At 69.8% G+C, this 55697-nt stretch carries 51 protein-coding genes and 2 pseudogenes (1 of these 53 running past the window's edge); 21 read left to right on the top strand and 32 right to left on the bottom strand.

Annotated features, from left to right (window positions below; all coding sequences use genetic code 11):
* Positions 1-531: the start of a hypothetical protein gene (locus tag ASF43_RS07030; RefSeq protein ID WP_056178280.1), read on the bottom strand. 1350 nt of this gene lie to the left of the window's left edge; 531 of the gene's 1881 nt are visible here — the first part of the coding sequence; its start codon is at positions 529-531; its stop codon lies off the left edge, out of view.
* Positions 532-688: 157 nt separating this feature from the next.
* Between ASF43_RS07030 and ASF43_RS07025 the strand changes: the two genes are divergently transcribed.
* Complete coding sequence (locus ASF43_RS07025; RefSeq protein WP_056178277.1) at positions 689-1684, top strand: LysR family transcriptional regulator; 996 nt, start codon at positions 689-691, stop codon at positions 1682-1684.
* On the opposite strand, the gene ASF43_RS31215 is transcribed toward ASF43_RS07025, so the two are convergent.
* A complete protein-coding gene (locus tag ASF43_RS31215; RefSeq protein ID WP_056178276.1) occupies positions 1599-2600 on the bottom strand; it encodes a tripartite tricarboxylate transporter substrate binding protein in 1002 nt (333 codons plus the stop codon). The two genes, ASF43_RS07025 and ASF43_RS31215, sit on opposite strands and share 86 nt — an antisense overlap.
* Before the next feature lie 626 nt (positions 2601-3226).
* On the opposite strand from ASF43_RS31215, the gene ASF43_RS07015 reads away from it, so the two are divergent.
* The 4 genes from ASF43_RS07015 (at position 3227) to ASF43_RS07000 (ending at position 6552) form a co-directional block, all read left to right on the top strand.
* Positions 3227-4483: a DEAD/DEAH box helicase gene (locus tag ASF43_RS07015; protein ID WP_056178274.1), complete on the top strand. Its 1257-nt coding sequence runs from the start codon at positions 3227-3229 to the stop codon at positions 4481-4483.
* Complete coding sequence (locus ASF43_RS07010; protein WP_056178272.1) at positions 4480-4794, top strand: hypothetical protein; 315 nt, start codon at positions 4480-4482, stop codon at positions 4792-4794. The genes ASF43_RS07015 and ASF43_RS07010 overlap by 4 nt, the downstream gene beginning before the upstream one ends.
* A 132-nt stretch (positions 4795-4926) precedes the next feature.
* Entirely contained in the window at positions 4927-6141 is a 1215-nt protein-coding gene (locus ASF43_RS07005; RefSeq protein WP_056178270.1) for an FAD-dependent monooxygenase, read from the top strand.
* Between the two features lie 117 nt (positions 6142-6258).
* On the top strand, positions 6259-6552 hold the full coding sequence (locus ASF43_RS07000) for a hypothetical protein (protein ID WP_056178268.1): 294 nt from the start codon (positions 6259-6261) through the stop codon (positions 6550-6552).
* A gap of 266 nt (positions 6553-6818) precedes the next feature.
* Here ASF43_RS07000 and ASF43_RS06995 read toward each other — a convergent pair whose 3' ends face one another.
* Both ASF43_RS06995 and clpB read right to left on the bottom strand, forming a co-directional pair.
* Positions 6819-7187, bottom strand: a complete 369-nt coding sequence (locus ASF43_RS06995) for a hypothetical protein (protein WP_156373190.1) — start codon at positions 7185-7187, stop codon at positions 6819-6821.
* The gene (clpB, locus tag ASF43_RS06990) at positions 7187-9787 is read right to left on the bottom strand and encodes an ATP-dependent chaperone ClpB (RefSeq protein ID WP_056178264.1); all 2601 of its coding nucleotides are present in this window, start codon (positions 9785-9787) and stop codon (positions 7187-7189) included. Before clpB ends, ASF43_RS06995 begins: the two co-directional genes overlap by 1 nt.
* 102 nt (positions 9788-9889) lie before the next feature.
* Here clpB and ASF43_RS06985 point away from each other — a divergent pair, with 102 nt between their 5' ends.
* From ASF43_RS06985 to ASF43_RS06970, 4 genes are all read left to right on the top strand, one after another.
* On the top strand, positions 9890-10462 hold the full coding sequence (locus ASF43_RS06985) for a hypothetical protein (RefSeq protein WP_056178262.1): 573 nt from the start codon (positions 9890-9892) through the stop codon (positions 10460-10462).
* Between the two features lie 106 nt (positions 10463-10568).
* Positions 10569-12434 carry a LodA/GoxA family CTQ-dependent oxidase gene (locus tag ASF43_RS31210; protein WP_056178260.1) on the top strand — a complete coding sequence of 622 codons (1866 nt, stop codon included), beginning with the start codon at positions 10569-10571 and terminating at the stop codon, positions 12432-12434.
* Positions 12404-13534 (top strand): NAD(P)/FAD-dependent oxidoreductase, encoded by a 1131-nt coding sequence (locus tag ASF43_RS31205; RefSeq protein ID WP_162241777.1) that lies wholly within the window; start codon positions 12404-12406, stop codon positions 13532-13534. Before ASF43_RS31210 ends, ASF43_RS31205 begins: the two co-directional genes overlap by 31 nt.
* Positions 13535-13640: 106 nt before the next feature.
* Positions 13641-16076, top strand: a complete 2436-nt coding sequence (locus tag ASF43_RS06970; RefSeq protein WP_056178256.1) for a winged helix-turn-helix domain-containing protein — start codon at positions 13641-13643, stop codon at positions 16074-16076.
* Positions 16077-16090: 14 nt separating this feature from the next.
* Here the strand turns inward: ASF43_RS06970 and ASF43_RS06965 are convergent, their stop codons facing one another.
* Positions 16091-16573, bottom strand: coding sequence for a molybdenum cofactor biosynthesis protein MoaE (locus ASF43_RS06965; RefSeq protein ID WP_056178254.1), 483 nt, complete (start codon positions 16571-16573; stop codon positions 16091-16093).
* A 257-nt stretch (positions 16574-16830) separates the two neighbouring features.
* On the opposite strand from ASF43_RS06965, the gene ASF43_RS06960 reads away from it, so the two are divergent.
* Positions 16831-17721, top strand: coding sequence for a 4-hydroxy-tetrahydrodipicolinate synthase (locus tag ASF43_RS06960; RefSeq protein ID WP_200932464.1), 891 nt, complete (start codon positions 16831-16833; stop codon positions 17719-17721).
* Here the strand turns inward: ASF43_RS06960 and moaD are convergent.
* The 6 genes from moaD to ASF43_RS06930 all read right to left on the bottom strand — a co-directional run bounded on the left by moaD (position 17708) and on the right by ASF43_RS06930 (position 23800).
* Positions 17708-17959, bottom strand: a complete 252-nt coding sequence (gene moaD / locus ASF43_RS06955; RefSeq protein ID WP_056178252.1) for a molybdopterin converting factor subunit 1 — start codon at positions 17957-17959, stop codon at positions 17708-17710. The genes ASF43_RS06960 and moaD overlap by 14 nt on opposite strands.
* Positions 17956-19191 carry a gephyrin-like molybdotransferase Glp gene (gene glp / locus ASF43_RS06950; RefSeq protein WP_056178251.1) on the bottom strand — a complete coding sequence of 412 codons (1236 nt, stop codon included), beginning with the start codon at positions 19189-19191 and terminating at the stop codon, positions 17956-17958. The genes moaD and glp overlap by 4 nt, the downstream gene beginning before the upstream one ends.
* Positions 19188-19709 (bottom strand): molybdopterin-guanine dinucleotide biosynthesis protein B, encoded by a 522-nt coding sequence (gene mobB / locus ASF43_RS06945; RefSeq protein ID WP_056178249.1) that lies wholly within the window; start codon positions 19707-19709, stop codon positions 19188-19190. The genes glp and mobB overlap by 4 nt, the downstream gene beginning before the upstream one ends.
* A gap of 7 nt (positions 19710-19716) precedes the next feature.
* Positions 19717-21132 carry a threonine synthase gene (gene thrC, locus ASF43_RS06940; protein ID WP_056178247.1) on the bottom strand — a complete coding sequence of 472 codons (1416 nt, stop codon included), beginning with the start codon at positions 21130-21132 and terminating at the stop codon, positions 19717-19719.
* 80 nt (positions 21133-21212) lie between these two features.
* On the bottom strand, positions 21213-22535 hold the full coding sequence (locus ASF43_RS06935) for a homoserine dehydrogenase (protein ID WP_056178245.1): 1323 nt from the start codon (positions 22533-22535) through the stop codon (positions 21213-21215).
* Complete coding sequence (locus ASF43_RS06930; RefSeq protein WP_056178243.1) at positions 22532-23800, bottom strand: pyridoxal phosphate-dependent aminotransferase; 1269 nt, start codon at positions 23798-23800, stop codon at positions 22532-22534. The genes ASF43_RS06935 and ASF43_RS06930 overlap by 4 nt, the downstream gene beginning before the upstream one ends.
* A 126-nt stretch (positions 23801-23926) precedes the next feature.
* Here ASF43_RS06930 and ASF43_RS06925 point away from each other — a divergent pair, with 126 nt between their 5' ends.
* From ASF43_RS06925 to ASF43_RS06915, 3 genes are all read left to right on the top strand, one after another.
* Entirely contained in the window at positions 23927-24346 is a 420-nt protein-coding gene (locus ASF43_RS06925) for an Mth938-like domain-containing protein (protein WP_056178241.1), read from the top strand.
* Between the two features lie 66 nt (positions 24347-24412).
* Positions 24413-24889 (top strand): peroxiredoxin, encoded by a 477-nt coding sequence (locus ASF43_RS06920; RefSeq protein WP_056178239.1) that lies wholly within the window; start codon positions 24413-24415, stop codon positions 24887-24889.
* A gap of 260 nt (positions 24890-25149) precedes the next feature.
* Complete coding sequence (locus ASF43_RS06915) at positions 25150-26784, top strand: PhoH family protein (RefSeq protein ID WP_369803244.1); 1635 nt, start codon at positions 25150-25152, stop codon at positions 26782-26784.
* A 57-nt stretch (positions 26785-26841) separates the two neighbouring features.
* Here the strand turns inward: ASF43_RS06915 and ispH are convergent, their stop codons facing one another.
* Together ispH and ASF43_RS06905 are read right to left on the bottom strand one after the other, a co-directional pair.
* Positions 26842-27792: a 4-hydroxy-3-methylbut-2-enyl diphosphate reductase gene (ispH, locus tag ASF43_RS06910; protein ID WP_056178234.1), complete on the bottom strand. Its 951-nt coding sequence runs from the start codon at positions 27790-27792 to the stop codon at positions 26842-26844.
* A 1-nt stretch (position 27793) separates the two neighbouring features.
* Positions 27794-28255 carry a peptidylprolyl isomerase gene (locus ASF43_RS06905; RefSeq protein ID WP_056178232.1) on the bottom strand — a complete coding sequence of 154 codons (462 nt, stop codon included), beginning with the start codon at positions 28253-28255 and terminating at the stop codon, positions 27794-27796.
* A 57-nt stretch (positions 28256-28312) separates the two neighbouring features.
* Between ASF43_RS06905 and radC the strand changes: the two genes are divergently transcribed.
* On the top strand, positions 28313-28999 hold the full coding sequence (radC, locus tag ASF43_RS06900; RefSeq protein ID WP_056178230.1) for a DNA repair protein RadC: 687 nt from the start codon (positions 28313-28315) through the stop codon (positions 28997-28999).
* Complete coding sequence (locus ASF43_RS06895) at positions 28996-29631, top strand: Smr/MutS family protein (protein ID WP_056178228.1); 636 nt, start codon at positions 28996-28998, stop codon at positions 29629-29631. Before radC ends, ASF43_RS06895 begins: the two co-directional genes overlap by 4 nt.
* A 12-nt stretch (positions 29632-29643) precedes the next feature.
* On the opposite strand, the pseudogene ASF43_RS06890 reads toward ASF43_RS06895, so the two are convergent.
* The 3 genes and pseudogenes from ASF43_RS06890 to ASF43_RS06880 form a co-directional block, all read right to left on the bottom strand.
* Positions 29644-30786, bottom strand: a pseudogene (locus ASF43_RS06890) (MFS transporter).
* A 133-nt stretch (positions 30787-30919) separates the two neighbouring features.
* On the bottom strand, positions 30920-31891 hold the full coding sequence (locus tag ASF43_RS06885) for a 4-hydroxythreonine-4-phosphate dehydrogenase PdxA (protein ID WP_056178226.1): 972 nt from the start codon (positions 31889-31891) through the stop codon (positions 30920-30922).
* A gap of 188 nt (positions 31892-32079) precedes the next feature.
* Entirely contained in the window at positions 32080-33057 is a 978-nt protein-coding gene (locus ASF43_RS06880; RefSeq protein WP_056178224.1) for a tripartite tricarboxylate transporter substrate binding protein, read from the bottom strand.
* Between the two features lie 91 nt (positions 33058-33148).
* Here ASF43_RS06880 and ASF43_RS06875 point away from each other — a divergent pair, with 91 nt between their 5' ends.
* Complete coding sequence (locus ASF43_RS06875) at positions 33149-34081, top strand: LysR family transcriptional regulator (protein WP_200932462.1); 933 nt, start codon at positions 33149-33151, stop codon at positions 34079-34081.
* Here the strand turns inward: ASF43_RS06875 and ASF43_RS06870 are convergent.
* Together ASF43_RS06870 and ASF43_RS06865 are read right to left on the bottom strand one after the other, a co-directional pair.
* A complete protein-coding gene (locus ASF43_RS06870) occupies positions 34078-34482 on the bottom strand; it encodes a group II truncated hemoglobin (protein ID WP_056178222.1) in 405 nt (134 codons plus the stop codon). The two genes, ASF43_RS06875 and ASF43_RS06870, sit on opposite strands and share 4 nt — an antisense overlap.
* Before the next feature lie 66 nt (positions 34483-34548).
* Positions 34549-37068 carry an ABC transporter permease gene (locus tag ASF43_RS06865; RefSeq protein ID WP_056178220.1) on the bottom strand — a complete coding sequence of 840 codons (2520 nt, stop codon included), beginning with the start codon at positions 37066-37068 and terminating at the stop codon, positions 34549-34551.
* A gap of 105 nt (positions 37069-37173) precedes the next feature.
* Here ASF43_RS06865 and ASF43_RS06860 point away from each other — a divergent pair, with 105 nt between their 5' ends.
* Positions 37174-38112, top strand: coding sequence for an SMP-30/gluconolactonase/LRE family protein (locus tag ASF43_RS06860; protein ID WP_056178218.1), 939 nt, complete (start codon positions 37174-37176; stop codon positions 38110-38112).
* Between the two features lie 10 nt (positions 38113-38122).
* Here ASF43_RS06860 and ASF43_RS06855 read toward each other — a convergent pair whose 3' ends face one another.
* Positions 38123-38419, bottom strand: a complete 297-nt coding sequence (locus tag ASF43_RS06855; RefSeq protein ID WP_056178216.1) for a type II toxin-antitoxin system RelE/ParE family toxin — start codon at positions 38417-38419, stop codon at positions 38123-38125.
* Positions 38416-38676, bottom strand: a complete 261-nt coding sequence (locus tag ASF43_RS06850) for a type II toxin-antitoxin system ParD family antitoxin (protein ID WP_056178214.1) — start codon at positions 38674-38676, stop codon at positions 38416-38418. The genes ASF43_RS06855 and ASF43_RS06850 overlap by 4 nt, the downstream gene beginning before the upstream one ends.
* A gap of 108 nt (positions 38677-38784) precedes the next feature.
* Here ASF43_RS06850 and ASF43_RS06845 point away from each other — a divergent pair, with 108 nt between their 5' ends.
* From ASF43_RS06845 to ASF43_RS31340, 3 genes and pseudogenes are all read left to right on the top strand, one after another.
* A complete protein-coding gene (locus tag ASF43_RS06845; RefSeq protein ID WP_056178213.1) occupies positions 38785-39399 on the top strand; it encodes a helix-turn-helix domain-containing protein in 615 nt (204 codons plus the stop codon).
* Positions 39396-39902, top strand: a pseudogene (locus tag ASF43_RS31345) (GNAT family N-acetyltransferase); the annotation flags it as partial. The gene ASF43_RS06845 and the pseudogene ASF43_RS31345, both read left to right, overlap by 4 nt.
* Entirely contained in the window at positions 39885-40457 is a 573-nt protein-coding gene (locus ASF43_RS31340; protein ID WP_056178741.1) for a GNAT family N-acetyltransferase, read from the top strand. The pseudogene ASF43_RS31345 and the gene ASF43_RS31340, both read left to right, overlap by 18 nt.
* A 1-nt stretch (position 40458) precedes the next feature.
* Here ASF43_RS31340 and ASF43_RS06835 read toward each other — a convergent pair whose 3' ends face one another.
* The 12 genes from ASF43_RS06835 to ASF43_RS06780 all read right to left on the bottom strand — a co-directional run bounded on the left by ASF43_RS06835 (position 40459) and on the right by ASF43_RS06780 (position 54912).
* Entirely contained in the window at positions 40459-41709 is a 1251-nt protein-coding gene (locus ASF43_RS06835; RefSeq protein WP_235578170.1) for an ATP-binding protein, read from the bottom strand.
* Positions 41710-41795: 86 nt separating this feature from the next.
* Positions 41796-42497: a MarC family protein gene (locus ASF43_RS06830; protein WP_056178208.1), complete on the bottom strand. Its 702-nt coding sequence runs from the start codon at positions 42495-42497 to the stop codon at positions 41796-41798.
* Positions 42494-44035, bottom strand: coding sequence for a BCCT family transporter (locus ASF43_RS06825; protein WP_082497698.1), 1542 nt, complete (start codon positions 44033-44035; stop codon positions 42494-42496). Before ASF43_RS06825 ends, ASF43_RS06830 begins: the two co-directional genes overlap by 4 nt.
* Before the next feature lie 239 nt (positions 44036-44274).
* Complete coding sequence (locus ASF43_RS06820; protein ID WP_056178207.1) at positions 44275-44964, bottom strand: MarC family protein; 690 nt, start codon at positions 44962-44964, stop codon at positions 44275-44277.
* A gap of 19 nt (positions 44965-44983) precedes the next feature.
* On the bottom strand, positions 44984-46321 hold the full coding sequence (gene argG, locus ASF43_RS06815) for an argininosuccinate synthase (RefSeq protein WP_056178205.1): 1338 nt from the start codon (positions 46319-46321) through the stop codon (positions 44984-44986).
* Positions 46322-46386: 65 nt separating this feature from the next.
* A complete protein-coding gene (locus ASF43_RS06810; RefSeq protein WP_056178202.1) occupies positions 46387-48009 on the bottom strand; it encodes an alpha/beta fold hydrolase in 1623 nt (540 codons plus the stop codon).
* 31 nt (positions 48010-48040) lie between these two features.
* On the bottom strand, positions 48041-48802 hold the full coding sequence (locus ASF43_RS06805) for a CPBP family intramembrane glutamic endopeptidase (protein WP_162241776.1): 762 nt from the start codon (positions 48800-48802) through the stop codon (positions 48041-48043).
* Between the two features lie 86 nt (positions 48803-48888).
* Positions 48889-49116, bottom strand: coding sequence for a formate dehydrogenase subunit delta (locus tag ASF43_RS06800; protein WP_056178198.1), 228 nt, complete (start codon positions 49114-49116; stop codon positions 48889-48891).
* Positions 49098-49925 carry a formate dehydrogenase accessory sulfurtransferase FdhD gene (gene fdhD, locus ASF43_RS06795; RefSeq protein WP_056178196.1) on the bottom strand — a complete coding sequence of 276 codons (828 nt, stop codon included), beginning with the start codon at positions 49923-49925 and terminating at the stop codon, positions 49098-49100. The genes ASF43_RS06800 and fdhD overlap by 19 nt, the downstream gene beginning before the upstream one ends.
* Before the next feature lie 16 nt (positions 49926-49941).
* Positions 49942-52803 carry a formate dehydrogenase subunit alpha gene (fdhF, locus tag ASF43_RS06790; protein WP_056178194.1) on the bottom strand — a complete coding sequence of 954 codons (2862 nt, stop codon included), beginning with the start codon at positions 52801-52803 and terminating at the stop codon, positions 49942-49944.
* A gap of 10 nt (positions 52804-52813) precedes the next feature.
* Positions 52814-54466, bottom strand: a complete 1653-nt coding sequence (locus ASF43_RS06785; protein WP_082497680.1) for an NADH-quinone oxidoreductase subunit NuoF — start codon at positions 54464-54466, stop codon at positions 52814-52816.
* Entirely contained in the window at positions 54463-54912 is a 450-nt protein-coding gene (locus ASF43_RS06780; RefSeq protein WP_235578169.1) for a formate dehydrogenase subunit gamma, read from the bottom strand. Before ASF43_RS06780 ends, ASF43_RS06785 begins: the two co-directional genes overlap by 4 nt.
* 256 nt (positions 54913-55168) lie before the next feature.
* On the opposite strand from ASF43_RS06780, the gene ASF43_RS06775 reads away from it, so the two are divergent.
* The gene (locus tag ASF43_RS06775; protein WP_056178190.1) at positions 55169-55564 is read left to right on the top strand and encodes a septal ring lytic transglycosylase RlpA family protein; all 396 of its coding nucleotides are present in this window, start codon (positions 55169-55171) and stop codon (positions 55562-55564) included.
* Positions 55565-55697 lie beyond the last annotated feature (133 nt).

The raw sequence follows: 55697 nt of genomic DNA, 5'->3' as shown, positions 1-55697 counted from the left end.
GTAGGTATAGGGTGCCTGCTTCACGACCACGATCTTGCCGGCCATCTGCGCCGCCGTGGGGCGGCTGGCAGCGGGCACGGACAGGTCGTACAGCACCATGGCGGCAGTGACGCCGTTCGGGCCGGTGGAGCCGGACTGCGTGGCGTAGGAGGCCACGTCCACGGCCGTGCCGTCGGAGGTCAGCGACCAGCCCGTCTTGTCGGGGTATTCGGTGGTGTACCAGCGCTCATAGGGGAAGCGCGCGCGGGTGATGTTCTGCGCGCCGTATTCCTCCAGGCGCTGCTCGATGAAGCCCATGTAGGACTTCCAGGCCGGCGATCCGGTGTAGGTGGCGCCCCAGGACGCCTTGGCCTGGAACCAGGCGGTCGCGTCGGCGGGGCTGATGAGCTGTGCCTTGTCGACGGTGGTGAGCCGCGTGTCGAAGTTGCCGGTGGCTTTGTCGTCGTCGCCGGAGCCGCCGTTGCAGGCGACGAGCGTGGTGGCCAGTGCGAGTGCGCCGAAGCGCCACGCAGAGCTGCGCGTGATGGTCATGGTGTGTCTCCGTGTGAGGCGCCTGGTATGCCGCGCGGCGTCCCGCTGGCATTGAAGGCGTGAATGGTTGGCTCGCGAGCCGGGCAGATTCTCCAAGCGTCGCGCCCAGGCGTCCAATTCAAATATGACCTCTGTCATTCGAATCTAGAATGCAGCGATGGCCGCACCCGCCGTTCTGTTGGCACGCCTCATGGCCCGCGCCCGGCTGCGCCACCTGCAGCTGCTGGTGCGCATCGCCGAGCTCGAAAGCTTGCAGAAGGCGGCCGAGTCCATCGGCATGAGCCAGCCCGGCGCCACGCATGCGCTGGCCGAGATCGAGACCATCCTGGGCGTGCCGCTGTTCGAGCGCCACTCGCGCGGCATGCGGCCCAGCGCCTTCGGCCATGCGCTGCTGCCCCTGGTGCGCGTGGCGCTGCGCCAGCTGCAGGCTTGCGCCGAGACCGTGGCGTCGATGAACAACGGCGCGGCCGGCATGGTGCGCATCGCCGCCATCGGTGCGGCCGTGTCGGGGCTGCTGGCCCAGGTGCTGCCGTCGTTCAGCACGGCGCATGCCGAGGTGGCCGTCGACGTGCGGCCCGCGTCGGTGGACGAGTTGCTCAAGCTCATGGAAGAGCACAGCGTGGACCTGCTGGCCTGCCGCGCACCCGCGCAGCTGCCCGGCGACCTGGACTTCGTGCCGCTGCTGGACGACCGCTACACCGTGGCCTGCCGCGCCGGGCACCCGCTGGCCCGGCGCAAGTCCGTAGCCATCGATCAACTGGCGCAGGCGACCTGGCTGGTGCCGCCGCCCACCGGCATCGCGGCGCGCGACTTCGACCTGCTATGCCAGGCCCTGGGCATCGTGCCGCCGGCCTGCTGGATCAGCGGGCGCTCGGTGCTGCTCACGCTGGCCATGCTGCAGCAGCGCGACCTGCTGGTCTTCATTCCACGCAACACCATCGTGCAGCTGCTGGACACGGGCCTGTTGGTCGAGCTGCCCTGCGGCCCCGCGTTCCGGGCCACGCTGCCGCCCGTAGGCCTGGTGGTGCCGCGCGATCAGGCCCGTTGCAGCGAGGCCGTGCAGCGCTTCATCGCCCACGCCCGGCATCAGGCGCTGGCACCTGCGCCGACGCCGCCGCGCGCGACGCGAGGGCCTCGCCGAAGCGCTGCCTGAAGCGCGGCACGTCGGCCGCGACGGTCTCGGCAAAGGCCTGCTGCTGCGCGGCCGACGGCACGGCCGAGCCCAGCGCCTGCAGCTTGCGCTGCACCTCGGGCATGGCCAGCGCGCCGCGCAGCGCGGCCTGCAGCGGCGCACGTGCAGCCGGCGGCGTGCCCTGCGCGACGAACCATCCGGCCCAGCCCACGAGCGGCGCCTGCGCACCGCCGGCCGGGCTGGCCATCCATTGCGTGAGGTTGGCCAGCACCTTGACCTGGCCGCGCTCCACGGCCACGGTGGCGGCCGGCGCGGCCACGACGGCCATGTCGATGTGGCCGCCGATCAGGTCGTTGATCAGCACCGACGAGCCCTTGTAAGGCACGTGCAGCAGGTCCATGCGCAGTTGCCGCGCGATGGTCGGCAGGGCCATGTACTGCAGCGTCTCGGTGCCGGGGTGGCCGGCCGACAGGGCCTTGCCGCGTTGCTCCACCAAGCCGGGCAGGTCCTCCAGGCCTTCGACCGGCAGCGTGGACGCGGCGATCACCACGAAGTCGCTGCTGCCCACCTGCCCCACGGGCGCGAGGTCCTGCGCGGTGTAGCCCACGTGGGGCATCTGGAACGGCGCGAGGATGACTGTGTTGACGTTGCCGGCCAGCACCGTGCAGCCGTCGTCGGGCTGGCGCAGCACGTGCTGCACGGCAACGGCGCCCGATGCACCGCCGATGTTGCGCACGAGGAAGCTGCGTTCCGCGGCGCGGCCGGCGGCGTCGGCCACCACGCGCATGACGGCATCCATGGAGCCGCCCGCTGGGTAGGGGACGACCAGGGAGATGGGGCCGGTGGGGCAGGCGAAGGCTGCGGGAACAGCCGTCCACAGCGCCAGCGCGCACCAGCGGGCCTGTGTTGCAGCGGAGCGCAGAGTGACGACGGGCATGGCACCGGATGGTACGGCGCACGTGCATGGCAGGGGCGAAGCTGGTGTCGCGCAGCAGACGCCGCACCCGCGCACCCGCCTTGTTTTCGCCTGGAAGTCCACCGAGCCGGACAGCATCGGCATGCGTGGCGCGGCGAAGGTCACGGAGGTGCTGGTGATCCAGTATTCGGAGCCGAACGACGTTCTCCAGGCTGGCGCGCAGCGTGACGGGCTTGCCCGACACCTTGGTCGCGTAGCGTGCGCTGAACCTGTCGGGGTCATTGGCCAGGCGGCGTTGATCGCAACGGGCCACCTGATCTCATGGACCGCCACCTGCGTCCTCAGCTTTCCTCGGTCCGCTTTCCCACCGACTTCGTACTGCCTGGACTTCTGCGGCGCGAAGACTTCGTCACCGTTCTCGGCGGCGGCCGGCGCAACACCACCGCGCAACAGCCCGGCCGTGGGCGAGACCGCGCTCTTGTGGCAAGTGCTTACGCCCAGGGCAATCGTCGAGGCGTCGTGCGACCAGCGCAGGCCGCGGCCGCCACAGTCCAGGCCCAGCGAGCCCAGGCTCTGCAGCACCGAAGCACGGCGCGCTCGTACACTGCCCAGCCGCCCGCCAGTCCCGCGCCCCCGCGCGAACCTCCATGCCCTTCTCCTCCCTCGGGCTGCTGCCCGCCCTGGCCCAGGCCGCTGCCGAACAAGGCTACGCCGCGCCCACGCCCATCCAGGCCGAGGCCATCCCCGTCGTGCTGCGCGGCCAGGACCTGCGCGCCGGCGCACACACGGGATCGGGCAAGACCGCGGCTTACCTGCTGCCGCTGCTGCAACGCTGGCACACCACGCCGCGCCACCGCTCGCAGCGCCGGCTGCACACGCTGGTTCTGGTGCCCACGCGCGAGCTGGCCGCCCAGGTGGCCGACAGCCTGCATGCGCTGGCCGCGCAACTGCCCGAGCGGCCCAAGGTCGTGCGCGCGATCGGCGGCCTGTCGGTCAACCCACAGATGCTGGCGCTGCGCGGTGGCGCCGATTTCGTGATCGGCACGCCGGGCCGCGTGCTCGACCTGGCCGAGCGCAACGCGCTCAAGCTGGGCGATCTGGCGGTGCTGGTGCTCGACGAGGCCGACCGTCTGCTCGACCTGGGCTTTGCCGACGAGCTGAACCGCGTGCTGGCGCTGCTGCCCAGCGAGCGCCAGACGCTGTTCTTCTCGGCCACCTTCCCGCCTGCTGCCAAGGCGCTGGCCGACAGCCTGCTGCGCGATGCGGCCAGCATCGAGGTGGCAGCCCTGCCCGCCTCGGTGCCCGACATCACGCAGCGCGCCATCGCCGTCGACCAGGCCCGCCGCACGCAGTTGCTGCGCCATCTGATCGCGACCGAGCCCTGGCCGCAGGTGCTGGTGTTCGTGGCGACCAAGCACGCCTGCGAGACCGTGGCCGACAAGCTGCGCAAGGCCGACATCCTGGCCGAGCCGCTGCACGGCGAGCTGAGCCAGGGCAAACGCACGCAGGTGCTGGCCGACCTGAAGGCCGGCCGCGTGCAGGTGGTCGTGGCGACCGACCTGGCCGCGCGCGGCATCGACGTGGCGCAATTGCCGGCCGTCGTGAACTACGACCTGGCCCGCTCGGCCACCGACCACCTGCACCGCATCGGCCGCACCGGCCGCGCCGGCGCTGCGGGGCTGGCCATCAGCTTCGTGCCGGCCGCGTCCGAGGCGCATTTCAGGCTCATCGAAAAACGCCAGGGCAAACCCGTGGCGCGCGAGCAGGTCGCCGGTTTCGAGCCGGTGGAGCTGCCGCCAGCCGTGCCCCACGTGGGCGGCATCAAGGGCAAGCGGCCCAGCAAGAAGGACAAGCTGCGCGCCGCCGCAGCAGCCCAGGCACCCACGCCGGGCAAGACGGCATGACGCTGGACTACCTGCTGTTCGACACCAGCGAAGGCAGCGACGGCACCGGCCTGTTCGAAGCCATGGCGGCCGTGGCGCCTGCGCACGCGGCCGCTGTCGAGGCCGAGATCGCGCAGGTGCTGGCCTGGGCCGAAGCACAGTTCCCGGGCGGCCGCGCGCCGGTGGAGGACGGTGGCGACTGGGACGCCGAGCTGCAGGTCACGGACGAGGCCGATGGCGGCATCGCACGCCGCGTGTACACGCTGTCGATCGGTGGGTCCGAGGCATTCTGCGCGGCGTTTGCCGGCCGGTTCGGCGATGCGCTGGCCTGACGTCCGGCGCGCCGCTGCGGCCCGAGCGCAGCCCATGCAGACGGCGGTGGACTGACACAGCCACGGTCGCGGGGCGTGGCCCGCGCACCGGGCGCCCGCGCCCACCAGAGCCCGGGGCACAATCCCGGCCCCATGGCATCTCCCCCTCAACTCCTGGTCGCCGGCGGCGGCATCGGCGGCCTGGCCGCTGCGCTGGCGGGCGCGCGCGCGGGCTGGCCGGTGCGCGTGTTCGAGCGCTCCGCCGCCTTCAGCGAGGTGGGCGCCGGCGTGCAGCTGGGGCCCAACGTGGTGCGCGTGCTGCAGGGCTGGGGGCTGGACGCTGCCCTGCGCGCCGTGGCCGCGTTCCCGCCGCGGCTGCAGGTGCGTGACGCGGCCAGCGGCCAGGCCCTGGCCAGCCTCGGTCTGGCCGACATGCCGGCGCGCTACGGCGCGCCCTACGCCACCGTCCACCGCGCCGATCTGCTGGCGCTGCTGCATGCGGCCGTGGCGACGCGGGCCGATGTGGCGCTGCAGCTGGGCCAGCGCGTGCAGGGCTTTGAGGACGATGGCGGGCGCGTGCGGCTGCACACCGCTGGTGGCACGGCCGAGGGCGCCGCGCTGGTGGGCGCCGACGGCCTGTGGAGCGGCGTGCGCACCCAGCTGCTGGACGACGGCCCACCGCGCCTGACGGGCCACCTGGCCTACCGCGCGCTGCTGCTGCAGGCCGCCTTGCCAGCCGCGCTGCGCAGCGATGCCGTCACGGCCTGGCTGGGGCCTCGGCTGCACGTCGTGTGCTATCCCGTGCAGGCCGGCGCGGCGCTGAACGTCGTGGCCTTCGTGCACGGAGCGCCGCCGGGTGGCGCACGGGGCGCGACGCCCGATGCCCTGGCCGACTGGAACCACGCGACCAATGCCGCCGACGTGCAGGCCGCCCTGGCCGGTTGCTGCGCACCGCTGCAGGACCTGGTGCGCACCGTGCCGGCCTGGCGCCTGTGGGTGCTGGCCGACCGGCCGCCGATGTCATCGGCCGCGCAGCATGCGCGTGGCCGCGTGGCGCTGCTGGGCGATGCGGCGCACCCGATGCGCCCGTATCTCGCGCAGGGCGCGGGCATGGCGGTGGAGGATGCCGATGCACTGGGCCGGGCGCTGCTGCACGGCGGCAGCGATGTGCCGGGAGCGCTCGCCGCCTACGCGCAGGCGCGCTGGCAGCGCAATGCGCGCGTGCAGGCCCGCGCACTGCGCAACGGCGTGATCTTCCACGCCACGGGCCCGGTGCGCTTGGGGCGCAATCTGTCGCTGCGGCTGTTGGGAGAACGCGTGCTGGACATGCCGTGGTTGTATGGGGAGCAAGCCCGGGCAGCCCGCTGATGCACGACAGCGCAGTTCGCGCCCGTCCCCCACATTGCGCAAGCCCGGTTTGATCGCCATGCAGGCCGGCGGCAGACTTGCCTTTCCGCTTGGACACACACCGAAAGGACGGGCGACATGGCAGGCATGAACGAGCAGTTCCAACGCGAACTGCTGAAACTGGGCTTCATTTCCTACAGCGAGCAGGACACCCTGTGGAGCATCGCCAAGCGTTGCGCGGCCATTGCCGGACTGCCGCTCGGCGTGGCCATTGGCGTTGCGAGTGCCAAAGGAGGGACGGTCGTGGTCCCTGGCGTCGGAACGATCTCAGCTGGGCTGGCCGGTTTCCTGGCAGGCTTGACGAGCGGCACGGCCATGTGCACGGCAGCCAATCTGAGTTACCGCAACGAAATGCGCAGACTGCTGCAATAGGCCATCCGTTCACGATGATGCGGCCCCGAGCACGGCCAGCACGATGCCGTGCACCAGCCCCGGCACCGGGCAGCGCCACAGGTCGCGCCAACCCGGCACCAGCCAACGCAGTGGCCGGGGCACGCGGAGGGACCGGGTGCCGAAACGGCGGCTTCCTGCAGGGCCTTGGCAGCCGGTGCCTGGGGCATGCGCGATGCTCCTACACGCCCAGGCGCCGCGGTTGGACCTGCGTCATGCCGATGCGAGATCGGCCAGTGCGGACAGGCTTACCGCGGCGGGCGCACTTCCTTGATCTGCACGTCTTCGACGTCCTGCGAGGGTTCGGCGCGCGCGCCGGTGTCGGCGCCCGGCGCGCCACGCGGGCCGCGCCGCGTGGCCTGCTGCTGCCAGTCGCGGTAGCGGCGCCAGCTCTGCGAGGGGTCGATGCCCATGCCGAACGCGATCACGGGCTTGCCCGTGATGCGCGCCCACAGCACGCGCAGGCCGAACACCACGGCCAGCACGGCGACGGCCACGAAGATGCCGGCGGCCACGACCAGCCCCGCCAGCAGCAGGACCACTTGCAGCACCAGGCGCACCAGGCCTCCGATCACATCACCCACAGGCCTTGCACTCCCTTCAAAGCTGGCTTGCATCAATGCACCACCCGGTCGAACCGGAACTCACCGGGCGACTGGATCGGGTCCACGTCCACCGGGATCACCGACTTGGGCGCGAAGCGCCCCTCCAGCAGCAGCTTGGACAACGGGTTCTCGATGCGCTGCTGGATCGCCCGCTTCAGCGGACGAGCACCATACACCGGATCGAAGCCCACCTTGGCCAATTCGCCAAGGGCCGCAGGGGAAACGTCCAGCGTCAGGTCCATGCGCGCCAGCCGGTCGCGCAGCACGCGGATCTGGATGTCGGCAATCGCCTCGATGTGCTTGGCGTCCAGCGCGTGGAAGACCACGGTCTCGTCGATGCGGTTCAGGAACTCGGGCCTGAAGTGGTTCTTGAGCTCGCCTTGCACCGCGTCCTTGATGTCCTCCGCGTCCTTGCCCACCATGGCCTGGATCAGGTGCGAGCCGATGTTGCTCGTCATCACGATCACGGTGTTCTTGAAGTCCACCGTGCGGCCCTGGCCGTCCGTGAGGCGGCCATCGTCCAGCACCTGCAGCAGCACGTTGAACACGTCGGGGTGCGCCTTTTCGATCTCGTCGAGCAGCAGCACGCTGTAGGGCTTGCGGCGCACGGCTTCGGTGAGGTAGCCGCCCTCCTCGTAGCCCACGTAGCCGGGCGGCGCGCCGATCAGGCGGGCCACCGAATGCTTTTCCATGAACTCACTCATGTCGATGCGGATCAGGTGGTCCTCCGAGTCGAACAGGAAGCCGGCCAGTGCCTTGCACAGCTCGGTCTTGCCCACGCCCGTGGGGCCCAGGAACAGGAAGGAGCCGGTGGGCCGGTTCGGGTCCGACAGGCCGGCGCGCGAACGCCGGATGGCGCTGGCCACGGCCGTGATGGCCTCGTCCTGGCCGACCACGCGCTCGTGCAGCTTGGCTTCCATCTGCAGCAGCTTGTCGCGCTCACCCTGCATGAGCTTGGACACGGGGATGCCCGTGGCGCGCGCCACGACCTCGGCGATCTCCTCGGTGCCGACCTGGGTGCGCAGCAGGCGATGGCCCGCGGCCCCGCCCTTGCCGGCCTCCTTGGCCTGGGCTTCCTTGAGCTTCTTCTCCAGCTCAGGCAGCTTGCCGTACTGCAGCTCGGCGACACGGTTGAAGTCGCCCTTGCGCTTGAGCTCCTCGACCTGGAAGCGGGCCTTCTCGATCTCTTCCATCACGTGCTTGGAGCCCTGGGCCTCGGCCTTCTCGGCCTGCCACACCTCGTCCAGGTCGGCGATCTCCTTTTGCAGCTTGGCGATCTCGTTCTCGATCAGGCCGAAGCGTTTCTGCGAGGACTCGTCCTTCTCGCGGCGCACGGCTTCGCGCTCGATTTGCAGCTGGATGAGCCGGCGGTCCAGACGGTCCATGACCTCGGGCTTGGAGTCCATCTCGATCTTGATCTTTGCCGCGGCCTCGTCGATCAGATCGATGGCTTTGTCGGGCAGGAAGCGGTCGGTGATGTAGCGGTGCGAGAGCTCGGCCGCGGCCACGATGGCCGGGTCGGTGATCTGCACGCCATGGTGCGCCTCGTACTTGTTCTGCAGGCCGCGCAGGATGGCGATGGTGGCCTCCACGGTCGGCTCGCCCACCAGGATCTTCTGGAAGCGGCGCTCCAGCGCGGCGTCCTTCTCGATGTACTTGCGGTATTCGTCCAGCGTGGTCGCGCCCACACAGTGCAGCTCGCCACGCGCCAGGGCCGGCTTGAGCATGTTGCCGGCGTCCATCGCGCCCTCGGCCTTGCCCGCGCCCACCATGGTGTGCAGCTCGTCGATGAAGACGATGGTCTGGCCTTCGTCCTTGGCCAGGTCCTTCAGCACGGCCTTGAGCCGCTCCTCGAACTCGCCGCGGTACTTGGCACCGGCCAGCAGCGCGGCCATGTCCAGCGACAGTACACGCTTGCCCTTGAGCGAGTCGGGCACCTCGCCGGCCACGATGCGCTGTGCCAGGCCTTCGACGATGGCGGTCTTGCCCACGCCAGGCTCGCCGATCAACACGGGGTTGTTCTTGGTGCGGCGCTGCAGCACCTGGATGGCGCGGCGGATCTCGTCGTCGCGGCCGATCACCGGGTCGAGCTTGCCCATCCTGGCGCGCTCGGTCAGGTCCATGGTGTATTTCTTCAGGCTGTCGCGCTGGCCTTCGGCGTCGGCGTTGTCGACCTTCTGGCCGCCGCGCACGGCGTCGATGGCCGACTCCAGCGACTTGCGCGACAGGCCGTTGTCACGCAAGAGCTGGGCGATGTCGGCCTTGCTGTCGGTCAGCGCCAAGAGGAACAGCTCGCCGGCGATGTATTCGTCGCCGCGCTTGAGCGCCTCTTTCTCGGACGCCTGCAGCAGGCTGGTCATGTCGCGGTCCAGCGTGACCTGCTCCTGGCCATGCACCTGGGGCAGGCGTTTCACGGCGCCCTCGGCCGCGGCCAGCAGGCCCTGCACGTTGGTGCCGGCGCGCTGCAGCAGCGCACGCGGGCCGTCTTCCTGCTTGAGCATGGCGACCAGCACATGGGCCGGTGCGATGTAGGCGTTGTCGTTCGCCAGCGCCAGGGATTGGGCTTCGCCCAGGGCTTCCTGGAATTTGGTGGTGAGTTTGTCGATGCGCATGGGTGCGTTCTCCTGATTCCCCAAAACATAGGGCGGCAACAGGGTTTTTCAAGAGCCCGCCGCCCGCGGATGGCCGTGGGTGGCTGCCTACAATCGCCGGCCATGGACATCCGCCAGGTCTCCGTCACCTACCGCGAGGAGCAGGACCGCATCCTCGTGCGCATCAACACCGCGCAGGGCGAAGAGCTGCGCCTGTGGTTCACACGCCGGCTGGTGCTGGGCCTGTGGCCCGTGCTGAACAAGGCCGTGGTCCAGGCCGGGGAGCTGGCCGCCGTGGCCGCGGGCCGGCCGGCGCCGGCCGACCAGGCGGCACGCCAGGCCATCGGCGCCTTCGAGCGCGAGGCGGCCCTGAGCAAGGCCAACTTCACGGCGCCCTACCAGAGCGCCGAGAAGGCCGCGCTGCCGCTGGGCGCCGAGCCGCTGCTGGTCAGCGAGGTGCGCATCACGCCGCACGCCAGCGGGGCCCTGCAGATCGCGTTCCAGGAAAAGCTGCCCGACCTGCCGACGCCGCGCGGTTTCCAGCTCGAGCTGCGCGGGGCGCTGATCCATGGCTTCACGCACCTGCTGGAGCAGGCCATCGCGGCCGCGCAGTGGCGCGCGGGCGTGCCCGGCGAGCTGGCCGAGCCCGACACCGGGCCGGGGCCGCTGGAGCCACCGCGGCGCTATCTCAACTGAACCTGAAGCGTTCTGAAATCGGTGGCGCGCCACCGCTAAAACGCTTGCCCTGGCCTGCGCGCCGTGGGACAAGCGGCTCCCGCCACCAGGCAGCCCGGGAGCAGACATGACAACGAACCGCGTCGAACGCGTGGCCATCTATCCGTCCATCGGCATTGCACGCGTGGGCGACAGCCCCGATGCATTCTTCTTCGGCCCCGAGGTGCCCGGCCAGCAGCCTGGCGATGGCGAGAACTACCGCGACGCACAGGGCCGCATCAAGCGACAGGCGGCGCGCTTTCGGCTGTACGGGCTGGACGCCGCGGGCCAGGTCGTACGCGAGGTGACGCTTGCCGACGGGCCCATCACCTGGAGCGTGCAGGTGGCCAACGAGAAGGCTGCCTGGTTCAACTTCGACCAGGCCATGGACATTCCGGCCAGCCGCGGCGACCTGCCGGGCGTGCCCGCGCTGGCCAGCCTGCGCCGCAACCGCAGCGTGCAGGGAGCAGCGCGCGAGCAGCTGCGCATCCGGCCGCGGCCGCGCTCCATCGGCGGCAGCCGCCAGAGCGGCCAGGCATTCGATGACGGCTGCTTCTACGGCAGGCCGGTCTATCTGGGCGAGCTGCGCACCGACGAGGCCGGCCGGCTGATCTTCCTGGGCGGCCACGGCAAGTCGGCCTCGCACGACGATGTGCCGCCCAGCGGCTTTGCCAACAACGACGGCTGGCACGACGACACCTGCGACGGGCCGGTGCAGGCGAGCGTGGTGCTCGATGGCCGTGCGCTGCAGGCCGACGGTGCCTGGGTGGTCGTGGCGCCGCCGGACTTCGCGCCTGGCGTGCAGGCGCTGGTGACGGGCTGGGACCTGCTGCGCGAGGTGGGCTGCGCGCTGGACACGACGCTGCGGCCGCCGCGTCCGCGCTTTTCCACCGACATCTTTCCGCTGCTGTCGCGCTTCTCGGACGCGCAATGGGTCAACGCCGGCTTCGCGCTGGAGTTCGGCTGGGGCGCGGCCAACGACTTTCGCGGCGCGGAGCTGCTGCGGCGGCTGAACGACCCGTCGCCGGCTGCCCAGCCGCTGCGCAGCGCCGTGTTCAACCGCTTCCGGCATGCGGACTACGGATGGCAGCAGGCCGATGCCTGGCCGGGTGTCTACGGCGATGCCGCCACCGTGGACGCAGGCTCGACCGACCCGCGCAACTGGATGGCGATCCTGCCCACGCAGTACGCGCTGCTGGCGCAATGGGCCGGGGGCGACTTCATCGCCGACGGCCTGCCGCCCCCGCCCAAGCCCTGGGACGAGCGCACGCCGGCCGAGCAGGCCCAGGGCCTGGACCGCGCCGTGCTCGACGAGACCACGGGCGGGCCGTTCCACCCCGGCTGCGAGTTCACATGGCCGATGCGCCAGCCCACGCTGTACTCCGCGCCGTTCCGGTTGCGCCGCCGCCAGGGAGAGGAGCCCGACGCCGGCCCGGTGTTGACCTCCGCCGGCGCCATGGCCCCAGGCGGCCCGCTGGACGGCTGCGCGCCCGGGAGCCTGACGCGCTGGATGGCCTGCCCGTGGCAGACCGACACCGCCAGCTGCCTGTCCGCCTACCGGCCCTGGAGCGGCGAATACCTGCCGACCTTCTGGCCCGCGCGTGTGCCCAACGACGTGCTGACCGAGGCGCAGTACCAGACCCTGATGGACCCGGCGCTGCCGCTGGACGAGCGGATGCGCGCGTTCGACCCGGTGCACCGGCCCAAATGGCTGCGCGGCATCGTCTACCAGCCCGACAGCGACCCGCCGGCGTTGATCACCGACCCCAACCCGCGCGCCGTGTTCATCACAGAATGGCCGCACATCGGCATGGTGACGCGCCGGCCCGGGCCCAGCGACCAGCCCGCGCTGCCGGCCCGGCTGTGGGTGGAGACCGGCCGCACGCTGCCTGGCACGGCGCAGGGCGCGGCGACGACGCCGCTGTGGACGCACGACCCGGCGCGCGAGCGTTGAACCCGGCCGAATGCTTCGACGTGGCCGTGCTGGGCCGCGGCCCGGCGGCCATGGCCGCGGCCATCAGCCTGCGCCGCGCGGCGCACCGCGTGCTGGTGCTGGCGCCCGCACGGCCCGCCCCGACGCCCCCGGGCGACAGCCTGGCGCCGGACGCCAAGCACCTGCTGCGCCGCCTGGGCGTGTGGCAGGCGTTCGAGGCCGACGGGCATCTGGCCTGCCACGGCAACCGCTCGGCCTGGGCCACGTCCACGCCCCGGCACTTCGACTTCATCCACCACCCGCAAGGCCATGGGTTCCACATCGACCGCGCGGTGTTCGACCGCCGCCTCGTGGAGCGGGCGCGCGCGCTGGGCGCCGACATCGACAGCTTCGATGCGCCGCCGGCCATCGTGCCAGACGCTGCTGGCTGGCAGGGCCAGCATGGCCCGCGCCGCTGGCAGGCGCGCTGGGTCGTCGACGCCAGCGGCCAGGCCAGCTGGTTCGCACGTCACCAGGGCGTGGCCCGGCTGCAGGACGATGCCCAGGTGGCCCTGGTGGCGACGCTGCAGGCGCCTGGCCTGCCGGCCGACACCGCGAGCCTGATCGAGGCCGTGCCCCGGGGCTGGTGGTATTGCGCGCCGCTGCCGCAGGGGCGGTGGTCCGCCATGTTCTTTACCGACGCCGATCTGCACGACCACCGCGCGCTGCGCACGGCCGCCGGCTGGCAGGCGCTGCTGGCCGGCGCGCCGCTGACGTGGACGCGGCTGCAGCAGCATGGCGCGGTGCTGGCCGGCGCGCCCGCCTTCACGCCGGCTGCCAGCGCGCGCCTGGCCCGGTTCGCAGGCCCGGGCTGGCTGGCGGTGGGCGACGCCGCCATGCGCTACGACCCGCTGTCGGCCCACGGCTTGACCGTGGCGCTGCACAGCGGCATCGAGGCCGGGCAGGCGCTGTCTGCCAGCCTGGCCGGCGATGGCACCGCCGTGCAGCGCTATGCGGACGCACTCGACCACGCCCATGCGCTGTATGCGCGCATGCGGCTGGGCTTGTACCGCGAGGCCGTGCGTTTCGCCGGCCAGCCCTACTGGCAGCGGCGCCAGCGCGAGGCCGTCGCGAGTTCCTGAGCGCGCCCCTTCCCATGCACAATGCCCGCCAGCCGTCCGCTTCGGCGACGGCGGCATCCCGTCGACGGCGGGACGCGCATCGCACGCTTGCACCACAGGGGGAAGGATGGCTTCGCTGTACCGCTCTGGACGGACCGAGATCCGGCTGCAGGAACGCCGAATCCTCGTCGATGGCATTTCTGTCGCCATCGGTGCCCGGGCTTTCGATTTGCTGGAGGTGTTGCTGCAGCACCGCGACCGCGTGGTCGGCAAGAGCGAGCTGCTCGACCGCGTGTGGCCCGGGCTCGTCGTCGAAGAGAACAACCTGCAGGTGCAGATTTCGTCCCTGCGCAAGGTGCTGGGTGCGCAGGCCATCGCGACGGTGGCCGGCCGTGGCTACCGGCTCGTCATGCCGGTGGTGGAACAGGGTGCCGCGACGGACGCCGCGGCCGCGCCGGCCGACACGGCGCTGCGGCACAACCTGGCGCCCGAGCGCAGCCGCTTCATCGGCCGCGCGCACGAACTGGCCGAGTGCCGGCAAGTGCTGGCCGACGCGCGGCTGCTGACGCTGGTGGCCATCGGCGGCTGCGGCAAGACGCGCATGGCCATGCAGCTGGCGCGCCAGCTGCTGCCCGCCCAGGCCGACGGCGCGTGGTTCATCGACCTGGCGCCGCTGCAGGACGCCACGCGCGTGCCGCTGGTGCTGGGCGCCGCGCTGGGCGTGTTCGAAAAGCCGGGCACCACACTGCTCGATCGCCTGGTGCAGCACCTCGCGGCGCGCCAGTGCCTGATCGTCATGGACAACTGCGAGCATGTGGCCGCCACGGCAGGCGCCCTCATTGCCACGCTGCTGCGCACCTGCCCGCAGGTGCGCGTGCTGGCCACCAGCCGCATCCCGCTGAACCTGGCCGACGAGCGCGTGTTCCTGCTGCCGCCGCTGGCCTGCCCGCCGGCCAGCGCACCGGCCGCGGCCGACGGCTTCGACGCCGTGCGCCTGTTCGTCGACCGGCTGCAATGGGTGAACCCCGAGTTCCGGCTCGGCGAGGGCAATGCGCGCGTGGTGGCCGACATCTGCCGGCACCTGGACGGCATCCCGCTGGCGCTGGAGCTGGCGGCGGCGCGCGCCAACGTGCTGTCGCTGCCGCAGATCCAGGAACGCCTGGGCGACCGTTTCCGGCTGCTGACCGGTGCGGCGCGCAACCAGCCGCGCGTGCAGACGCTGCGCGCCACGATCCAGTGGAGCTACGACCAGCTGCCGCCGCCACTGCAGCGGCTGTTCCGCTGCGCAGGCATGTTCGCAGGCAGCTGGACGCTGCAGGCGATGGTGGCGGTGTCCGGCGACGAGGCCGACGAGCTGGAGGTGCTCGATGCGCTGTCGGCCCTGGTCGACCAGTCGCTGGTGGTGGTGGTGCCGCAGACCGACGACGAGTCACGCTACGGCCTGCTGGAGACGGTGCGCCTGTTCGCCAGCGAACAGCTGCAGCTGCACGGCGAGGCCGCGGCGGCGCGCATGCGGCACCTGCACTACATGGCGGGCTGGGTCGAGTCGGGCGTGGCCAAGCTGCAGGGGCCGCGGCAGCGCGAGTGGCTGCTGCAGCTGGACGCGGACCGCGAGAACCTGCTGCTGGCCCATGCCTGGGGCGACGAGACACCGCCCACGGACGACTGCGTGCTGCGCCTGGTCGCCTGCCTGCAAGGCTACTGGCGCAGCCGCGGCACGGCGGACCTGGGCTACCAGGTCGGCATGCGCGCGCTGGTCTCGGCGCGGGACGCCGCGCCCAGCCTGACCAAGGCCCAGGCCATCTCCGCGGTCGGCGAACTGGCCTACTTCCTGGGCCAGTACGCCGACGCCATCGCGCTGCTGAAGGACAGCCTGGAGCTGGCGCGCAGCCTGGGCGGGCAGCGCCAGATGGCGCAGTCGCAGCTGTGGCTGGGCATCGCCTGCCTGGGCCATGGCGACCGCCCGGCCGCGCGCACGCACTGCGCGGCCGCGCTGGCGCTGGCGCGCAGCACCGGTGACCGCGCGGTGCTGAACCAGGCCATCCTGGCCATGGGCGTGGTGCACCTGGCGTTCAACGAGCTGGCCGCGGCGCGCCCCCTGTTCGAGGAATCGCTGGTGCTGGCCCATGCGCGCGGCACGCCGATCCACGTGGGCCTGAGCCTGCTCAACGTGGCCTGGGTGTCGATCGGCCTGGGCGACGTGGCGGCCGGGGCCAGCTACCTGCTGGACGCGATCCGGATCGCGCAGGACATCCACCACGAGTCGCTGGAGCAGATGGCGCTGGACGCGTTCGCCGGCTGGGCCGCGCTGGCCGGCCAGAGCGCGCAGGCCGCACGCCTGTACGGCGCCGGGCAGGCCTGCATCGACCAGATGCGCCAGCGCCGCCAGCCCGCGATCGAAGCCCTGCTGCTGCCGCGCATCGCCCAGCTGCGCGCGGCACTGGGCATGGTCGCGTTCGAGACCGCGATGGCCGAGGGCTATGCGCTGGACAGGCGGCTGGCCGTGGCCGAGGCGCGCGCCGCCCTGGAGCGCGCCGACACGCCCCCGGCAGCGCCGCGCTGACCCGCCCGCCCCGTTCAGGCGTTGCGCGCCGCGATGCCCCAGCGCGCCAGGGCCTGGTCGTCGCTGACGCGTGCATCGACCCAGCGTGCGCCCTGGGCCGTCTGCTCCTTCTTCCAGAAGGGCGCCTGGGTCTTGAGGTAGTCCATCAGGAATTCGCAGGCCTGGAAGGCCACGCCGCGGTGCGCAGACGCCACGGCCACCAGCACGATCTGGTCCAGCGGCAGCAGCGGGCCGACGCGGTGCACCACGCGCGCGGCGTGGATGTCGAAGCGCGCGAAGGCCTCGTCGACCATGGCCTCGATGGCGCGCTCGGTCATGCCGGGGTAGTGCTCCAGCTCCAAGGCCGTGACGGCGCCGGCCACGTCGGGATGGCGGTCGCGCACCGTGCCCAGGAAGCTGCAGACGGCGCCGATGCGCGCGTCCTGCGCGCGCAGCGCGGCGACCTCGGCGCCCAGGTCGAAGTCGGCGGTCTGGATGGCAACGCGGGGCAGGGGCATGGCGCGATTGTGGGGCAGGCGATTAGACTTGCGCGCCATGTCCATGTCGACCCGCCGCCACGCCATTGCCCTGCACGCCCGTGTCGGGACGGCCACCCGCGCTGCGAAACAACTGGACAAACCGCTGCTCGTCTGACCGGGGCTGCGGTTCCGTCGTCGGATGCGCGACGGAAACCTGGCAGCCCCACCCCCGCTTCTCGTTTCGCGCACATCCTGTCGACGGTGACCCTTCGGTCGTGTTCTCGACAAGGAAAGCCATGCGTCTGCAATCGAATGTGCCCGCCCCGTTCACGGGGTTGTGGATCCCTCTCATCACGCCGTTCCTGGACGGCACCGTCGACCATGCCGCGCTCGCGGCACTGGTGCGCGGGCTCAGGCCCTGCGGCATCGCCGGCTTCGTGGCCTGCGGCAGCACTGGCGAGGCCGCTGCGCTGGACGCGGACGAACAATTGGCTGTGCTGGATACCGTGCTGGCCGCAGCCGACGGGTTGCCCGTGGTCATGGGCATCGGCGGCTACCACCTGCCGCGCGCACTGGCAGCCGTGGCAGAGGCCGGCAAGCGGCAGATCGCCGGCCTGCTCATCGCGCCGCCCTGCTATGTGCGGCCCGCGCAGGCCGGGCTGCTGGACTGGTTTCGCACCCTGGCCGATGCGAGCCCGGTGCCCGTGATGCTCTACGACATCCCTTACCGCACCGGCGCGGAGCTGCATTTGCCGACCCTGCTGGCCCTGGCCGAGCACCCGCGCATCTGGGCCGTGAAGGACTGCGGCGGCGACGCGGCCAAGACCCAGGCGCTGATCGCCGATGGCCGCCTGGCCGTGCTGGCCGGCGAGGACGCGCAACTCTTCGGCACGCTGGCCCTGGGCGGCGCCGGCGCGATCGCCGCCAGCGCGCACCTGCACACCGCGCGCTTCGTGCACGTGATGTCCTTGCTGGCCGACGACCGGCTGCAGGAGGCGCGTGCGCTGTGGCAGCCGCTGCAGCCGTGGATCCGCGCCATCTTCAGCGAGCCGAACCCGGGGCCCATCAAGGCCTTGCTGGCGCATGCGGGCGCCATCGGGCCCGGTCTGCGCGCGCCGATGACGCCGGCTTCGGACGGGTTGCTGCAGCGTCTGCTCGCGCTGCAGGAAGGCTTCAGCCGCCCGTGACGGGCGGGAAGAACGCGACCTCGCCGCCCTCGCGCAGGGCAGCGGTTTCCGCGCACATGGCCTGGTCCAGCGCCATGCGCACGGCGCGGCCGCGGGCCAGGTGCTCGGCGTAGGCGCCACCGCGTGCCAGCAGCTCGTCGCGCAGCGCGCCCAGGGTGGCGGCCTGCGTGTCGACCTGCTCCGCGCCCAGGCCCAGGCCCTCGCGGATGGAGGCGAAATAGCGCACGTGCAGCTTCATGCGAACAGCTCGGCGAACGGCAGGAAGCGCACCGTGTCGCCCTGCGCGATGGTCTGGCCCGGGCCGGTGTCGACGAGGCCGTCGCCCCAGACGGTGGAAGTCAGCACGCCCGAGCCCTGGTTCGGGAACAGGTCCAACCCGCCACGCTCGTTGCGCCGCGCGCGCAGGAACTCGCGGCGACGGTCGGCGCGCGGCCAGTCGAAATGGGCCGGCAGGTTCAACACGTGAGGCTGCAGGGTCGATGCGCCCTGCAGCTTGAGCAAAAAGGGGCGCACCAGCACGATGAACGTGACCAGGCTGGACACCGGGTTGCCTGGCAGGCCGATGAAATGGCAGGCACCGCGGCCGCCGTCCAGGCTGCCATAGGCGAACGGCTTGCCGGGCTTGATCGCGATCTGCCACAGGTCCAGCCGGCCGAGGGCCTGCACCGCAGGCTTCACGTGGTCTTCCTCGCCGACCGAAACGCCGCCGCTGGTCAGGATCACGTCGTTGCGGGCGCTGGCCTCGCGCAGCGCGGCGATGGTCGCCTCGCGCTGGTCCGGCACCACGCCCAAGTCCTGCACCTCGCAGCCCTGGCGCTGCAGCAGGCTGCGCAGGAAATAGCGGTTGGAGTTGTAGATGGCACCGGGCCGCATCTGCGCGGGCGCCACGGTGCCCGGCATCACGAGCTCGTCGCCGGTCGAGAACAGCGCCACGCGCGGCCGGCGCGCCACGGGCAGCTCGGCCGAGCCGATGCTGGCCGCCAGCCCCAGCGCGGCCGGCGACAGGCGCGTACCGCGCGCCAGCACCACGGCGCCGTGCGCGATGTCCTCGCCGGCGCGACGGATCGCCAGCCCCGGCGTGGGCGCGCGGCGCACGCGGATGCGGCCGTCGTCCAGCAACTCGCAGTCTTCCTGCATCACGACCGCGTCGGCGCCATCGGGCACGGGCGCACCCGTGAAGATGCGCGCCGCCGTGCCCGAGGCCAGCGGCGTGCCGGTGCTGCCGGCCGCAATCCGCTGCGAGACCGGCAGCACGGCGCCGTCCACCGCCGCGTCGGCGCAGCGCATGGCGTAACCGTCCATGGCGCTGTTGTCCAGCGGCGGCACCTGCAGCTCAGAGCGCAGGTCGGCCGCCAGCACGCGGCCGTCGGCGTCGAAGGTGGAGACGGTGTCGACGTCGGGCAGCGCCGCGGCATAGGCCAGCAGCTCGGCCAGGGCGTCGTCGAGGGACTTGGGCGTGGAAGCGGTCATGGGGTGTTCTCGAACAGCGCGGCATTGTCGAGCAGCCAGCGCACCAGCGCCGGCACGTCGTTCAGATCCAGCACCGCGCCCAGGGGCTGGGGCTGCAGTTCGGCAGGCGCGTCGGTGGCCACGGCGAGCACGCGGGCGTCTTCAGGGTAGCGCGGGGGCCGCGGGTCGCCGGCGCGGCGCAATTCGATGCGCGGAATGTCGTCGTGCTTGAAGCCTTCGACCAGCACCCAGTCCACGTCGCGGCGCAATTCGGCGATGAGCATGGCGACGCTGGGCTCCTGCTCGGCTTCGTACTCGCGCACCAGCGCCAGGCGGCGGCTGGAGGCCACGACGACCTCGAAAGCGCCCGCCTCGCGGTGCCTGTAGCTGTCCTTGCCCGGGTGGTCGATGTCGAACCCGTGGTGCGCGTGCTTGACGACCGAGACACGCAGGCCCCGGGCCTTGAGCGCCGGGATCAGTTGTTCGATCAGCGTGGTCTTGCCGGCACCCGAGTAACCGGCGAAGCCGACGACGTGCATCACCCGGTCAGTCGCAGTGCGTGGCGATGTAGGCCTTGACCACGTCCACGTCGGCCGCCACGCGCTCGACGCGGCGCGGCAGGTCTTCGATGCCTTCGAACCTGGCCGGGCGCTCGGGCGAGCGGCCCAGGGCTTCGACGATGGTCTCGGCGAACTTGATGGGCAGGGCCGTTTCTAGCACGACCATGGGGATGCCGGCCTGCACCTGCTCGCGCGCCACCTTCAGGCCATCGGCCGTGTGCGTGTCGATCATCTGGCCGAAGCGCTGCCAGGTGTCCTGAATGGTCGCCAACCGGTCGGCGTGCGTGCTCTTGCCGCTCACGAAGCCGAAGCGCTCGGCCGCGGCCGCGAACGCCGGGTCCAGGTGCAGGTCGAAACTGCCGCTCTCGGCCAGGCGCTGGCCGAACAGCTGCCCGGTGCGCTGGCCGTCGCGGCCCAGCAGGTCGAACACGAAGCGCTCGAAGTTGGACGCCTTGGAGATGTCCATCGACGGGCTGCTGGTCTCATGCGTATCCGCGCTGCCGCGCACGCGGTAGACGCCGGTGCGGAAGAACTCGTCGAGCACGTCGTTCTCGTTCGTGGCCACCACCAGCCTGGCGATCGGCAGGCCCATCATGCGCGCCACGTGGCCAGCGCAGACGTTGCCGAAGTTGCCGGAGGGGACGGTGAAGCTGACGGGGTCGCCATCCTTCTGGGTCGCCTGGAAGTAGCCCGCAAAGTAATAGACCACCTGCGCCAGCAGCCGCGCCCAGTTGATCGAGTTGACCGTGCCGATGCGGTACTTGCGCTTGAAGTCCAGGTCGTTGGAGACGGCCTTCACGATGTCCTGGCAGTCGTCGAACACGCCGTCCACAGCCAGGTTGTGGATGTTGGCGTCGAGCAGGCTGAACATCTGCGCCTGCTGGAACGGGCTCATGCGGCCATGCGGCGAGGTCATGAACACGCGCACGCCCTTCTTGCCGCGCATGGCGTACTCGGCCGCGCTGCCGGTGTCTCCACTGGTCGCGCCCAGGATGTTGAGCTCTTCGCCGCGGCGGCCCAGCTCGTACTCGAACAGGTTGCCCAGCAGTTGCATGGCCATGTCCTTGAAGGCCAGCGTGGGGCCGTTGGACAGGGCTTCGAGGTACACGCCGTCCTCGAGTTGGCGCAGCGGCACGATGGCATCGGTGCCGAACACGTCGCGCGTGTAGGTCTTGGCACACAGCGCCTTGAGGTCGGCGGCCGGGATGTCGTCGATGTAGAGCGACAGGATCTCGAACGCCAGTTCGGCGTACGGCAGCTGACGCCAGCGCGCCAGCGTGGCCGTATCGACTTGCGGGTACTGCTCGGGCAGGTACAGGCCGCCGTCCGGCGCCAGGCCTTCGAGCAGGATCTCGCAGAACTGCTTGCGGTCTGCGTGGCCGCGGGTCGAGAGATATCTCATTGCGCGCCCGGCCGCCCGAAGGGCAATGAGCGCCCCCTTGGGGGGCAGTGAACGAAGTGAACGTGGGGGTTGGACATACTTCAGGCCAACTCTTCCTTGCGGATGCGCGTGATGGGCGCGAGCACGGTCGGCAGCGACTGCATGCTGGCAATGGCGGCATTCATCTTGGCCTCCTGGCAGTCGTGCGTCAGGATGATGAGGTCGGTCTGGGTGGAGCCCTCGCCGCCTACTTCGTCGGCCTCGCGCTGCAGCACGGCGTCGATGCTGATGTCGGCCTCGGCCAGCAGGCCCGTGACCTTGGCCAGCACGCCGGCCTGGTCGGCCACGCGCAGGCGCAGGTAGTAGCTGGTGACGACCTCGCCCATGGGCAGCACCTTCAGGTCGCTCATCTCGTTGGGCTGGAAGGCCAGGTGCGGCACGCGGTGCTCGGCATCGGCCGTGTGCAGGCGCGCGATGTCGACCAGGTCGGCGATCACGGCGCTGGCGGTGGGCTCGCTGCCCGCACCCTTGCCGTAGTACAGCGTGGTGCCGACGGCATCGCCCTGCACGACGACGGCGTTCATCGCGCCTTCGACATTGGCGATCAGGCGCTTGCTCGGCACCAGGCTGGGGTGCACGCGCAGCTCCACGCCCTGAGGCGTGCGCTTGGTGATGCCCAGCAGCTTGATGCGGTAGCCCAGTTGCTCGGCGTAGCGGATGTCCTGCGCGGCCAGCTTGGTGATGCCTTCGACATAGGCCTTGTCGAACTGCACGGGGATGCCGAACGCGATGGCCGACATGATGGTGGCCTTGTGCGCGGCGTCCACGCCTTCGATGTCGAAGGTCGGGTCGGCCTCGGCATAGCCCAGGCGTTGCGCCTCCTTGAGCACCACGTCGAAGTCCAGCCCCTTGCTGCGCATCTCCGACAGGATGAAGTTGGTCGTGCCGTTGATGATGCCGGCGATCCACTGGATGCTGTTGGCCGTAAGGCCCTCGCGCAGCGCCTTGATGATGGGGATGCCACCGGCCACGGCCGCCTCGAACGCGACCATCACACCCTGCTTGTGCGCGGCCTCGAAGATCTCGGTGCCATGCACGGCCAGCAATGCCTTGTTGGCCGTGACAACGTGCTTGCCGGCGGCAATCGCCTCCAGCACGAGCTGCTTGGCGATGCCGTAGCCGCCGATCAGCTCGACGACGATGTCGATGTCCGGGTTGGCGATGACCTGGCGCGCATCGGCGACGACCTGGACCTGGTCGCCGACGATGGTCTTGGCGCGTGCGACATCCAGGTCCGCGACGGCAGTGATCGCGATGCCGCGCCCGGAGCGGCGGCGGATCTCTTGCTGGTTACGGGCCAGGACGTTGAAGACGCCGCTGCCGACGGTGCCGATGCCGAGCAGGCCGACTTGGATGGGTTTCATGCGAGTGCCGCGATCGAAGAGGATGAGGAAGAAGAAGGAGCGGAGCGCACGCGCTTGCGGTAGTGCTCCAGGAAGGTGGCGATGCGCCCGATGGCCAGCCGCAGGTCGTCCTCATGCGGCAGGAACACGATGCGGAAGTGGTCCGGGGTCGGCCAGTTGAAGCCCGTGCCCTGCACCAGCATGACCTTGGTTTCCTGCAGCAGCTCCAGAATGAATTCCTGGTCGTCCTCGATCGGGTACATCTTGGGGTCGAGCCTGGGGAACATGTACAGCGCTGCGCTGGGCTTGACGCAGCTGACGCCTGGAATGGCCGTGATCAGCTCGTAGGCCAGGTCGCGCTGGCGGCGCAAACGGCCCCCTTCGCCCACCAGGTCGTTGATGCTCTGGTAGCCGCCCAGCGCGGTCTGGATCGCCCACTGGCCGGGCACGTTGGCGCACAGCCGCATGTTCGAAAGCATGTTCAGGCCCTCGATGTAGTCGCGCGCGGGCTTCTTGTCGCCCGACACCACGAGCCAGCCGGCGCGGTAGCCGCAGGAGCGGTAGCTCTTGGACAGCGAGTTGAAGGTCAGCGTAAGCACGTCGTCGGACATGCTGGCGATCGCCGTGTGCTTGACACCGTCATACAGCACTTTGTCGTAGACCTCGTCGGCGAACAGCACCAGGCCGTGCGTGCGCGCGAGTTCGACGATGGACTGCAGCAGCGCGTCTGAGTACAGCGCGCCGGTCGGGTTGTTGGGATTGATGACGACGATGCCCTTGGTGCGCGGCGTGATCTTGGCGCGGAGGTCGTCCATGTCCGGCATCCAGCCATTCGCCTCGTCGCAGCGGTAGTGCACGGGCGTGCCACCGGACAGGCTCACGGCCGCGGTCCACAGCGGGTAGTCGGGCGATGGAAGCAACAGTTCGTCGCCATCGTCGAGCAGTGCGTTGGTGGCCATCACGATCAGTTCACTGGCGCCATTGCCCAGGTAGATGTCGTCCAGCGTCACGCCTTTGATGTTCTGCTTCTGGGTTTCGTGCATCACGGCCTTGCGCGCCGCGAAGATGCCCTTGCTGTCCGAGTAACCCGCCGAGTTCGGCAGGTTGCGGATCATGTCCTGCTGGATCTCCTCGGGCGAGTCGAAGCCGAACACCGCAAGGTTGCCGATGTTGAGCTTGATGATCTTCTGGCCTTCTTCTTCCATCTGGCGCGCAGCGTCCATGATGGGGCCGCGGATGTCGTAGCACACGCTGGCGAGCTTGGCTGATTTGTGGATGGTTTTCATGTGCTCCTCCGCAGGCTGGAAAGGCATCGCGCGAGCAGGGCCGCAAGGGCTCCGCGAGAGCGAAAACCTATAATTTGACCACAGTTCACGGGCCAGCCTGGCCCTGCCGCACCCCCAACCATCCCCATGAAATTGCAGCCCGACAAGTCCACCGTCCAGACCATCACGGCCCATGGCCCGGGCTGGATCGGCGTGCAGGCGGACCGCATCGGGCACAGCGTGGTGATCGGCTCGCGCGGCCAGCGCATCGCCTGGCCCTGCGAGCGCTTCGAAGATCTGAACGCCGAGCATTTCGCGCAGCTGGCCGAGTTGGGCAGCGAGGTCGTGATCTTCGGCAGCGGCGCGAAGTTGCGCTTTCCGCAACCGGCCTGGTTGCGCCCGCTGATCGCCAAGCGTATCGGTGTGGAGACCATGGACACGGCCGCCGCCTGCCGCACCTACAACATCCTGGCGCAGGAAGGTCGTGACGTGATCGTGGCCCTGTTACTGGAGCCCGCAGACTCAAGCCCGAGCGGGAGCCGTCGAAACGACTCGTTTTCAGGGTAAAATCGAAGGTTGTCGCATGGGCCGCCGCCGTGGCCAACGCGCACTTTACGACCGAGACTCAAACATATGGCGATCGTTGTCAACAAACCCATTCCGGAATTCGAAGCGAACGCCACGGGCGGCGTGAAGGTCTCCAACACATCGCATCTGGGCCAAGTCCTGGTGCTGTATTTCTACCCCAAGGACAACACGCCCGGTTGTACCACCGAAGCCATGCAGTTTCGGGACAAGTACAAGGATTTCGTGAAAGCCGGTGCCGCCGTGTTCGGCGTGTCGCGCGACAACATGAAGTCGCACGACGAGTTCAAGACCAAGCTTGAGCTCCCCTTCGAGCTCATCGCGGACACCGAAGAGAAGATGTGCCACATGTTCGGCGTGGTCAAGAACAAGATCATGTACGGCAAGAAGGTCAAGGGCATCGAGCGCAGCACCTTCCTGATCGGCGCTGACGGCACCTTGCAGGCCGAGTGGCGCGGGCTGAAGGTGCCAGGCCATGTCGACGAGGTGTTGTTGGCTGTCAAGGCACTGAAAAAGCCCGTCTGAAAGCGCTGGCGACGGCGCATTTTTGGGCCTGCATGGCTCATGCATAATGGGCTCATGCCTGTTGGAAGTACCCAAGCGCATCCCCACTAAAGCCGCCCTGGCGACCGGGCGGCTTTTTTGTTTTCTGCCTGTCCCTTCGATCTCGTCATCAGGAACCACGAAGACCTATGCCTCTGCCCCCACCTCCCGCGAAGCGCGCTGCCACCCTGTCCCCCGACGCGTACGACGCGCCCGCCAGAGCCAGTTCCAAACCCGCCCGCGTGGCCCGCGCCCGGTATGCCGAGCCTGCGCCCCAGGGCATTCCCCAGGTGGCAAGCGAGGCCGAGCAGGCCGTGGTCGACGACATCGCGGTGCCGGTGCTTGCCACCCAAGCGCTGGACGACGCACCGATGGTGCGCGAGCCGGTGCAATCGCCGGCCCCGCGCGGCCGCCGCGCACCGGCGCGTGACGCAGCCCTGCTGACGGCGCCCGTCACCAATGGCAAACGCAAGAGCGCCAAATCGGACGGGCCGACCAAACTCTTCGTGCTGGACACCAACGTGCTGATGCACGATCCGATGTGCCTGTTCCGCTTCGAGGAACACGACATCTACCTGCCCATGATCGTGCTCGAGGAGCTCGACAGCAACAAGAAGGGCATGAGCGAAGTCGCGCGCAACGCGCGCCAGTCCAGCCGCACGCTGGACGGCCTGGCCGGCTCGCCCAAGGCCGACATCGCGGTCGGCCTGAAGCTCGACACCACGGGCCACCAGGAAGCCGGTGGCAAGCTGTTCTTCCAGACGCAGGCGCTGAACGAGTCGCTGCCGGCCAGCCTGCCACAGGGCAAGGCCGATAACCAGATCCTGGGCGTGGTCGAGGCGCTGCGGCGCGAACATGCGCCGCGCGAAGTGGTGCTGGTGTCCAAGGACATCAACATGCGCGTCAAGGCGCGCGCGCTGGGCCTGGCTGCCGAGGACTACGAGAGCGACAAGGCGCTGGAAGACGGCGAGTTCCTGTACTCCGGCGCGCTGGCGCTGCCGCCCGACTTCTGGGCCAAGCACGGCAAGACCGTGGAAAGCTGGCAGCAAGGCCTGCACACCTTCTACCGCATCGCCGGGCCTATCGTGCCCAGCCTGATGATCAACCAGTTCGTGTACTTCGAAGCGCCCGGCGAGCCCAGCCTGTACGCACGCGTGACCGAGATCCGCGCCAAAACGGCGGTGCTCAAGACGCTGAAGGACTACAACCACCTGAAGCACGCCGTGTGGGGCGTGACCACGCGCAACCGCGAACAGAACTTCGCGATGAACCTGCTGCTCGACCCTGAGGTCGACTTCGTCACGCTGACCGGCAACGCCGGCACCGGCAAGACGCTGATGGCCCTGGCCTCGGGCCTCACGCAGGTGCTGGACGACCGCCGCTACACCGAGATCATCATGACCCGCGCCACCGTCAGCGTGGGCGAGGACATCGGCTTTCTGCCCGGCACCGAGGAAGAGAAGATGGGCCCCTGGATGGGCGCGCTGGACGACAACCTCGAAGTGCTGGCCAAGACCGAGACCAGCGCCGGCGAATGGGGCCGCGCGGCCACCAACGAGCTGATCCGCTCGCGCATCAAGATCAAGAGCATGAACTTCATGCGCGGCCGCACGTTCCTGAACAAGTACGTGATCATCGACGAGGCGCAGAACCTGACGCCCAAGCAGATGAAGACCCTGATCACGCGCGCCGGCCCGGGCACCAAGATCGTCTGCATGGGCAACCTGCAGCAGATCGACACGCCCTACCTGACCGAAGGCTCCTCGGGCCTGACCTTCGCGGTCGACAAGTTCAAGGGCTGGCCGCACAGCGGCCACATCATGCTGGCGCGCGGTGAACGTTCGCGCCTGGCAGACTTCGCGAGCGAAGTGCTTTAAACGCCGCACCTTGCATCCCAACGCCCCTGCACGCGCCGCGTGCAGGGGCGCTTGTTTTCAGGCGTCGAGCCTGAGCCCCTTGGGCAATGGGAACTTCACCGTTTCCTGGATGCCCTCCATCTTGCGCACGGCCTGCGCGCCCAGCGCGCGCAGGCGTTCGATCACCTGCTGCACCAGCACGTCGGGTGCCGATGCACCGGCCGTCAGGCCCACGCGGGGCTTACCTTCGAACCACTCGGCCCGCAGTTCTTCGGCGCTGTCGACCATGTAGCTCTCGGTGCCCAGCTTGCGTGCCAACTCACGCAGGCGGTTGCTGTTGGAACTGGTCGGGCTGCCGACCACGATCAGGATGTCGACCTGCGGGCTCAGCACCTTGACCGCGTCCTGCCGGTTCTGCGTGGCATAGCAGATGTCCTGCTGCTTGGGCTCGCGCACCAGCGGAAAGCGCGCCTTCACGGCCGCAGCGATCTCGGCCGCGTCGTCCACCGACAGCGTGGTCTGCGTGACCACGGCCAGGCGCTCGGTCTGGCCTGGCTGCACCTTGGCCACATCCTCCACGTCCTCGACCAGGTGGATGCCGCTGTCGAGCTGGCCCATGGTGCCCTCGACCTCGGGGTGGCCCTTGTGGCCGATCATGATGAACTCGTAGCCTTCCTTGTGCAGCTTGGCGACCTCGACATGCACCTTGGTCACCAGCGGGCAGGTCGCGTCGAAGATGCGAAAGCCGCGGCGCTCGGCCTCGCGCTGCACTTCCTTGCTGACACCGTGGGCCGAGAAGACCAGCGTGGCGCCGGGCGGCACCTCGTCCAGGTCTTCGATGAAGATCGCGCCGCGCGACTTCAGGTCGTTGACCACATAGGTGTTGTGCACGATTTCATGGCGCACGTAGATCGGCGCACCGAACTTGGCCAGCGCGCGGTCGACGATCTCGATCGCGCGGTCCACACCGGCGCAAAAGCCACGCGGCTCGGCCAGGATGATGTCGTTCACGGTGTCGGGCCCTGCCATGTCAGAGCACACCGATCAGCCGGACCTCGAAGGTCACGGGCTGGCCCGCCAGCGGGTGGTTGAAGTCGAAGCGCACGGCCGTCTCCTTGCACTCGATCACGGCGCCGGCGTAAGTGCCCGCGCCGTCCGGCGTGGGGAACTGCACCACATCGCCGGGCTTGTACTGCTCGTCCGGGTCGCCCAGCCTGGCCAGCAGCGCACGCGCGACCCACTGCTGCATCTCGGGATTGCGCTCGCCGAAGGCGACGCCGGCCGGCAGCTCGAAGCTGGTGTGCGTGCCCTCGGCCAGGCCCATCAGCTTGTCCTCCACGGCCGGCGACAACTCGCCCGCGCCCAGCGACAGCGTGGCCGGCTTGCCGCCGAAGGTGTTGATGATGTCGCCGCCCGGGCCGGCCAGGCGGTAGTGCAGCGTCAGGAAGGAGCCGGCGCGCACCACAGGCTCGGCAGGGGAAAGGGGGGTCATGGGGAGTCTCGATAAACTGGCCGACATTGTAGAAACCCGGCCTGCTGGACCCGCCCCATGGTTCTGAAAGACCTTCCCGCCGATGCGCAGCCGCGCGAAAAGCTGCTGGCGCGCGGGCCGCAGGCGCTGGCCGACGCCGAGTTGCTGGCCCTGCTGCTGCGCACCGGCATCATGGGCAAGAACGTGCTGCAGATGGCCAGTGAGCTGCTGGCGCCGCCGCCGCTGGGCTTCGGCGGTGTCGCCGGCCTGCTGCATGCGACGGCGGCCGACCTGGCGCGCATCAAGGGCCTGGGCCCGGCCAAGCGTGCCGAGCTCGTGGCGGTGCTGGAGCTGGCGCGCCGCGCACTGGCCGAGCAGTTGCGCGAACGCGCCGTGCTGCAATCGCCGAATGACGTGAAGCACTATGTGCAGCTGCATCTGGCAGCGCGCCACCATGAGGTATTCGCCGTGCTCTTCCTGGACTCGCAACACCGCCTGCTGGCGCTCGAAGAAATGTTTCGCGGCACGCTGACGCAGACCAGCGTCTACCCACGCGAGGTGGCGGTGCGCGCGCTGCACCACCAGGCCGCGGCCGTGGTGCTGGCGCACAACCATCCCAGCGGGAGCGTGGAGCCTTCGCGCGCCGACGAGGCGCTCACGCACAACCTGAAGGCTGCGCTGGGGCTGATCGACGTGCGGGTGCTGGACCACGTGGTCGTGGCGCCGGGCCAGGCCCTGTCGTTCGCGGAACGGGGTCTGATGTGAGGGCCGGCTCGCTGCAGGACCTGCAGGGCATCCGCCAGCACCTGGCAGAGCGCCGGCAGCAGGCAGCCCTGCGCGAAGCCCGGCTGCTGGAGGCTCAACGCCGCGCCGACGCCGAACGCAACCTGTTTGCGCGCGCGGCAGGCGTGGTGCAGCCCTTGCGCCAGAGCGCGCGCGCGCCAAGCGGGGCCGAGCAGCCGCCACCCATTCCTGTGCAGCAGCAGCTGGACGAGCAGCGCGTGCTGCACGAAAGCCTCAGCGACGAGTTCGACGTCACCACCCTGCTGGACGTCGACGACGCCATGAGCTACCGGCGCGCCGGCATCGGCGCCGACGTGACGCGTCGGCTCCGCAAGGGCGAGTGGAGCATCCAGCGCGAGATCGACCTGCACGGCCTGCGCCGCGAAGACGCGCGCGAGGCCCTGTCGGCCTTCATCCGCGACGCGCACCGGCGCGGCCTGCGCTGCCTGCGCGTGGTGCATGGAAAGGGCCTGGGCTCACCGGGTCGCGTGCCCGTGCTGAAGTCCAAGGTCCAGGCCTGGCTGATCCAGAAGAACGAGGTGATGGCCTTCGTGCAGGCCCGCGCGGACGAAGGCGGCGCCGGGGCGCTGGTGGTGCTGCTGATGGCGACCTGAGGCGCCAGGCCCTCACGGCCCAGGTGGCGCCATGCGCGCGCGCCACAGCGCCACGCAGCACAGCACGGTGGGCACGGCCAAGGCCACATAGCCGGCCCGGTAGCTCTGGAACAGGCTGGAGATCGCGCCGAACACCGGCGGCCCCAGCACCACACCGAAAAAGGTGAAGGCCAGCGTGCCACCGGTCGCCACGCTGGCCAGGCCCCTGGGCGCCTGGCGCGCGACCTCGGCCAAGTACACACCATTCCAGCCCACGGCCGAGGCGCCGAACACCACCAGCACGGCCAGCACCACGACGCCTGGCAGGCTGGGCATCAGCACCGCCGTGGCCACGCTGCTCAAGGCCATGAGCGCGGCCAGCAGGGCCAGCATGCGCCGCGCGCCCAGGCCGCGGTCGGCCACCCAGCCCCACAGGATGCGGCCGGCCACGCCACCGAACTGCGCGATCGACAGCGCCAGCCCGGCAGCGACCAGGCCGTAGGCCAGCGACTCGGTCAGGTAGGTGACGAGGTAGGTCGTCAGCGACAGCTGCGCGATCGAGAACACGAAGGAGCAGGCGGCCAGCATCTTCAGCGCCGGATGCCCCAGCACCAGCCGGATCGGGTGCGCCAGGTTCCCAAGCGCCAGCGGCATGCCGCTCTTGCGGTCGGCATCGAGCTGGGCGCGCAGCGGCTGGGCGACCACGGCGCACAGCAGGTTGGCCGCGGCCGACACCAGCAGCGCGCCCTGCTAGGTGGCCAACAGCATCAGGGTGGGCACCAGCGCGCCGGCCAGCACACCACCGAGCGGCACACCGGTCTGCTTGATCGAGAACACCAGCGACATGCGATGGGCCGGCGTGCTGCGGCTCAGCAGGTGCGAGCTGGCCGGCGTGATCGGCCCGTAACCCAGGCCGATCAGGAATGCGCCCAACGCCACCGGCGCCACATGCGGCACGGCGCACAAGGCCAGCCCGGCGGCACACACCACCAGCCCGGCCTGGCTGACGCGGATGGCGCCGAAGCGCCCGACGACCGCACCGGCGCCCAGGCTGGCCACCATGGCGCCGGCATACACGATGGCGACGTAGACGCCGACCAACGCGGCCGATACGCCCAGAGCCGGCCCCACCACGGGCGCCATGACCGGCAAGGTCAGCAGCGCCATCGACACCATGGCCTGCACGGCCAGCGTGATGGCCAGGGTCATCCAGGGGCCGGTCATCGGTGTTCTTCCATGGGCGCCGACTGTAGCGGCACCCTCGCGCCGCACCTGCGGCTTGCGCGACGCGGGCCTCCTGCGATGCGACTCAGGCGGTACGCATGCTCCCGGCCATACGCACACACAGGTCGAAAGCCTCCTGCAAGCCCTCGATCTGCGCGATGCCGCGGCCCGCGATGTCGAAGGCGCTGCCGCTGGCAGACGTGGCCACCGGCACGGGCAGGCCGCCATGCAAGGTCACACCCCTTTCGAAGCCCATCAGCTTCATCGCGATCTGGCCCTGGTCGTGGTACATGGAGACCACGGCGTCCACATCGCCACGGCGCGCGCCGATGAACACCGTGTCGGGCGAGAACGGGCCGCGCGCGTCCAGCCCCTCGGCCTGCAGCCGCTGCACGGCGGGCGCGATGACCTCGATCTCCTCCATGCCGATGGAGCCACCGTCGCCGGCATGCGGGTTCAGGCCCGACACCGCGATGCGCGGCCTGGCCACGCCACTGGCGCGCAACGCCGCATCGATGAGCTTGACGGCGCTGCACACGCCCTCGCCCGTGATGTGGGCCGCCACGTCCTTGAGCGGGATGTGCGAAGTCACGCGCGAGGTCCACAGGGCGCCTGTCAGGTTGAACTCGCTCGTGAAGCCGGTCACGCCGAAGCGCTCCTGCAGGTGGCGCAGTTCGTCCTCCTGCGTGAGCCCGCCCAGGCGCAGCGAATGCTTGTTCAGCGGCGCGAACAGGATGGCGTCGGCCTGGCCGGCGCGCACGGCGTCGATGGCCGCGTCCAGCGCGCGCATGCTGGCCAGGCCCGAGGCTTCGTTCGAGCTGCCCAGCTCCGGCGCGCCGGCCAGCGCATTGCACGGCTGCAGGCGCAGGCGCTGCAGGTCCACCTGCGCGCCGGCAATCGCCTGGCCCGAGGCCAGCGCATGCGCGTCGGCGATCAGCAGGATGTCGGCCGCGGCCAGGTTGCGCTCGCGCGCGAGCAGCTTGACGGCCATCTCGGGGCCGACGCCACTGGGGTCGCCGAGCAGCACGGCGATGCGGGGGCGTTGTGGAAGATTCATTCGGTTCTCCGTGCAAAGCGCAGCATGCGCAGTTTCAAAAACAGGCTCGCCACCCAAGGATCGAGCAGCCGCGGAACTGGCCAGGCCAGCGGCCGCCACGGAACTGGCTCTGCCAGGCCGCTGGCGGCGCCCCCTCGAGGGGGATGGGACTTCTACACGCAGTGAGAAGTCCGAACGGGGGTGGTCCGCTACTCCGCCTTGATGTTGGCGCCGCGCACCAGGCGGCCGTAGTGTTCGTATTCGTTGCGGTTCATCTCGGCGAAGCGCTCGCCGGTCAGCGTGCCGAGCTCGCCGCCCAGGGCCTTGATGCGGGCCTGCACGTCGGGCAGTTGCAGCGCGTGCGTGAGCTCGGCCGTCAGCCGCTCCACGGCCGCGCGCGGCGTGCCGGCCGTGACATACAAGCCGTACCAGGTCGACACGTCCGCGCCCTGGATGCCGAGCTCCGCCAGCGTGGGCACGTCGGGCATCTCGGGCGAGCGCGTGGGCGAGCTCACGGCCAGTGCGCGCAGCTTGCCGCCGCGGATCTGCGTCATGGCCGACGAAGTGCTGTCGAACATCAGGTCGACCGAGCCGCCGATGATGTCCACATGCGCCTGCGCGCTGCCTTTGTAGGGCACGTGGATGGCACGCGTGCCGGTGGCCAGCCCGAAGGCCTCGCCGCCGATGTGCTGTGTGCTGCCGATGCCCGACGAGGCGTACTTCATCTCGCCGGGCCGGGCGGCCAGTGCGGCCTGCACCTCTTTCACGCTCCTGTACGGCGCACTGCTCGCGACCACCAGCACGTTGGGCATCACCGCCACCAGCCCGATGGGCTGCAGGTCCTTGAGCGGGTCGTACTTGAGCTTGAGCATGTGCGGCGCCACGGCCTGCGCCGTGTTGGTGGCCAGCAGCAGCGTGCTGCCGTCCGGCGCGGCCCGCGCGGCCAGCTCGGCCGCGATGGTGTTGGAGGCGCCGGGCCGGTTCTCCACGACCACCGACTGCTTGAGCGCGGGCGCCAGCTTGTCGGCCAGCACGCGCGCCAGGATGTCGGTCCCGCCGCCTGGCGAGGCGCCGACCAGGATGCGCAGCGGCTTGTCGGGAAAGCCCTGGGCCAGCGCGGGCGCGCCCAAGCCCATGAGGGCCAGCGCGGCTAGCGCGCTGCGCCGGGTCGGGTGGATGTGGGGCATCGCTTGTCTCCTTATCGTGATGGCCCGAGCCTAGGGATTTCCGCCGCATCAATCCAATCGCGCTTGCCGAACAATCCATCACCTTTTGGATATGACAGACATCCTCACCGACCAGGCCCTGCTGCTGCGCGTGCGCCCGCGCCAGTTGCTGCTGCTGGCCACACTGGATGCGGAGCGCCACCTCGGCCGTGCCGCGGCCGCCATGAACGTCACGCAGCCGGCCGCCACCAAGCTGCTGCTGCAGCTGGAGGAATCGCTGGGCGAGAAGCTGTTCGACCGGCTGGCGCGCGGCATGCGGCCCACGCCGGCCGGCGAGGTGCTGATCCGCTACGCCCGCCGCGTGCTCACCGACTTCGGCGCAGTGCGCGAGGAGATGGGCGCGCTGCGTTCCGGCTTGTCCGGCGCGTTGCGGCTGGCCGCCGTGCCCGGCGCCGTGCCCGCGCTGCTGGCGCCGGCCCTGCTGGAGTACCGGCGCCGCCACCCCCAGGTGGCACTGGCCGTGGCCGTGGACACCAGCGACATGGTGCTGGCGCAGCTGGCGCGCGGCGATGTGGACCTGGTGCTCGGCCGGCTGACCGAGGGCTTCAGCGAAGAGCAATTCGCCATCACGCCGCTGCTCGAAGAGGCGATGCAGGTGGTGGTGCGCAAGGGCCACCCGGCGTTCGCACGCAAGCGCCTGCAGCTGCACGAGCTCGGCGACTGGTCCTGGGTGCTGCAGCCGGCCGGCTCGCCGCAGCGCGGCCGGCTGGAGGCGGCATTGCGCGAGGTGGGCGTGCACCAGCGGCTGGACTACATCGAGACGGCGTCCACCACCGTCACCACCGCCCTGGTCGCCAGCTCGGACATGGCGGCCCTGATGCCGGCGTCGCTGGCCGCGCACTACGCCAGGCTGGGCGCGCTGCGCGCGGCGCCGATCACCTTGCCGATCCGGCTGCCGGCCATCGACGTCATCGTGCCGCGCGAGCGACCGCTGTCGCCCGCGGCGCAGCAGTTTCGCGCGTTGCTGCTGGAACGCGGCGCCTAGGCGCCCTTGTTGCGCATCCAGTCCGCGGTCTGGAAAAAGCTGTCCTTGAGCCGCGTGCGCAGGTCCTCGGGCACGCCGGTCTCGCCCATCGCCTGGTCCATGCAGGCCAGCCATTGGTCGCGCTCCAGGATCCCGATGGAAAACGGCATGTGGCGCGCGCGCAGGCGCGGGTGGCCGAACTGGTCGGTGTAGTAAGACGGGCCACCCAGCCAGCCGCACAGGAACCAAAACAGCCGCTGGCGCGCGTTGTCCAGCGTGTCGCCGTGCGCGGCGCGCAAATTGGTGTAGCCGGGCTCCAGGTCCATGAGGTCGTAGAAGCGGTCGACCAACGCGCGCACCTTGGGCTCACCACCGATCCATTCGAAGGGGGTGGCGAATGCCGGTTTCTCTTCGATCTTCATGTCAATGCCGCCCGGCCGCCCGAAGGCATTGAGCGCCCTTTTGGGGGGCAGCGATGCGCGTGGGGGTCATGCCGCCGCCCTGCGCAAGGTGTCCACCACCGGCCGGCGCAGCACGTCGCGCAGCCCCCACCAGCCCGCGCCCAGCGCCAACACGGCACCCGCGATGGCACCGAGCAGCGGCACCCACAACGAGCCGGACCAGGCGAACTCGAACACGTAGCGCGCCAGCGCCCAGCCCACAGCCATCGCCACCAGGGTGGCCAGCAGACCGGCCAGCACGCCCACGCCGGCCAGCTCGGCGCGCTGCACCTGGCGCAGCAGCACGCTGCTGGCGCCCACGGCGCGCATGATGGCGAACTCGCGCGCGCGCTCCTCGCGCGTGGCGGTGATGGCGGCGAACAGCACCACCAGGCCGGCCGCCAGCGTGAAGCCGAACAGGAACTCCACCGCGCGCACCACCTGGTCCAGCACGCGCTGCACCTGGGCCAGCGCGGTGCTCATGTCCACATTGGTCACGTTGGGGTAAGTGCGCACCAGTGCGTTGTCGAAGCCGGCTGCCTCGGGCGCGCGGTAGGCGGCCAGGTAGGTGATGGGCACGTCGGGCATGGCGCTCACGGGGTACATCACGAAGAAGTTGGCGTGCAGCGAGCCCCAGTCCACCTTGCGCAGCGAGGTGATGCGCGCGTCCGAGGTCACGCCGCCGATGTCGAAGCGCAGGCTGTCGCCGAGCTTCAAGCCCAGCGTGACGGCGATGCCCTCCTCCACGCTTACGGCGCCTTGCTCCTCGGGCGTCCAGCGGCCGCCCACCAGCTCGTTGTGCGGTGGCCGCTCGCCGGCATGCGAGAGGTTGAACTCGCGGTCGATCAGGCGCTGGGCGCGCTCGTCCACGTAGTCGGCCGGGCTAACGGGCTTGTCGTTCACGGCGACCAGGCGGCCGCGGAACATGGGGTACCAGTCGTACCTGGTGACGCCGGCTTCCTTCAGCGTCTTGCGGAAGGCGTCGCCCTGCTCGGGCAGGATATTGATGACGAAGCGGTTGGGGGCATCGGGCGGCGTGGCCTGGCGCCAGGCGCCGATCAGGTCGGTGCGCAGCAGCACCAGCAGCACCAGCGCCAGCAGGCCGACCGACAGCGCGCTGACCTGCACCACGGTGTAGGCCGGCCGCGCCGACACCTGCCGCGTGGCCAGCACCAGCCAGCGCGGCGCCGTGCTCTCGTTGACGCTGGCACGCAGCACGCGCACCGCCACCCACGACAGCGCAGCGAAGACCAGCACCGCGCCTGCGAAGCCGCCGACCGCGATGGCGCCCATCTTGAGGTCGCTGCTGACGGCCAGCAGCAGGCCCGCAAAACCCGCCACGCCCAGCGCCAGCACGGCGATGGAGGCGGGCTTCAACTGCCCCACGTCGCGCCGGATCACGCGCAGCGGCGGCACCTTGGCCAGCTGCAGCACGGGCGGCAGGCCGAAGGCGAACAGCAGCGTGAGCCCGATGCCTACGCCGTAGACCACGGGCCACAACGTGGCGGCCGGCAGCGTGGCCTCGACCAGGCCGGCCAGCAGCAGCACGAACACGTAATGCACGCCGAAGCCGACGGCCACGCCCAGCAGGCTGGCGAACAGGCCGACCAGCGCGAACTCGAAGCTGTAAGAAAGCGCAATCGTGCGTTGCGACAGGCCCAGCACGCGCAGCATGGCGCAGTCGTCCAGGTGCTTGGAGGCGAAGGCACGCGCGGCCAGCGCCACGGCCACCGCAGAGAGCAACGCCGACAGCAGCGCCACCAGACTCAGGAATTTCTCGGCCCGGTCCAGCGTCTGGCGCATCTCGGGCCGGCCGCTTTCGATGGACTCGATCCGCAGGCCGCGCACCTCGGGCTTCTTGATCTGCTCGTCGGCCCAGCGCGTGAAGCGCTGCACAGAAGGCTCATCACCGGCCACGGCGAAGCGGTAGGTGATCCGGCTGGCCGGCTGCACCAGGTGCGTGGCGGGCAAGTCGGCCGCGTTGACCATCACGCGCGGCGCAAAGCTCATGAAGCCGCCGCCGCGGTCCGGCTCGATCACGATGATCCGCGTGACGCGAAAGCTGCTGTCGCCCAGCAGCAGCGCATCGCCCATCCGCAGGTTCAGCGCCGGCAGCAGCGGCGCATCGACCCAGGCCTCGCCCGGCGCGGGAATGTCGCGCGTGGGGCCGCCCTCCTCGCCCGGCTGCTGCGCCACCTTGAGGCTGCCGCGCAGCGGGTAGCCCACGGGCACGGCCTTCAGCGCCACCAGGCGGCTGGCACCGCCCTGGGCGTCGCCGGCCCGGCCCATGGTGGGAAAGCCCAGCGTGGACACGGTCTGCAAGCCCAGGCTGCGCGCCTGTTCCTCGAACGAGGCCGGCGGTGGGTTGTCGCTGGCGACCACGGCGTCGCCGCCGATCAGCTGGCGCGCGTCGCGCTGCAGGCCGCCCTGCAAGCGGTCCGCGAAGAAGCCCACGGCCGTCAGCGCGGCCACGGCCAGCGTGACGGCGACGAGCAACAGGCGCAGTTCGCCCGAACGCAGGTCGCGCCACAAGGTGCGCCACCCCAGGGAAAGAAAGGATTGATTCAAGGCCGGCTCCGAAGCAGTGGCGGATTATCCCGGCGGGGGCTGTGCACACCAAAGGCCCTGGCGCGGCGGGCATACTGCGGAGCCCTTTCCCCCGTAGATCCGACCATGTGGCAACCCGCGACCCGCTACCCCGATCCCGCCGTCGTCGTCCTCGACCCCCGTTTTGCCAAATACCGCGTCAGCTCGGCCGCGGTCGAGCGCATCGCCACCGGCATGCGCTGGGCCGAGGGGCCGGTCTGGCTGGGTGACACGCGCACGCTGCTGTGGAGCGACGTGCCGAACGACCGCATCATGAAATGGGACGAGGCCACGGGCGCCGTCGGCGTCTTCCGCCAGCCCAGCGGCCACGCCAACGGCAACACGCGGGACCGCCAGGGGCGGCTCGTCACCTGCGAACACCTGGGCCGGCGCGTCACGCGCACCGAGTACGACGGCAGCATCACCACGCTGGTCGACAGAATCGAGGGCGCGCGCCTGAACTCGCCGAACGACGTGGTCGTGAAGTCCGACGGCAGCGTGTGGTTCACCGACCCGCCGTTCGGCATCCTGGGCTGGTACGAGGGCGTGCCCGCCCAGCCCGAGCGGCCCGAATGCGTCTACCGCTTCGACCCGGCGACGGGCCAGACCACGGTGGTCACCGACGCCGTGGCGCGGCCCAACGGCCTGTGTTTCTCGCCCGACGAGCAGCGGCTGTACGTGGTCGAGTCCGGCGCCAGCCCCAAGCGCATCCGCGTGTTCGACGTGTCCCCGGACGGTGCGACGCTCACGAACGACCGCGTGTTCTTCACCTGCGAGCCCGAATCCTCGCCCGACGGCTTTCGCTGCGACGTGGACGGCAACCTGTGGGCCGGCTGGGGCACGGGCGAAGGCAACGACGGCGTGCGCATCTTCGCGCCCGACGGCACCACCATCGGCCGCATCCATCTGCCCGAGCGCTGCGCCAACCTGTGCTTCGGCGGGCGGCACCGCAACCGGCTGTTCATGGCGGCGAGCCAGTCGGTGTATGCGTTGTATGTGAACACGCAGGGGGCGATGGGGGGCTAAAGCGCTCGGCTCATCGATCCTCGAAGTGCTCGCCATCGATGTCGCGTTCACTGTGCATGACACGCTCGATGCGCAATGCGTCAGGCTGCTGGCGGTAGAAGACTAGGTACCGCCCATGCGGCAGCATGCGCAGCCCGCTGGCCAGATCGTCCCGGCGCGTGCCGAGGCTCGGGTGCTGGCCCAGCTTGAAGCACCGCGCCTCCAGTTCATCCACGAATGACAGCGCACGGGTCGGGTCGTCCTGTGCGATGTAGGCGGCGATCTCGATCAGATCCGCCTGGGCAGCCGGGGCGAACCTGACCTTCATGTGCGCTTGACGACTTGGCGGATGCGCGCCCTGACATCTGCGAAAACCTCCTCGGCCGGAATCCCTGGCCCGCTGTCGCTGCCCTGCTGGATCGCTGCACGCAGCGCTTCGAGCTTGGCCACGCGGAGCTGCTCCTGTTCCTCCAGCACGCGCAACCCATCGCGAATCACCTCGCTGGCACTGGCATAGCGGCCTTGCTGTACCTGCTGTTTGACGAATGCCTCGAAGTGATCGCCGATGACATAGCTTGAGGGCATGACGCCACCTCCCGTCCAATGAAGCTATCGATGATTGATAGTCTAAGTCCGCATGCGCTGGCCGGTTCGGTTGACATGTTTTCCTGAATATTGGATTATTTATCCAGTATGACGGATGAATCTACTCTCAGTGCCGGGCTTGACATCAATGCCCGCATCGCCGCCGCCGTGCGCCGTGGGCGCGCAGACCGCAAGCTCTCGTTGGAGGAGCTGGCCACCGCGTCGGGCGTGAGCCGTTCCATGCTGTCACTCATCGAGCGCGGCGAAACCAGCCCGACCGCCGTCGTGCTGGAGAAGGTCGCCACCGCCCTTGGCGTCCCGCTCGCGCGGCTGTTCGACCATTCGCGGGACGACGCCAGTCCCGTGTCGCGCAAGGTGGACCGCGCCATCTGGAAGGATCCCGAGACGGGCTACCAGCGCTGGAACATCTCGCCGCCCGGCTACCCGTCGCCGCTGCAGATCGTCGAAGTGCTTTTTCCACCGCATGCCCGCGTGGCCTTCGAGACGGGCGTCCGCGACCATGTGGTGCACCAGCAGGTCTGGGTGCAGGACGGCCGGATCGAGATCACGCTCGGCGACACCGTGCACCAGCTCGCCAAGGGCGACTGCCTGGCCATGCAGTTGGACACCACCATCACGTACCACAACCGCACCGACAAGCCGGCGCGCTATGTCGTGGTCCTGGTCACCCTCTCGCCGCCAGTCGCACGGAGATCCGCATGACCACCGTCCGTACCCTCGTCCACTGCACCCCGGCCGACATCGATGGCCTCATGGACGTGCTCATCGACTGCGTGGAAGGCGGCGCATCGGTCAGCTTCATGCGGCCGATGACGCGCGAGAAGGCCGCCCGGTTCTGGCATGGCGTGGCCGAGGGCGTGGAGCGACATGAGCGCATCCTGCTCGTCGCCGAAGACGCAGCGGGCATCGTCGGCACGGTCCAGGTCGTCCTGGACCAGCCTGAGAACCAGCCCCACCGAGGCGACCTTGCCAAGATGCTGGTGCACCGACGCGGACGCCGCTGTGGAGTCGGCGTTGCGTTACTCGAGGCCGCTGAGGATGCCGCCTATGCAGCAGGCAAGCGACTGCTGGTGCTTGACACCGCCAGTCCGGAAGCCGAACGCCTGTATGCGCGCGGCGGCTGGCAGGAATGCGGCTACATCCCCGGCTATGCGCTCATGCCAGATGGCGCGCCTTGCGGCACACGCATGTACTGCAAGGCACTCGAGCCACGTGCGTCGCAATTGGATGAAGCGTCCGTCCAGTTCGTCGCCTGCACCCGTGCAGCCCACGCAGCGCAAATCCTGGACATCTTCAACGAAGCCATCGAGAACTCGACGGCGCTCTACGACTACAAGCCACGCACCATCGACAGCATGGCCGGTTGGTTCAAGACCAAGGAGACCCATCGTTTCCCGGTGATCGGCGCAGTCGATGGCAGCGGCAAGCTGCTGGGCTTCGCGAGCTTTGAAACCTTTCGCGCCTGGCCCGCGTACAAATACTCGGTCGAACATTCCGTCTACATCCACAAGGACCACCGAGGGCACGGCCTGGGCCGCGCACTGATGCAGCGCCTCATCGCCGCCGCCGTGGACCATCAGTACCACCTCATGGTCGGCGGCATCGACATGGCCAACACAGGCAGCATCCAGTTGCACGAGAAGCTGGGCTTCACCCATGCGGGCACGATCCAGCAGGCTGGGTTCAAGTTCAACCGATGGCTGGACCTGGGCTTCTACCAGTTGCTGCTCGCGACACCGGCGGCCCCGGTGGACGGTTGACTCAGGCTGCATGCAGGGCCAGCAAGTCCTGCATCAGTTCGACCAGTGGCAGGTGTTCGATACCGCCAGCCATCGGAAAACGCGCGTTCGCGCTGCTGACGACGAGCCGCCTGCTCGGCTGGATGTCGTCGCAGGCGAGATGAAACCCCTTGCTGACCGACGGCGCGCTTGATCGCTTGATCTCCAGCGCCCACACACCGCCGCCGGGCAGCTCAAGGACGAGGTCGATCTCGGCGCCCACGGCTGTACGGTAGTAGCTGGCCTCCGTTCCGAGTGGCGCGCAGGCCAACAGGTTCTCGATGATCCAGCCCTCCCAACTGCCGCCGACCACCGGATGGGACAGCAGCGCATCCGCCGTTTCCAGCCCCAGCAGCGCGTGCACGAGGCCACTGTCTCGCACATAGACCTTGGGCGCCTTGACCAGGCGCTTGCTCGATTGGCGTGCCCACGGCGGCAACTGGCGCACCAGCAACAGGTCGCACAGCAGGTCGAGATAACGCGCGATGGTCTGACCGCTGACGGCCAGCGATGCGGCCAGCCGTGCCGCGTTCAGCATCTGGGCCTGCTCGTGCGCCAGCATGGTCCAGAACCGGCGCAGCGTCAGGGCCGGAATGCGCGGCCCGAGTTGTGGGATGTCGCGCTCCAGGTAGGTCGTGATGAACTGCTGGCGCCAGCGCAGGCTGGCCGCGTCGCTGCGCGCCAGATAGGACTGTGGAAAGCCGCCGCGCAGCCACAACGCCCCCGGCGTGGCAGCCTGCTCGGTCGGCAGTTCGGTCACGACGAAAGGCGCGAGTTCCACATAGGCCAGCCGCCCGGCCAGGCTTTCGGCGCTCTGCGCGAGCAGATCGATGCTGGCCGAACCCAGCAACAGGAAGCGCCCATGGCCGGCCCCGGCGCGCCGCTGCCGGTCGATGATCCCGCGCAGCACCATGAACAGGCCCGGCACGCGCTGCACCTCGTCCAGCACCAGCAGATGATCGGCATGGGCGGCGAAAAACACCTCGGGGTCGCTCAGGCGCGCGAGATCCGATGGAGACTCCAGATCCAGATACAGCGTTGGAGTGCCTGGGTCCGTCCGTTGCACCAGTTCCAGGGCCAGCGTCGTTTTTCCCACCTGACGCGGCCCGAGGATCGCGACGGCCGGAAACTCCTGCAAGTACTGCTGCAGCCCATTGGCGATCTGGCGAGGGAATGCATTCATCCCTGTAATTCTTCCACACCATGGAAGAATTGCAATCTTCAATGTCGACACATGCGGCGCTCAACGGCCGATCTGCCGGCCCGCCACTTCCAGGCCACCCTCTTGCCCGGGTGCCCTGCCTCCCAACCCGCTGTCGCCTACGCGTTCACCGGCAGCAGCCCGTCGCGCAGCAGGCCCACGCCCAGCTCGTAGATGCCATCCCACACGATCTGCACACCCAGGCACAGCAGGATGAAAGCGGTCAGGCGCAGGAAGATCACCGTGCCGGCCTCGCCCAGCGGCTTGAGCAACTGCTGCGCATAGCGGAACGCCAGGTACAGCAGCGCGCCGATGGCCAGCAGGGCCAGCACACCGCCGCCCATGCGCGCCAGCGACAGCGACAGCCGCGCATCGGCCAGCGACACACCCACCGTGATGGCCGCGGCGATGGAGCCCGGCCCGCAGCTCACCGGGAAGGTCAGCGGATAGAACGCCTGGCGCCGCGCCATGTCGGGCGTGAAGCTTTCGGCAAGCTCGGTGCGGCTGTCCACCGTGGCGTGCGTGGCCGTCAGCAGCCGCCAGGCAGTGGCCGCCACGATCATGCCGCCGCCCACGCGCACGATGGGCAGCGAGATGCCGAAGAAATCCAGCACGTACGAGCCGACCAGCATGGCGCCCAGCAGCAGCCAGAACATGTTGCGCGCGATGCGCCGCGCCAGCAGCGCGCGCGTGGGCGGCGCGGCGCCCTCCGTCAGGCCCAGGAAGATGGGCGCGGTGGCGGCCGGGTTCAGGATGGGCAGCAGCGCGGCGAACACGAAGAGAAAGCTCTTGCCGAAGGCCCCCAGCAGTTCGAGCGTCATGGTGCTCGGCCCGGCGCCGGCGGGTGGTCGACGATCTCGCGCATGCGCCGGCGCAGGGCCCGCTCGCGCCGCTGCTCGTCCTCGTAATCCTCGCGCAGCCCGCGCCACAGCGCCACGGCCATCAGCACGATGACCACCGTGAACGGCAGCGCGAACACGATGGTGGCGGTCTGCACCGCCTTCAGGCCACCAGCCAACAGAAGGCTGATGGCGATGCCCGAGATCAAGAGGCCCCAGGCGATCTTCACACGTGCGCTGGGGTCGGCCTGGCCGCCCGTGCTCATGGTGCCCAGCACCAGCACGGCCGAGTCGCCCGAGGTCACGAAGAACAGCATCACCAGCACCGTGGCCACGCCGGACATCAGCATGCCGCCCGGTAGCGCGTCGAACATCGCGAACAGCGCGGTCGAGATATCGGCCGCCACGGCGTCCGCGATCGGCACGCCCTGCATGATCTCCATGGTCAGCGCCGTGCCGCCGAACACCGAGAACCAGACGAAGGCCGCCAGGCTGGGTGCCAGCACCGTGCCCAGCACGAACTCGCGCACCGTGCGCCCGCGCGAGACGCGCGCGATGAACAGGCCCACGAAGGGCGACCAGGACACCCACCAGGCCCAGTAGAAGATGGTCCAGCCGCCCACCCAGTTGCTGTCGCGGAACGGGGTCATGCGCAAGCTCATGCGCACGAACTCGCTCACGTAGCTGCCCAGCGTGGTCGTCAGCGTGTCGATGATGGCCACCGTGGGGCCGAGCAAGAACACGGCCAGCGTCAGCAGCGCGGCCAGCCCGATATTGATGTTCGACAGCCACTTGATGCCGCGTCCGATGCCGCTCAGCGCCGAGCCCAGGAACAGCACGGTGGTCACCACGATGATGGCCACCTGCGAGAACTCGCTGATCGGCACGCCCAGCAGCGCGTGCAGGCCGCTGTTGATCTGCAGCGCCCCCATGCCCAGCGAGGCCGCCACGCCAAAGGCCGTGGCGATCACGGCCAGCACGTTGACCACCGGCCCCAGCTTGCGCACCGGCGCCCAGGGCAGCGCCTCCACCGCCGTGCTGACCAGCGCCGAGCCACCGCGACGGAACTGGAAGAACGCGATCGTCAGCGCCACGATGCTGTAGACCGCCCAGGGGTGCATGCCCCAGTGGAAGAAGCTGTAGCGCATGGCCGCGCCGGCCGCCTCGGGCGTGTTGGGCGCGATGCCGGGCGGCGGCGTGCCGTAGTGCGAAATCGGCTCGGCCACGCCCCAGAACACCAGGCCGATGCCCATGCCGGCGGCGAACAGCATGGCGAACCAGGTGCCCATGGAGAACTCGGGCTCCTCGTCCTCTGCGCCCAGCTTCAGGTCGCCATAGCGGCTCATGGCCAGCACCAGCGCCAGCACCACCAGGCCCAGCACCACCCACAGGTAGAGCCAGCCGAAGTTGCGCGTGATGAGCGCCAGCGCGCCGTCGAACACGGCGCCCAGGTGGCCGGGCGCGAAGATGCCCCACAGGACGATGGCCAGGATGGAGCCGGCCGAGACGATGAGCTGCATGCGCGCTTCCTCGTGGGCCGGCGCCACCGCCGCGAAGGCAGCAGTGGGCAGTGCGATGCGGCATGGCATCGGCACCCGCGTGCCGGCGAGATGTCAGTGAAGGACGGCGGCGGTGCGGGCCCGATGTGTCAGAGACCGGCGGCGCGAGCGCAGCGGCTGTCAGCAAGGGCCGGCGGACCGCAACGCAGACATGCCGCATCGGCCGCGCATGCCAGGTCGTTCGCCAGGGGGCGCGGATTTTAGCCGGCGGCCTCGCGCAGCGCGGCCACCAGCAGCTCGTGGAAGCCATTCCAGACGATCTGCACGCCCAGGCACAGCAGGATGAAGGCCGACAGCCGCAGGAAGATGATCATGCCGGCCTCGCCCAGGGGCTTGAGCAGCTTCTCGGCGTAGCGGTAGGCCAGGTAGACCAGCACGCCCACGGCCAGCAGCGCCAGCACGGCACCGCCAGTGCGCGCCAGCGCGAGCGACAGCCTCGGGTCGGCCAGCGACACGCCCACCGTGATCGCCGCCGTGATCGACCCCGGCCCCGACGTGATCGGGAAGGTCAGCGGGTAGAAGGCCTGGCGCCTGGCCATCTCGGGTGTGTAGGCCTCGGCCAGCTGGGCCCGGCTGTCGCTGGTGGTCTGGGAGGTGCTCAGCAGCCGCCAGGCGCTGGCCGCGACGACCAGGCCGCCGCCCACGCGCACGATGGGCAGCGAGATGCCGAAAAAGTCCAGCACATAGACGCCTACCAACATGGCGCCAAGCATGAGCCAGACCACGTTGCGCGCAATGCGCCGGGCCAGCGATGCGCGCGTGCGCTCGGACGCGCCATCGGTCAGGCTCAGGAAAACCGGCGCCGCAGCGGCCGGGTTCAGGATGGGCAGCACGGTCACGAACGCGAACAGGAAGCCCTTGCCCAACGCCCCCAGCAGTTCCAGCGTCATGGCGCCGCCGCGGCCAGGCTCAGTCGCCTTGAGACAGCAGCGGCAGGTCGGTGTCGCCGCCCTTGCCGAGCAGGCCCACGCTGGAGTAGATGGCCAGCTTCTCGCGCGTATCGGCGATGTCCAGGTTGCGCATGGTCAGCTGGCCGATGCGGTCGGCCGGCGTGAAGGCCGCGTCTTCCACCTTCTCCATGGACAGGCGCTCGGGCTTGTAGGTGAGGTTGGCGCTCACGGTGTCCAGCAGCGAATAGTCGTTGCCACGGCGCAGTTCCAGCGTCACCTCGCCGGTGATGGCGCGCGCCACCCAGCGCTGTGCCGTCTCGCGCAGCATCAGCGCCTGGCTGTCGAACCAGCGGCCCTGGTAGAGCAGCCGGCCGAGCTTGCGGCCGTTGGCGCGGTACTGCTCGATGGTGTCTTCGTTGTGGATGCCGGTGACCAGGCGCTCGTAGGCGATGTGCAGCAGCGCCATGCCCGGGGCTTCGTAGATGCCGCGGCTCTTGGCCTCGATGATGCGGTTCTCGATCTGGTCGCACATGCCGATGCCATGGCGCCCGCCGATCGCGTTGGCTTCCATGAACAGTTCGAGCGGCGTAGCAAAGGTGCGGCCGTTCAAGGCGACCGGCTGGCCTTCCTCGAAGCGGATCGACACGGTCTCGGGCTTGACCACGCAGTCCTCGCGCCAGAACGGCACGCCCATGATGGGCTTGACGATGTGCATGCCGGCGTTGAGGAACTCCAGGTCCTTGGCCTCGTGCGTGGCGCCCAGCAGGTTGGAGTCAGTGCTGTAGGCCTTCTCCACGCTCATCTTGTAGTCGAAGCCGTTGGCGATGAGGTATTCGCTCATCTCCTTGCGCCCGCCCAGCTCGTCGATGAACGCCTGGTCCAGCCAGGGCTTGTAGATGCGCAGCTTGGGGTTGGCGAGCAGGCCGTAGCGGTAGAAGCGCTCGATGTCGTTGCCCTTGTAGGTGCTGCCGTCGCCCCAGATGTCCACGCCGTCTTCGCGCATGGCCACCACCAGCACGGTGCCAGTCACCGCGCGGCCCAGCGGCGTGGTGTTGAAGTAGGTCGCGCCGCCGGTCGTCACATGGAACGCGCCGGACTGGATGGCCGCAATGCCCTCGGCCACCAGCTGCGGGCGGCACTCGATCAGGCGGGCCTTCTCGGCGCCATAGGCCAAGGCCTTGCGCGGAATGTCGTCGTAGTCGGTCTCGTCCGGCTGGCCCAGGTGGGCGGTGTAGGCGGCGGGAATGGCGCCCTTGGCGCGCATCCAGTGCACGGCGGCACTGGTGTCCAGCCCGCCGGAGAAGGCGATGCCGACGCGCTCGCCTGCGGGCAGGCGGTTCAGGATGGTGGCGGTCATGGTGAGTCCGGGAATCTGGGGAAGGGCGGGATTTTAGGCGGGTCGCCCCAGGCACCCGGCCAAGCTCACCGCGGCTGCGACGACAGCTCCCAGTGCTCCGGCGTCGTCGCCACCAGTTCCTTCAGGTCCTTCCACGGCTTGGCGCCCGGCACTGTGCTGCGCCCCTGCACGGCCGCCTGCGCGAACGCCACCATGCGGTCGCGCACGTGGTCGATGTCGGGCTGCGGCCAGGTCTCCATGGAGTGCGGGCCGCGCGCGACCACGATCTCTTTCAAGCCCGGCACGCGGTCGTAGGCGGCGACCGTGCCCTCCAGGCTCTCGGCACGGTCCCACAGGCCCTTGGCGAAGAACACGGCGGGCCAGCGGTGCATGTTCGCGAGCACGGCCGAGTTCGGATAGAAGGCCACGTGGTTCTCGGCCGCCATGCCGCCCAGGAACAGGTTGCGGTCGGCCAGGTCGCGCGCCTCGGGCAGATAGCCGGCGCCGCTCACGAAGGACGCATACAGCAGCGCGCCGCGGATGTTGGGGTAGCCCTTGGGCGCGCTGCAGGCCACCACCGGCAGGTCGTAGCTGCAACCGCCCGCGAAATTCTTGGTCATGGCCCAGCCGGTGGTCATGGAGCCGCGCGAGTAGCCGAGCAGCAGCAGCGGGATCTGGCGCGCCTTCTGGCCGGCGAGCAATCGGCCACCGGCAGCGCTGCCCTGCAACAGCTGGCCGTCCGGCGTCAGCAGCCGCATGCCCGTGCCCTGCTCCATCTGCTCCAGCACGCGGAAGATGTCTTCGCTCTGCTCCAGCGTGTTGGTGTCGCTGAAGCCACCGGACAGGCCCTCGCCGCGCCGGTCGTAGGCCAGCACGTCGAAGCCGGCACGGTTCAGCGCGTACAAATGGTCGCGCCAGGTGTCCATGCCCATGCCCTCGGTCGTGGCATTGGGAAAGCGCTGCTCCGTCGCGCGGCCCGTGGCGGGGTCGATCACGACGGGTTTGTCGGCCGGGTGGCGGATCGCTGTCAATTGGCCGCCGCCGCCCGCGCTCATGATGACTAGCGCGCGCGTCTTGCGGCCTTGCGCGTCGGCCACGCCCGCGCCCTCCACGTACCAGCCGCGCAGCTTGATGTCGCCCGGCATGTCGAGCTTGAGCCGCTCCAGCGGGTCGCGCGGCACGGTGAACTCCACCACATGCGTGCGGCCGTCGGCTTCGGCCACGGCCTCGCGGTACGGCGCCTTGCCGAAGAAACCGGGCTTGCGGATCTGGCGCAGGTCCACATCGCTGTCGGAATCGATCTTGCCGATGGGGTCGACCAAGCCCGTCACGCGCGTTGCGCGGGCCTTGTTGGGCGGCAGCCAGCGCTGCATCTGGGCGTTGATGCGGGCCGCGCATTCCGTGTTGGCTTTGCACTCGGCCCAGCGCTGCTTGAGCTTGGCGTCGCTGAACTCGTCGACGTAGAAGTCGCCCATGTAGCCGGCCGGCGGTTTGTGGGCCGTGACCAGCAGCGGCACGCAGACGCTGCGGCCGTCGGACTGCGGCAGCAGATAGCCGGGCAGCTCGGCGTTGCGGTCCACGCCGACCATGGCCGTGCAGTCGGTGGGCGGCGTGGTGCGCGCGAGCGGCCGGGGCGGCGGCGTGGTCGTGCAGGCGGACAGCACGAGGGCGCACAGGGCCGCGGGCACGGCGTGGCGAAGCGAGGGCATGGTCGAGTCTCCTGATATTTTTTGAGCCGCCTCAGGATAGCGCCAGCGCCGGGTAGGTGAAGCCCAGGAAGTGCGCCGCGTTCAGCCCGAAGTGCACGAGGATGGGCGCCTCGATGCGGCGTGTGCGCTCGTAGACCCAGGCATGGCCCAGGCCGGCCAGGGCCGAGAGCAGCACCATGGGCGCACCGCCCGCCGCATGGGCTGCACCGAACAGCAGCGCCGACAGCACGGCCGCACCCCAGGGGCCGGCGCGCGTGCGGCGCAGTGGGTCTTGCACCAGCGTGCGGAACAAGGCCTGCTCGGCCACGCAGGTCAGCAGCAGGTTCACGAGCAGGAACTGCCGCGTCTGCTCGGGCAGCTTGAAGTCGGGCTGCACGACGCCCATCGCCGTCGCCAGGCCCAGCACCGCGCAGGTGGTGAAGAGCCACGCCACCGCCGTGGTCGCCGCCAGGGAGCCGAGCGCATCGCCACGCCGCAAGCGCGGCGCCAGCAAGGCCAGCAGCACCAGCCCGACCGAGCCCTTGTCGAAGTTCAGCCTCTGCGTGAACGGCAGCGCATCGGGCGTGAAGCGCACGGCGTCGATGGAAACAGGACTGTGGAAACCCGGCACTTGGTGCAGCACCAGGGCCGCGCGGAGCGCGAGCACCAGGGCCGTGGCCAGCCAGGACCCTGGCGCCTCGCGCACGCGCACCGCCCATGCGGCGGCGGCCACGAGCAGCACGATCGCCAGCACGGCCGGCCACAGCAGCACGCCTTCCACCAGACCGGCCATGACGGCCGCCGCGTACAGCATGGCCGCCCGCCTGCGCCACACAGGCGCGGGCCCACCCGACACGCAGATCGCGAGCAGCAGCAGGACGAACGCGGCCGGCACGCGCGTCAGGCGGTCGGCGCGTCCCTGTGGGTGGCGAGCGCTTCGCGCACGATGTCCTGCAGCGCCCCCGCCTCGTCAGCGTCCATGGCCGCCAGCAACTCCCGCCGCATGCGCGGCTCCCAGAACTTCCGGATGTGCTCGGCGATGCCGTGCAGGGCTTCCTCGCGCTCGGGCATGGCGGCGAAGAAGTCGCCGATGCGGTTGGCCATGCGGATCAGGTTGGCGGTGTCCATACGATGCGTTCGGGGTGGGTGTAGACGCTTAAGGTCTCGCCGCGTGCGAAGCCGATCAGCGTGAGGTGCGCGTCCTGCGCGAGTTCGATGGCCAGGCCGGTGACGCCCGACACGGCCGCCAGCAGCGCGCTGCCGGCGCGCACGGTCTTGCCGGCCATCTCGTAGCTGGCGCGGCTGGTGACGACGATGAAGCCGTCTTGCGGCACGTGTCCCGCCGTGAGCATCGCGCCGACCAGCTTGTCCAGCGCGTTGTGCCGGCCCACGTCTTCGCGCACCAGCAGCACCTGGCCTTGCGCGTCAGCGAAGCCGGCGGCGTGCGTGGCGCCGGTCACGGCGCGCAGCGGCTGCAAGCCATCCAGCGCACGCATGGCGCGCGATACGGACGCGGCGCCGAAGCGCGCATCGCTGTGCAAGGGGGCGGGCCGCTTCACGGCCTGCGGCAGGCTCTCGGCGCCGCACAGGCCGCAGCCGGTGCGGCCGGCCAGGCTGCGGCGCTTGTCTTTCAGGCGCGCGAAGCAGGCGGAGGCGATTTCCAGCTGCACCGTCAGGCCGCCGCAGCCGTCGACGACCTCCAGGTCGCGCACGTCGGCACGGCTGTCCACGATCTCCTCGGTCAGCGAGAAGCCGAGCGCGAAGTCTTCCAGGTCCAGCGGCGTGGCCAGCATCACGGCGTGCGAGATGCCGTTGTATTCCAGCGCGATGGGCACCTCGTCGACCACGGCGTCGTCGGCCGCCCGGCCACTGCCGCGCGTCACGGTCACGCGCCGCGTGCCGGCGGGAAGGGAGACGGGCGCGTCGGCAGGCTTCATGCGCGCCAGTCTCTCACTACTTGCCCACCACTTCGGTTGCAGCCTGCAGATGTCCGAGCTGTTCGGCGTTGAAGCGCGCATAGCCCGTCTGCCAGGCCGAGGGCTGGGCCACCGGCATCACCTGCACAGCCGTGACCTTGTACTCGGGGCAGTTGGTCGCCCAGTCCGAGCTGTCGGTGGTGATCACGTTGGCGCCGGACTCGGGGAAGTGGAAGGTGGTGTAGACCACCCCGGGCTGGATGCGCTCGGTGACGGTGGCGCGCAGCACGGTCTCGCCCGCGCGGCTGGCGATGCCCACCCAGTCGCCCTCGCGGATGCCGCGGTCCTCGGCGTCCTGCGGATGGATCTCGAGCCGGTCCTCATCGTGCCACTGGTTGTTGGGCGTGCGCCGGGTCTGCGCGCCCACGTTGTACTGGCTCAGGATGCGGCCCGTGGTCAGGATCAGCGGGTAGCGCTGCGTGACTTTCTCATCCGTCGCCACGTACTGCGTGATGATGAAGCGGCCCTTGCCGCGCACGAACTTGTCGATGTGCATGGTGGCGGTGCCGGCCTCGTCGGTGTCGGCATTGCAGGGCCATTGCAGGCTGGTGTGCTTGTCGATCTGCGCGTAGCTCACACCGGCAAAGCTCGGCGTCAGCGCCGCGATCTCCTGCATGATCTCCTCGGGGTGGCTGTAGTGCATGGGGTAGCCCAGCGCGTTGGACAGCAGCTGCGTCACTTCCCAATCCGCATAGCCGGCCAGCGGCGGCATGACCTTGCGCACGCGCGAGATGCGGCGCTCGGCATTGGTGAAGGTGCCGTCCTTTTCCAGGAACGAGCAGCCGGGCAGGAACACATGGGCGTACTTGGCGGTCTCGTTCAGGAAGATGTCCTGCACCACCAGGCATTCCATGGCCATCAGCGCATCGGCCACGTGCTGGGTGTTGGGGTCGGACTGCACGATGTCCTCGCCCTCGCAGTACAGCGCCTTGAAGCTGCCCGCGTGCGCCGCGTCGAACATGTTGGGGATGCGCAGGCCGGGCTCGGGGTTCAGCGTGACGCCCCAGGCGGCCTCGAACTGGCCGCGCACGGTGCTGTCGGAGATATGGCGGTAGCCCGGTAGCTCGTGCGGGAACGAGCCCATGTCGCAGCTGCCCTGCACGTTGTTCTGCCCGCGCAGCGGGTTCACGCCCACGCCTTCGCGGCCCACGTTGCCGGTGGCCATGGCCAGGTTGGCGATGCCCATGACCATGGTGGAGCCCTGTGCGTGCTCGGTCACGCCCAGGCCATAGTAGATGGCGCCGTTCTTGCCTTTGGACGCGTACAGCCGCGCGGCGCCGCGCACTTGCTCGGCCGGCACGCCGGTGATGGCGGCCGTCGCCTCGGGCGAGTTCTCTTCGCGGGCCACGAAGTCCTTCCACTGGCCGAAAGACTTGGCATCGCAACGCTCATCGATGTAGCCCTCGGCCAGCAGGCCTTCGGTCACCACCACATGGGCCAGCGCCGTGATCAGCGCGACGTTGGTGCCGGGCCTCAGCTGCAGGTGGTAGGCCGCCTGGATGTGCGGCGACTTCACGATGTCGATCTGGCGCGGGTCGACCACGATGAGCTGCGCACCCTGGCGCAGCCGCTTCTTCATGCGCGAGGCGAACACGGGGTGCGCCGCGGCCGGGTTGGCGCCGATGACCATGATCACGTCGCTGTGCTCGACCGACTTGAAGGTCTGCGTGCCGGCCGAGGTGCCGAAGGTCTGGCCCAGGCCGTAGCCCGTGGGCGAATGGCACACGCGCGCGCAGGTGTCTACGTTGTTGTTGCCGAAGGCCGTGCGCACGAGCTTTTGCACGAGGTAGGCCTCTTCGTTGGTGCAGCGCGAGGAGGTGATGCCGCCGATCGCATCGCGCCCATGCTGCGCCTGGATGCGGCGGAACTCGGAAGCGGCGTGGCCGATGGCTTCGTCCCAGCTCACCTCGCGCCAGGGGTCGGTGATCTTTGCGCGGACCATGGGCTTGGTGATGCGGTCCGGGTGCGTGGCATAGCCCCAGGCGAAGCGGCCCTTCACGCAGGAATGGCCTTCGTTGGCCTTGCCGTCTTTCCACGGCGTCATGCGCACGACCTGCATGCCCTTCATCTCGGCCTTGAAGCCGCAGCCCACGCCGCAGTAGGCGCAGGTGGTCGTCACGCTGTGCTCGGCCTGGCCGAGTTCGATGACGGTCTTTTCCTGCAGCGTGGCCGTGGGGCAGGCCTGCACGCAGGCGCCACAGCTCACGCAATCGCTCTGCATGAAGGGCTCGTCCTGCCCGGCCGACACGCGCGACGCGAAGCCGCGGCCCGAGATCGTGAGTGCGAAGGTGCCCTGCGTTTCCTCGCAGGCGCGCACGCAGCGGTTGCAGACGATGCACTTGGCCGGGTCGTAGGTGAAGTACGGGTTGGACTCGTCCTTCTGGTCCTTCAGGTGGTTGGCGCCGTCGTCGCCGTAGCGCACGTTGCGCAGGCCGGTCACGCCGGCCATGTCCTGCAGTTCGCAGTCGCCGTTGGCGGCGCAGGTCAGGCAGTCCAGCGGGTGGTCGGAGATGTAGAGTTCCATCACGCCCTTGCGCAGCTGCTGCAATTTGGGCGACTGTGTGCGCACCTGCATGCCGGCCTCGGCGGGCGTGGTGCAGGAGGCGGGGTAGCCCTTGCGGCCCTCGACCTCGACCAGGCACAGCCGGCACGAGCCGAAGGGCTCCAGGCTGTCGGTGGCGCAGAGCTTGGGAACGCTCACGCCGGCGTCCATGGCGGCGCGCATGAGCGAGGTGCCCTTGGCGACCGTGACCTGCGCGCCGTCGATGGTCAGCGTGACTTCTTCCGTGGAGAGGCGGGCCGGGGTGCCATAGTCGGTTTCTCTGAGATGGTCGAGCATGGCGGTCTCCTTATGCGGCGCGCCGGGCGGGCGCGGCCAGGCCGAAGTCTTCGGGGTAATGGTCCAGCGCCGAGAGCACCGGGAACGGCGTCATGCCGCCCATGGCGCACAGCGAGCCGTGGACCATGGTGTCGCACAGGTCCCGCAGCAGGGCAACCTGCTGCAATTTCTGGTTCTGCAAGGTGACCTGCTGCGGCCGGGTCTGCGCATTGCCGCCTGTGATGCGGTCGATGACCTCGACACCGCGCGTGGAGCCGATGCGGCAGGGCGTGCACTTGCCGCAGGACTCGATGGCGCAAAACTCCATGGCGTAACGCGCGAGCTTGGCCATGTCAGCCGTGTCGTCGTGCACCACGATGCCGCCGTGGCCGACCACCGCCCCCACGGCCGCATAGGCCTCGTAGTCCAGCGGCAGGTCCCAGTGTTCGGGCGGCACATAAGCACCTAGCGGGCCGCCGACCTGAATGGCCTTGACGGGCCGGCCGCTGGCCGTGCCGCCGCCGAAGCCTTCGACGAGTTCGCGCAAGGTGACGCCGAAAGCCTTTTCGACCAGGCCGCCGTGCTTGATGTTGCCGGCCAGCTGGATCGGCAGGGTGCCGCGCGAGCGGCCCATGCCGAAGTCGCGGTAGAAGTCCGCCCCTTTCGCCAGGATCAGCGGGACGGACGCCAGCGTGATCACGTTGTGGATCAGCGTGGGCTGGCCGAACAGGCCTTGCAGCGCCGGCAGCGGCGGCTTGGCGCGCACGATGCCGCGCTTGCCCTCCAGGCTTTCCAGCATGGCGGTCTCTTCGCCGCAGACGTAGGCGCCGGCGGCCTTGCGCACTTCGAGGTCGAAGGCGCGGCCACTGCCCAGGATGTTCGCGCCGAGCCAGCCGGCAGCCCTGGCGCGGGCGATGGCTTCGTTGAGCGTGGCAATGGCGTGCGGGTACTCGGAACGCACATAGACGTATCCCTGCGTGGCGCCAGTCGCGATGCCCGCAATCGCCATGCCCTCGACCAGCATGAACGGGTCGCCCTCCATGACCATGCGGTCCGAGTAGGTGCCCGAGTCGCCCTCGTCGGCGTTGCAGCAGACGTATTTCTGCGCGGCCTGCGCGCCCGCCACGGTCTTCCACTTGATGCCGGCCGGGAAAGCCGCGCCGCCGCGCCCGCGCAGGCCGGAGTCCAGCACCTGCTGCACGACGTCGGCGGTCGTCAGTTCGAGCGCGCGGCGCAGGCCGACCAGGCCACCATGCGCCTCGTAGTCGGCCAGCGACAACGGGTCGGTGATGCCCATGCGAGCGAAGGTCACGCGCTCCTGCTGCTGCAGCCAGGGCATCTGCTCGGTGAGTCCGTGGGACAGCGCATGCAGTGCGCCCTGCAGCAGGCCGGCGTCGAGCAGGCCGTCCACATCAGCCACGTCCACCGGCCCGTAAGCCACGCGGCCCTGGGGCGTGACGACCTCGACCAAAGGTTCCAGCCAGAACAGGCCGCGCGAGCCGTTGCGCACGATCTCGATGTTCTGACCACGAGTGGCAGCGCTGCGTTGCAAGGCCTCGGCGACTTCATCGGCTCCGACTGCCAACGCGGCACTGTCGCAGGGCACGTAAATGCGGATGGAATAAGAACCTTCGGCCAGTTGGCCTGCGGTGCGAGCGCCTTCGGGCGGCCGGGCGGCGCTCATGCGCCCGCTCCTTGCAGCAGCGTGTCCAGCCGCGCGGCCGACATGCGCGCGCGCGGCGCCTCGTTCAGCGCCACGGCCGGCGACATCGCGCATAGCCCCAGGCAGTACACCGGCTCCAGCGTCACAGCGCCATCGGCGCTGGTGCCGCCATCGGCCACGCCCAGCCGCGTGCAGGCATGCTGCCACAGCGCATCGGCCCCCATGGCCTGGCACGACTCGGCGCGGCAGACCTGCAGCACATGGCGGCCGGCCGGCGCGCGCCGGAAGTGGTGGTAGTAGGTGATGACGCCGTGCACCTCGGCGCGCGAGAGGTTCAGGCCCTCGGCAATGGCGGGCACGGCCTCGTCGGGCACATGGCCCAGCGCGTCATGCACCGCATGCAGCAGCGGCAGCAAGGCGCCGGGCAATCGCCGGTGCGCGTCCACCAGGCGGCGGACGGTCTCCATCGTTGTGTCTTGGCTCATCGGGGGTTGTGTTCGGGGGGACGCGGCCAGTGTGGCGGCCGGCTCGCGGCCGGTCAAATTCAATCGGTACATGGGGCGATTCGGCGCCTGAATGGCCCGCGCACGCCGGCTACGTTTGCTGACGTTTTGAGGGCCATCCCCACTGCCAGCCGGGCCGTGGCGCCGGGTACGATCCGGCGCCGCACGGCCTGGGGCACCGGGCTGCGCGGCATCCAAGAATCACGACACCGGAGCCTCCATGCGCCAATCCCTCGCCGCCCTCGCCGCCGCCCTGCTGTTCGTCAGCACGGCGCCCCTGCACGCCCAGCAGGCCGCAAGCCCCGTTGCCGAAGACGGCAAGCTCGCCTACTACGGCAGCCGCTTCGCCGGCCGCAAGACGGCCAACGGCGAGCGCTTCAACCCACAGGCGCTGACCATGGCGCACAAGACCCTGCCCTTCGGCACGCTGGTGCGCGTGACCAACCCGGCCAACCAGCGCAGCGTGGTCGTGCGCGTGAACGACCGCGGCCCGAGCACGGCCGACCGCGTGGGCGACCTGTCGCCGGCCGCGGCGCGCCAGTTGCGCATGACGGGCGCGGGCGTGGTGGATGCGAAGCTGGAAGTGGTCGGTCGGGGCAAGCGCAAGCGCGCCTAGCAGGCTGCTGAAATACCCGACGCCGCAGCTCGTCTCACCTCGGTGAGAGTGCGGATTCAGCAGGGCGTTCGGCGCTGACGGCTCAATTACGCATTCAGACGTTCGGCGCTGACGGCTCAATTACGCATTCAGA

The organism is Pseudorhodoferax sp. Leaf267 (assembly GCF_001422405.1).
In the GTDB taxonomy this organism is placed as follows: Bacteria; Pseudomonadota; Gammaproteobacteria; order Burkholderiales; family Burkholderiaceae_C; genus Pseudorhodoferax.
This window is presented reverse-complemented; position numbering and strand designations above follow the sequence as displayed.

Coding starts and splice junctions, on each gene's coding strand:
- ASF43_RS06800 (WP_056178198.1), bottom strand. CDS start 49,116: ATGGACACCGCCAACCTGATCCGCATGGCCAACCGCATCGGCGACTTC.
- mobB (WP_056178249.1), bottom strand. CDS start 19,709: ATGCACGTCGTCGGCTTCGCCGGTTACTCGGGTGCCGGCAAGACCACG.
- ASF43_RS06905 (WP_056178232.1), bottom strand. CDS start 28,255: ATGACCCCCCTTTCCCCTGCCGAGCCTGTGGTGCGCGCCGGCTCCTTC.
- ASF43_RS06930 (WP_056178243.1), bottom strand. CDS start 23,800: ATGAAAACCATCCACAAATCAGCCAAGCTCGCCAGCGTGTGCTACGAC.
- ASF43_RS06850 (WP_056178214.1), bottom strand. CDS start 38,676: ATGCCCTCAAGCTATGTCATCGGCGATCACTTCGAGGCATTCGTCAAA.
- ASF43_RS06875 (WP_200932462.1), top strand. CDS start 33,149: ATGACAGACATCCTCACCGACCAGGCCCTGCTGCTGCGCGTGCGCCCG.
- ASF43_RS06885 (WP_056178226.1), bottom strand. CDS start 31,891: ATGAATCTTCCACAACGCCCCCGCATCGCCGTGCTGCTCGGCGACCCC.
- ASF43_RS06845 (WP_056178213.1), top strand. CDS start 38,785: ATGACGGATGAATCTACTCTCAGTGCCGGGCTTGACATCAATGCCCGC.
- ASF43_RS06825 (WP_082497698.1), bottom strand. CDS start 44,035: ATGCAGCTCATCGTCTCGGCCGGCTCCATCCTGGCCATCGTCCTGTGG.
- clpB (WP_056178264.1), bottom strand. CDS start 9,787: ATGCGCATCGACAAACTCACCACCAAATTCCAGGAAGCCCTGGGCGAA.
- thrC (WP_056178247.1), bottom strand. CDS start 21,132: ATGAGATATCTCTCGACCCGCGGCCACGCAGACCGCAAGCAGTTCTGC.
- ASF43_RS06995 (WP_156373190.1), bottom strand. CDS start 7,187: ATGCAAGCCAGCTTTGAAGGGAGTGCAAGGCCTGTGGGTGATGTGATC.
- fdhF (WP_056178194.1), bottom strand. CDS start 52,803: ATGCTCGACCATCTCAGAGAAACCGACTATGGCACCCCGGCCCGCCTC.
- ispH (WP_056178234.1), bottom strand. CDS start 27,792: ATGGCAGGGCCCGACACCGTGAACGACATCATCCTGGCCGAGCCGCGT.
- ASF43_RS06960 (WP_200932464.1), top strand. CDS start 16,831: ATGCGTCTGCAATCGAATGTGCCCGCCCCGTTCACGGGGTTGTGGATC.
- ASF43_RS06965 (WP_056178254.1), bottom strand. CDS start 16,573: ATGCCCCTGCCCCGCGTTGCCATCCAGACCGCCGACTTCGACCTGGGC.
- ASF43_RS06860 (WP_056178218.1), top strand. CDS start 37,174: ATGTGGCAACCCGCGACCCGCTACCCCGATCCCGCCGTCGTCGTCCTC.
- ASF43_RS07000 (WP_056178268.1), top strand. CDS start 6,259: ATGGCAGGCATGAACGAGCAGTTCCAACGCGAACTGCTGAAACTGGGC.
- ASF43_RS06880 (WP_056178224.1), bottom strand. CDS start 33,057: ATGCCCCACATCCACCCGACCCGGCGCAGCGCGCTAGCCGCGCTGGCC.
- ASF43_RS06935 (WP_056178245.1), bottom strand. CDS start 22,535: ATGAAACCCATCCAAGTCGGCCTGCTCGGCATCGGCACCGTCGGCAGC.
- radC (WP_056178230.1), top strand. CDS start 28,313: ATGGTTCTGAAAGACCTTCCCGCCGATGCGCAGCCGCGCGAAAAGCTG.
- ASF43_RS06820 (WP_056178207.1), bottom strand. CDS start 44,964: ATGACGCTGGAACTGCTGGGGGCGTTGGGCAAGGGCTTCCTGTTCGCG.
- ASF43_RS07025 (WP_056178277.1), top strand. CDS start 689: ATGGCCGCACCCGCCGTTCTGTTGGCACGCCTCATGGCCCGCGCCCGG.
- fdhD (WP_056178196.1), bottom strand. CDS start 49,925: ATGAAGCCTGCCGACGCGCCCGTCTCCCTTCCCGCCGGCACGCGGCGC.
- moaD (WP_056178252.1), bottom strand. CDS start 17,959: ATGAAGCTGCACGTGCGCTATTTCGCCTCCATCCGCGAGGGCCTGGGC.
- ASF43_RS06925 (WP_056178241.1), top strand. CDS start 23,927: ATGAAATTGCAGCCCGACAAGTCCACCGTCCAGACCATCACGGCCCAT.
- ASF43_RS06870 (WP_056178222.1), bottom strand. CDS start 34,482: ATGAAGATCGAAGAGAAACCGGCATTCGCCACCCCCTTCGAATGGATC.
- ASF43_RS06920 (WP_056178239.1), top strand. CDS start 24,413: ATGGCGATCGTTGTCAACAAACCCATTCCGGAATTCGAAGCGAACGCC.
- ASF43_RS06830 (WP_056178208.1), bottom strand. CDS start 42,497: ATGACGCTCGAACTGCTGGGGGCCTTCGGCAAGAGCTTTCTCTTCGTG.
- ASF43_RS06855 (WP_056178216.1), bottom strand. CDS start 38,419: ATGAAGGTCAGGTTCGCCCCGGCTGCCCAGGCGGATCTGATCGAGATC.
- glp (WP_056178251.1), bottom strand. CDS start 19,191: ATGACCGCTTCCACGCCCAAGTCCCTCGACGACGCCCTGGCCGAGCTG.
- ASF43_RS06985 (WP_056178262.1), top strand. CDS start 9,890: ATGGACATCCGCCAGGTCTCCGTCACCTACCGCGAGGAGCAGGACCGC.
- ASF43_RS06775 (WP_056178190.1), top strand. CDS start 55,169: ATGCGCCAATCCCTCGCCGCCCTCGCCGCCGCCCTGCTGTTCGTCAGC.
- ASF43_RS07015 (WP_056178274.1), top strand. CDS start 3,227: ATGCCCTTCTCCTCCCTCGGGCTGCTGCCCGCCCTGGCCCAGGCCGCT.
- argG (WP_056178205.1), bottom strand. CDS start 46,321: ATGACCGCCACCATCCTGAACCGCCTGCCCGCAGGCGAGCGCGTCGGC.
- ASF43_RS31215 (WP_056178276.1), bottom strand. CDS start 2,600: ATGCCCGTCGTCACTCTGCGCTCCGCTGCAACACAGGCCCGCTGGTGC.
- ASF43_RS31340 (WP_056178741.1), top strand. CDS start 39,885: ATGTACTGCAAGGCACTCGAGCCACGTGCGTCGCAATTGGATGAAGCG.
- ASF43_RS06805 (WP_162241776.1), bottom strand. CDS start 48,802: ATGCTGTACGCGGCGGCCGTCATGGCCGGTCTGGTGGAAGGCGTGCTG.
- ASF43_RS06810 (WP_056178202.1), bottom strand. CDS start 48,009: ATGCCCTCGCTTCGCCACGCCGTGCCCGCGGCCCTGTGCGCCCTCGTG.
- ASF43_RS31210 (WP_056178260.1), top strand. CDS start 10,569: ATGACAACGAACCGCGTCGAACGCGTGGCCATCTATCCGTCCATCGGC.
- ASF43_RS07005 (WP_056178270.1), top strand. CDS start 4,927: ATGGCATCTCCCCCTCAACTCCTGGTCGCCGGCGGCGGCATCGGCGGC.
- ASF43_RS07010 (WP_056178272.1), top strand. CDS start 4,480: ATGACGCTGGACTACCTGCTGTTCGACACCAGCGAAGGCAGCGACGGC.
- ASF43_RS06785 (WP_082497680.1), bottom strand. CDS start 54,466: ATGAGCGCCGCCCGGCCGCCCGAAGGCGCTCGCACCGCAGGCCAACTG.
- ASF43_RS06970 (WP_056178256.1), top strand. CDS start 13,641: ATGGCTTCGCTGTACCGCTCTGGACGGACCGAGATCCGGCTGCAGGAA.
- ASF43_RS06780 (WP_235578169.1), bottom strand. CDS start 54,912: ATGGAGACCGTCCGCCGCCTGGTGGACGCGCACCGGCGATTGCCCGGC.